Source organism: Methylobacterium nodulans ORS 2060, assembly GCF_000022085.1.
Classification (GTDB): domain Bacteria; phylum Pseudomonadota; class Alphaproteobacteria; order Rhizobiales; family Beijerinckiaceae; genus Methylobacterium; species Methylobacterium nodulans.
This window is the reverse complement of record NC_011894.1, coordinates 777,844-833,326: the sequence shown is the minus strand read 5'-3', so window position 1 is coordinate 833,326 and position 55,483 is coordinate 777,844. Positions and strand designations below refer to the sequence as shown.

Below are 55,483 nucleotides of genomic sequence, written 5' to 3'. Positions count from 1 at the left end.
CGGCCGCGACGGCGATCTGCTCGGCGCCCGTCACCGCCTCGCCGGTCGCGCGCAGGATCTCGTCGGCGCCCTGCGCGACCTCCGCATTGGCCCGCTCCAGGGCCGCGACATCGCCCTCGACGGTCGCGAGGCTCGCGAGCAGCGTGCGGTTGCGCTGGACCTCGCCCTCGGCGGCGGCGGCGACCTGCTCCAGCGCCCGCCGCACCGCGGCCACCCCATCCTGGATGGTGCGCACGGTGTCGCGGATCCGCTCGGCGCTCTGCGCGGCCTCGCGGGCGAGCGCCCGGATATCGTCCGAGACCACGGCGAAGCCCTGCCCGTCCGCGCCGGCCCGGGCCGCCTCGATGGAGCCGCTCACCGCCAGCATGCTGATCTGCACGGCGACGAGGGCGATGGACTCGACGATCGTCGCGATGCGGCGGCTGCTGGTCTCCAGGGTGCCGACCCGCTCCAGGCCGGCGCGGGTCTCTTCGAGGGAGCGCGTCACGCCCGCCGCGAGGCCGATCAGGGTGGCGCGCGCCTCCCGAATGGCGAGGCCGAGGCCGGCGACGCGCTCCAGGGCCGTCGTCGCGCTCGCCCGCACCCGCCCGGCACCACGCTCCACCTCCGCCATGGCGGCGCTCGACTGGCGCGCCGCCGCGCTCTGGATGCCCGTGCCGCGGCTGATCTGGTCGATGGCCGCCAGGATCTGGGCAGCGGCTCCGGAGAGTTCCTGGATCGTCGCGGCGAGTTCGTCGGCGGCGGCCGCCACCTCCTCGGCGCTCGTCGCGCGCAGCCTGCGGGTGCGCCGGAGGTCGTCCGCGAGCCCGGACAGGCGCTGGGCGGTGACCTGGCTCTGGTCGAGGGAGAGGGTCTGCTGCGCCACGGCCTGCTGGGCCTGCGCGGCGGCCGTGGCCTGCTGATCGGCCGCAGCGGCGATCTGCTCGGCGCCGCGCTGGGCCTCGCGCACCGTCGTCTCGGCTTCGATGGCGGCGGCCAGGATGGCTTGGTTGCCATCCGCGAGCACGCCGAGATCGATGCGGGCCGCTTCGAGCTGCCGGGAGATGCGCTCGCCCGCCTCGGCATTGGCCACGGCCCGCTCTGCGGAGGCCCGGATCGTGTCGACGATGCCGCGGACCTCCGCCCGGATCGCCTCGACCAGCGCCTGCCCGGTGCGGGCGCTGGCCTCGGCGGTCTCGGCCAGGGCCCGCACCTCGTCCGCCACGATGGCGAAGCCGCGGCCCTCGGCGCCCGCGCGCTCCGCCTCGATCGAGGCGTTGAGGGCGAGCAGATTGGTCTGATCGGAGACGTAGCCGACCGCGCCGGTGACCTCGCCGATGGTGGCGGCGCCGCGGTCGAGTTCCGCCACGATCGCGACGGCGCCCGTCTGGCGCTCGGCATTAGTCTGAATCGCCGCGACGGAGTGGGTGACCTGGGCGTTGGCCTCGATCAGCAGCGCCTGGAAGGCGGTGGTCCGCTGGCGGGAGAGGTCGGCTCGCTCGCGGGCCTCAGTGAGCCGCCCGACGATCACGGTGACGGCCGCAAGGGATTGCTGGACGGCCCCGGCGGCCTCCTCGGCCCCGCCCGCGATCTGCTCCATCGCCCGCCGGAGTTCCTCGGAGGCGGCCGAGGCCTCGGCGATGCCCGCCGCGAATTCCTGCGTGGCGGCGGCGAGGCGCTCGGCCGCCTTCTGCTGCCGCACCCGGGACTGCCCCCGGCCGCCGCTTGCGGTGGCGGCGGCCACTGCCACCGGGGCCGGCGGGGGAGCGACAGGCCCGGAGCCGTCGCCCTTCGGGGCGAGCTTTGCCTTTTTCACCAACGCCATCGAACACACCTACGCCGCGCCGGCGCCGGAACGGTCGCCCCGACGGCGGTACCGCTCCGGTGTGCCGGACCAGGATCGCGCGGGTCAAGGCGGCGCGGCCGAGGGAGGGCCTGCATTCCGGGCAAGCCCGGCCTCAGGGCGGGGCGACCGGAAGGGTCGCGCGACAGGATCGGCCCCGATCTCCGGCGCCGCCGATTCCGTGTTCAGCCGGCCGGCAGATGCCCGCGCCGGCCCGATGGCAGGCCGGGCACGAGCAACGTCGTCATGCACCGCGGCTGGGGGGCCCGTGGAGAGCGACCCCACCGGAGGGTTCGCGCCCGCCTGGCCTTCCGGTGGTTTCGCTGTCCGGGCGGCGGGAAGGGCGGACGTCGGTCCACCCTTTTCGCGGGTTGCTCAACCTTTCAGCCGCTTGTTGCATTCGCTCCAGTAGCCGCCGTTCTTCTGAATCCAATTCAGGCCGCCATTGCCGGCCCCGCCCGCGGCCTTGTTGGCGTGGTACTGATCCAGGCAGGTCTGCTGGCGCGCCTTGCCGGGCGGTTCCTTCTCGTATTTCGGCGCGATCGCAGTGGGAAACACTGCCCCGGCCGGCGCAGTGGCGGCCGGCTTCTGCGCCGGGCTCGGTGCGGGGGCGGTGGTCGGCGCCGGCTTCGTGGCCGTGCCGGAGCCTTGTGCGAACGGGTTCTGGGTCGGCGTGGTGCGTCCGGCCGGCGCCGTCGATTGGACTGGCGCGGTCGATTGGGCCAGCGCAGGGCCGGCGAGAGCCACGATGATCGGCAGGGTGACGGTGATCAGGCGCATGGATGCGTGCCTCGATTGAGCGCGCAGCAAGCCTAGCAGGCGAAGATGAACGGAGCCGTGACGCCGAGCCCAGTCTGGCGCCCTGCCGGTTCGCGAAGGCCCGCGTGGCTTTACGGGATCTGCGCGCATCGGCAGGGCTCGGGCCGCGGCGCGCGACCCATCCTCGATGACCGGATGATCAGGCAGCAATAGCCTTTTCGGCGCGCATCCGGGCGAAGACATCACGAGCGACAGCTTCGTCGAATTCACCCGCGAGCTTCGCGGTCACCACGGTCGCGACGCTGTTGCCGATCACGTTGGTGGTGGCGATGGCGATCGACATGAAGCGGTAGACGCCGAACAGGATCGGCAGCCCCTCCAGCGGCAGCACGCCGGTCGCCGCGACCGTCGCGGCGAAGACCACGAAGCTCCCGCCCGACACCGTCGCGGCCCCCTTCGAGGTCAGCAGCATGATGGCGAGGATGCCAAGCTGCTGCCCGAGATCGAGCGGCACGTGATAGGCGTTGGCCAGGAAGATCACGCCCATCGACATGTAGATCGAGGTGCCGTCGAGGTTGAAGGCGTAGCCGGTCGGCAGCACCAGGCCGACCGACTGCCGCGAGCAGCCGAATTGCGGCAGCTTCTCCAATAGGCGCGGCAGCACGCTCTCCGAGGAGGCGGTGCCGAGCACGATGTAGATCTCCTCCCGGATGAAGGCGAGAAAGCGGAAGAGATTGATCTTGAACAGGGCCGAGATCGCGCCCAGCACCACCACGATGAAGGCGATGACCACGGCGTAGAAGCTGAGCACGAGGTAGATCAGCGACAGGAGCACGCTGGTGCCGCTCGACCCGACCGCGAAAGCGACCGCCCCGAAGGTGCCGATCGGCGCGCACCACATGATCAGGTGGATGAACTCGAAGAAGGCGTCCGAGATGGTGTTGAGGCCGCGCTCGATGGGCTGGCGCTTCTCGGGCGAGAGATGCAGCAGGGCGGCGCCGAAGATCAGCGCGATCACCAGCACCTGGAGCAACTCGCCCCGCGCGAAGGCGCCGATGAAGTTGTCCGGGAACACGTTGAGGATGAAGTCGAGGGTGGAGTGCGGCGCGGCGGCGCCCGAGGGCGCCTTGCCCTGGGCCAGCGTCGCCTTCGTGGTTTCCGCCATGCCCTGGCCGACGCCGAGCAGGTTCCCGGCGAGCAGGCCCACCGCCAGCGCGATGGACGAGACGATCTCGAAGTAGAGCATCGCGATCAGGCCGACCTTGCCGACGCGCTTGAAGTCCCCCGCCGAGGTCACCCCCACCACCACGCAGAGGAAGACCAGCGGCGCCACCGCCGTCTTGATCAGGCGCAGGAAGATGTCGCCCAGGATCTTGAGTTGGGAGGCGAAGCTCGGGAACAGGAAGCCGACCGCCGCGCCGAGGGCCATCGCCACGACAATCTGGAAGCCGAGATTCGTCCAGATCGACTTTCGCGGTTTCACGGTGACGGTGGTGGGCGGCGGGTGCAGGTCGGTGGGGGTGCTGACGGTCATCGACATGGTTTCCTCCAATGGGGCAGGCGAGGACCGCGCGCTCTTGGTGTCGCCGCGGGCAGCAAGCCCGGCGGCGCGGCGCATGCGGTCATCGGGATGGGGGGGTGTCAGCGGTCGCGCGGCGCCGAGGCCAGCACGCGGTCGACCATCTGCGGGGCCGAGCCGAGATAGTTCGCCGGGTCGGTCAGCCGGTCGATCTCGGCCCGGTCGAAGTGCCGGGTGACCTCGGGCACGCCGGCGAGCGCCTCGGCCAGCGTGCCGCCCTGCTCGTTCACGACGCGGCAGGCGGCGTAGACCAGATCGTGCGCCTGCTGGCGCCCGGTATGGGGTGCGAGCGCCATCATCACGGCCTCGGCCACGATCAGGCCCCGGCTGATCCCGAGATTCCTGCGCATCTGCGCCTCGTCGACGATCAGGCCGCCGAGGGCGAACTTGGCCTGGTGCAGGGCGCCCGCCGTGAGCACGAAGCTCTCGGGGATCGCCATCCATTCGGCATGCCAGGGGCCGGTCGCGCGCTCGAAGTCCTGCACCATGGCGTCGAGCATCAGCCCGGCCTGCTGCCGCACGCCCTTCGAGGCGGCGAGCATCAGTTCGGACGAAATCGGGTTGCGCTTCTGCGGCATGGTCGAGGAGGCGCCGCGTCCGGTGACGAAGGGCTCGTAGACCTCGGCGAACTCGGTCGAGGCCATGATCATCACGTCGAGGGCGATCTTGCCGAGCGAGCCGGTGATCAGGGCCAGCAGGTTCACCACCTCGGCGAAGCCGTCGCGGGCGACGTGCCAGGTCGAGACCGGCACGCCGAGGCCGAGTTCCCGGCAGAGGGCCTCCTGCACCGCAAGACCATGATCACCCAAGGAGGCAAGGGTTCCGGCCGCTCCGGCGAAGGATCCGACGAGAACCCGGGGACGGACTTGGGCGAGGCGCTCCGCGTGGCGGTCGAGGGCCGCGAGCCAGATCGCGGTCTTGTAGCCGAAGGTGACCGGCAGGGCCTGCTGCAGGTGCGTGCGCCCCGCCATCGGCGTGTCGCGGTGGCGGCGCGACAGGTCGGCCAGGATCGTGCGCAGGGCGTCGACATCGGCCGCGACGAGATCGAGCCCCGCGCGGACCTGGAGCACGTTGGCGGTGTCCATGATGTCCTGGGTGGTTGCGCCCCAATGGACGTACCGCCCCGCCTCGCCGCACTGCTTCACCAGCTGATGGACCAGCGGCAGGATCGGATAACCGACATTGTCGGTCTCGTGGCGCAGGAGATCGAAATCGAGCGCCTCGAAGTTGCAGCGGGCGGCGATCTGCGCGGCGGCCTCGGCCGGGATGACGCCGCAGGCCGCCTCGGCCTTGGCGAGCGCGACCTCGACCTCGATGTAGCGCTGGACCAGGGCGTGATCGGAGAAGATCGCGCGCATGGCCGGAGTGCCGAAGGCGTCGCGGAACAGGAGGGAGTCGATGACGGTGGTGGCTGAGGGGGGCAGCAGACGGCTCATGTTTCCTCCGGGCCCTGCGGGGCGGGCGCTATTATGTACGGACATTAACCCTGATAGATTATGTTCGGACATAATGTCAAGAGGGGTGGCGCGCGGCGGCGCGCGGGCGTGCGGGACGGAGCGATGAGCGAGACGCTGTGGGCGCAGGTGGCGCGTGATCTGACGGCCGGGATCGCCTCCGGCCGCTTCCCGGTCGGGTCGCTGCTGCCGACCGAAATGGAACTCTGCGAGCATTACGGGGCGAGCCGTCACACGGTGCGCACCGCCATCCGCCAGTTGCAGGAGCAGGGCCTGATCTCGCGGAAGAAGAAGGCGGGGACGCGGGTCGAGGCGGCGATGCCGACGAGCGGCTACCGGCAGTCGCTCGCCTCCCTGGAGGACCTGATCCAGTTCGGCGCTGCCCATATGCGCGCGGTGCAGGAGACGGCCGAGGTCACCGCGGATGCGGACCTCGCGGCGGATCTCGGCTGCGACATGGGCGCGCGCTGGTTCCGGATCTCCAGCCTGCGTCTGGATGGCAGGCCGGGGGGCGCCCCGGTCGGCTGGACCGACGTCTATGTCGACCCGGCCTATGCCGAGCTCGGCGATGTCGTCCGTGCCTCACCCGAGGTGCTGATCAGCACGCTGATCGAGCAGCGCTACGGCCGACGCAGCGCCGAGATCCGGCAGGACGTCGACGCGATCGCGCTCCCGGCTGCCCGTGCTGCCGCGTTGCAGGCCAAGGCCGAGACGCCCGCGCTCCGGATCCTGCGCCACTACATCGACGAGCAGGGAAAGGTGTTCGAGATCTCGTCGACCATTCATCCCGCGGGGCGGTTCACGGTCTCGCAGCGCATGCGGCGCATGACCGAAACCGGGCAGGTTTGAAGCGCTCCCGAAGGCCGCCGGATCAGGGTGGATCGCGGGCGGGCCGCCTGCGGCAGAGGCCGGCGAGGCGGGCTGTCCGTCGCCGCGATGCCGTATCGACAGCCGTGAGGCACCAGCCGGGGACGAGATGACCGCATGATCTCGAAGCCGTGCGCCGCCGCCTCCACGCGGGAAACGCTCACGGAACAGGCTCTGCGGCCATCCGGAACCGGCCGATTACCTCCCGGTTCATCGTATTGGCCCTCTGCACAGGATGCTCGATGGAGGTCGCGGATGGCGAAGAAAGCAAAGCTTCCGAAAACGATTGCCGGGATCAAAGTACCGAAGGGATTGCGCAAGGCCGGCGCCGTGACCGCGATCCTGAACAATCCTCTTGGCCGCAGCATCCTCGCTGACGCCCTCGTGGCTGCCGCAGGCGCAGCCGCCACGGCCATCGCCCGCCACCGTTCCAGCGGCGGACAAGTCGCCCAAGTCGGTGAAGCGGTAGCCGACACTGGCAGTCATGCCGCCTCGGCAACGACGGATGCAGCCAAGTCTGCGGTCGGTGCTCTTGGCACCGCGATCTCGGAAGTCGCCCACTACGTCTTAGCCGGCGACGACATGAAGAAGGGAAAACGCAAAAAGAGAGATAAATTTGGTGGATACCGGGCGGACGAAACTCATCGGACGGGCGGATATTCAGTCACGCAGAGACATTGATTACTTATGTGCTTTGATTGTGTAGTGCAATTAAAGATATTTTGTGGAAATGGCCATGGGCGCTCCCGCCTGTGGCAGCTGCCCCGCTCCTCATGCTGAGGTGCGAGCGTCAGCGAGCCTCGAAGCACGCCTGACCGGTGATCCCGGCCACCCGCGTCTCGGATCACCGTTCAGGGGTGCGGCCGGCTTGATGCCGGCCAGAGGCTCGCTGCGGTGCGATCTTCGATCGCCAGCACGTCAGCATGAGGGCCGGTAGGGCTGCCCCAGATGGGAGCGCTGATTCAGCCACGGTTTCCAACCGCGGTTTCATCCGTCAGGGTCGGCGCAGCCGGTGGCGAATTGATTCCGACTCGAATCGCCGTCAAAGCGAAGGATCGCTGCAGGGAGTGACCGCAATCAGCCGGCCAGCGGACGTAAGCTCGCCGCCCGCCTGTCGTCGGGCGCATACATGGCCGAGTGGATCATGCGCGCGAGCGCCTCTTGCGGTGAAAAGCCGCCATCTTGTTCTCACGGTATTCCGTTTCCGAGCCGGCGATGCCATTCTTGATCCGGATGGAGGGCGGGCACCCTGTCATCAGCATCGATGGTGTTGCCTCGGAAGGTCCGCCTCAGCCGTTCGTCACCGATTTCGCCGACCTTGGGCAAGCCAGGAGTACAATCCAGGCATGACTGCCAACTGGAACGATGAGCCGCCGATCGCACACCTCTTCGGTGACGCTGCCACGGCGATCTACACCACGGATGCCGATGGATGGCTGACCTACTATAACACTGCGGCTGCCGAGCTTTGGGGGTACCGTCCGGAGATCGGCCGCACGCGCTGGTGCGGCTCCTGGCGCATCTTCACGCCTCAGGGAACTGAATTGCCCCTCGATCAGTGCCCGATGGCCATCGCGCTGAAAGAGGTCCGCCCCGTGCGGGGCGTCCGGGCTGTGCTGGAGCGGCCTGACGGAACCCTCATCCCCTTCATGCCCTATCCGACCCCCATTCGCGCCTCTTCAGGAGCACTGACCGCCGGCTGGAACATGCTGGTGGCGCTCGACTCGCAGCAGGCCCGGCAAGCGGTCGACCTATCCGGTGCGGATGTGCTCATGGATTGCGCGCAGAAACTGCCGGATGGCGAGGACCTCGACGATCTGACAGGCCAGCTCCAGTCCACATTGGCCGCCATCGCCGATGTTGAAGTCGCGCATCAGATCGACTGCGAAAGGCTGGGCGATTGGAGTGGGTCAAACGCAGAGAAAGCACGTATCGTAGCGCAGCTGGAGCTCAAGAGGGAGAGGAGGCGGGCCGCGCTGATGAGGAAATTCAGCGAATTGCAGGAGCGCACAGCTTCACTTTCGCTGCGTTCATCGTATGAGCGCTTCTCAGTTCATTAAGCCCCCGATGGGAAGGCCGTGAGCGTTCAAGACTGCCCTGCAATTTGCAAGGCCGGAACCGCAGGGCACTGAGGCGGCGCCTGGTACACGATCAGAGCAACGGACGCGTCGAGCCCGTCCGCCCGGTCCTCGTCGGGCTGGAGCATGACAGTCTGTTCGCAGGCCAGCGTCTTCTCGCCGGATTGCTCGGAATTGTGCTGCATGAACTGCTTGATCTTCGGCGCGATCTCGGCCCGGAACCGCGAGCCGTTGAAGATGCCATAGTGGCCCGCCCCGGCCTGGAGGTGGTACGCCTTCCGCTCGGGCGGCAGATTGGGTGTGAGGTCCAGAGCCGCCAGGGTCTGACCCACCCCTGTGATGTCGTCCTTCTCTCCCTCGACAGCCATCAGAGCGCAGCGGCGGATCGCGCCCAGGTCGACCGGCTGGCCGCGGTGCCGCATCTCGCCACGCGGCAGCCGGTGCGCGATGAACACCTGCTCGACCGTCTCCAGGTAGAATTCCGCCGTCAGATCCATCACCGCGAGGTATTCGTCATAGAACTCGCGATGCTTGGTCGCGGAGTCGCCGTCGCCCTCGACGAGGTGGTTGAACATGTCCCAGTGCGCCGTCAGATGCCGGTCGAGGTTCATCCCCATGAAGCCGGTCAACTGAAGGAAACCGGGATATACCGCACGTCCGTCGCCGGGGTAGCTCGGCGGCACGGCGTGGATGCAGTGCCGCCGGAACCAGGCGATGCCACGCTGCTGGGCGAGATCATTGACCGCCGTGGGCGAGCGCCGGGTGTCGATCGGACCGCCCAGGAGGGTTGCCGAGCGCGGCACCAGAGGGTGGTCCTCGGCCTCCATGCGGGCGATGGCGGCCAGCACGGGAACGGAGGGCTGGCACACCGCCATCACGTGCAGATCGGGCCCGAGCGCCTCGAACAGGGCCATGCAGTAGTCGATGTACTCGTCGAGGCCGAAACGTCCTGCCGCCAGCGGCACCTGTCGGGCGTCGCTCCAGTCGGTGATGAACACCTGATGCGTGTCGAGGAAAGCCGCTACGGTGCCCCGCAGCAAGGTCGCGTAGTGGCCGGACATGGGCGCGACGAGCAGCAGCTTGGGCTTGTCGGACGGCTCGCCGAACGCGATCACGCGGCAGAAGGGCTGCTCCCACACGACCCGCTCCGAGGCGGCCAGGTCGAAGGCAGGCTTGGGATAGGCCCGCGTCGCCCGCTCGAATATCTCGCATGAGGCTGCCACCGAGCGACCGGCTATCGTGTAGGTCAGCGGGTTGAGAGGGTTCTCGCAGGCAAGCTTTGTGAGGTCTGCGGCGATCCGGGCTGGCGTGAGTATCAGTTCACACGACTCACGCATAAGATACATCATGCGCCGGCACCTCTCAGCAGCTCAGGCTATCAGCCCTCTGATGTCATGGTAGGCACCAAACGCTCCTCATTGCTGTTTGGTTGCGCACGCGCTGCTACTGGACTTTGGTCGTGCCCAAGCCTTGGGCGGCACCTTTGTGGCACGGCCGATGGCCGGCGGACGCTCGATCGGTCACTCTGCGGGCGCCGCGGATCGAGGCGCCGTTCGCTGCGCGATCGTGTAGAAGGCCACCGCCGCCGCGAAGATGACCGCCCCGAAGCCGCCCGCCGCGGCCAGCACCAGCCCGAATCCGCCCGCTTCGTGCAGGAGCGCGATCAACGGCACCGCGAGCCCGCTCACCGTGAAGCCGAGGAAGTACCGCACGCTGTACGCCTTCGCCCGGTGATGGGCGGGAACGTAGCGCGCCACCATCGCGTCGTTGACCACCACCTGCCCGTAGATCGCTGCGACGACCAGAACGAGTCCGATGAGGAGCGGCACGCCCGAGGAGACCGACGCGAGGCCCAGGCCCAGCGGCTGAAGCACGGCCAGGCCGACGAATATCGTCGGGAGCGCGAGCCGGTCGACGAGGCGTCCCATCAGCAATTGCATGAGCGCCCCGAACACGAACACGACCGTGGCCAGCGAGCCCGTCAGCGCAAGCGGCAGGTCAAGCCCAAGCTGCTCGTCGATGACCTTCGGCAGCGCGATCGTGGTCACGTTGAAGGTCATCCCACCCGCCACGATGGCGACCGCGAACACCCCGAGGAGAGCGAATGGATGCGCGACGGGGATGACCGCCGGCCCCTTCGTCTTCCGGGCCTGCCCGTCGCCATCGACCGGGACCATCGCCATGAATGCGCACCCGGCGACGAGGCAGACCAGGCCCGGGATGATGAAGGCGGCCCGCCAGCCCAGGGCCGCGGTGATCAGGGCGGTCGCGCCGGAGGCCGAGGCCGCACCGAGATTCCCCCACACGCCGTTGATGCCGAGATCCCGGCCCAGGCGCCGCGCATGCGTGACCAGCATGGTCGAGCCGATCGGGTGGTAGATGGCGGATGCCATGCCCAGCAGCAGGAGCCAGATCGCGAAGCCGATCGGGCTCGATGCCGATGCCACGCCGAGACACGACAAGCCATAACCGACGAAGAAGACGGCCAGCATGGTGCGGCGGCCAAACCGGTCGGCAAGCCAGCCGACCGGCAAGGAGCAGAGGCCGAAGGCCACGAAGCTGCCGGTGGCGAGCCCGATCAGCGATGCGTAGCCCAGGCCCGTGCTGGCCGCGATGGCGATCACGGCGGTGGGGTAGATCAACAGCACGAAATGATCGAGCGCATGCGCGACATTGACGAACAGCAGGGTGCGTCGGGACAGGCGGTCAGGGCTCATGGGCGGATCCGCGAGAGGTCGAGGGGATCCTACCTTGACCCGCTCACGCCGTTGGGCCGAACTCGCACGCGATCGGGCCAAAGAGGATGCCGATGCGCTCGGACCGCGCTGCGGATTACCAGGACGTGCCGCGCCCGGTGGCGGTGATGCCGAAGACCTACGCGGCAGGCAGTGCAACCGGGATTCACAGTCACCCGCGTGCGCAACTGCTCTACGCGACAGCGGGGCTCATGGTCGCCACCACGGAGCGGGGCACCTGGCTCGTCCCATCGGGCCACGCGCTCTGGATCCCGCCCGGAATTCTCCACGATGTGAGGATGTGCGGCCCGGTCGCGATGTCCTCCGCCTACATCGCGATCGCAGGCGAGCCGTCATCGCCCGCGTGTCGCGTTCTGCGGGTTTCGCGTCTGCTCGAAGCAGCGTTGGCCGCCCTCGCCGAGGAGCCGGTGCTGTACGACGAGCACGGGCGCGGCGGACTTCTCGCCGCGCTGGTGCTGGACGAGATCCAGCGCGCGCCCGAGACGCCGCTGGCTTTGCCGATGCCGCAAGACCCGCGGCTGCGGCGCGTATGCGAGGAGATCATCGCCGATCCGGGATCCTCTCGCGACCTCGATGCCTGGGCTCGAATAGCTGGAGCCAGTCGCCGCACGCTGACGCGTCGGTTCCGCTTCGAGACCGGCCTGAGCTTCGGGGAATGGAGAACCCGTGCGCGTGTTGCGCGCGCCCTCGCGCTTGCTGCGGAAGGCGCCGCGCCGCGCGAGATTGCGGCCTCGGTCGGCTACGCGCATCCGCAAGTGCTGCGGATCGTCATGCATCGTACACTCGGTTTCGGTGATGCCGAGAGGGGCCGCAGCACATCATGAGGACCTCGTTCACGAGGCGAGGGTCATTCCTGTTCGCGAGCTGCCGCCCAGGACGATGGACCCCTCCGCACATGGGAGCGAGCCAAGGGACCGACAGAGGGCGTCCGGAACCGTCATTACAATCTCCGGAATGTGACTTCGAGGCGGTGAGGCTGCTGTTGACAGACGGCGGAGGCGCTCAAGGTCCTTAGTGGGGGCGAATTGGAACGGCAGCCATGGCGCAGTTCGACCACATCCTGAACTGGACCCTCAAACAAGGATCCCACCGCTTTCCGGGACCGGACGGCGGCACCTGCATCAACGAAGCGGCGGTCGTCGCCGCAGGATACCCATACCGACCCGTTCACCGGGTTACCGACATGCCGCGGAGCTTCTCGCGGCCGATCTGCCGCCTCGCCATGCGGCTGAATGACGAAGCGGATGACGTACAGCGGCAGCAACTCCTTCCGTTCGTCACTCGCCTCGCCTGTGCCGACTCTCGTGCGGTCGAGCATGCGCGTCAGATGTTCATCGACGCGCGCACCCGTAGGCCGCTCAGCTTCGACCAGGGTTTGGCGGTGCTGGAGGAGGTGCTGAAGATCGGACGACAGGCCGAGCCGATCGACGGCGCAGACCTCGGCGGACGGATGGAGCACGTGAGAGCGAGGGCTGTCACAGCAGCAAGCTCACCCGAGAAGACGCTCTCGGCGAAGCTGAAGCAGTGGCTAGGCATGAAGGAGCCGGAAGCCGTTTGAGAACCGGTGCGTTTCGCGGCGCGTCAGGCTGGTAGACTTAACTCTACGGGCCAGAATCGCCTTTGATGAAACGCCTGAGATTTTCGGCGGCGTGAGCGAAGTCGGGGCGACTCATCCCAACGGCCCAGGCTGCTGATGCAGCGGGTGCTGACGCGCATGCTGACGCATCGGGCCGTTGGCCGATCTCGCACGGTCGATGCCAAGCCGCAGGCTGTGTGACGAGACCTGGCGAAAATCCCTTGACAAACCTTGGCGAAAATCCGGGAGCGGCACCAACGGGCCTTGAAAAGGACCGTTGGTATTAGCCGGGGTCCTGCCGGGGCGGCACGGAGAGGTCGGCCGTCCTCGGCTTGAGGCCGAAGGTATAGTCCAAACAGCGGTAGGTTGAGGCGATCTCCCGGCCATCGGGCGCTGTGCCGGGTTCATGGCTGGAAAACTCCGCGATGAGCGAAGTCTTGACCCCGAACACCGCGTCCGAGTCCAGCCATGGACTTTCAGCCGAGAAGACATGCGTGATCAGGGTTTCGTGGCCGTCCGCGGCGATCATGAAATGCATGTGGGCCGGCCGGTTCGGATGCCGCGCCGTGGCCTTGAGCATGTCTCCGACCGGGCCGTCATCCGGGATCGGATACCATTTCGGCATGATCGTCCAGAACGAGAAACGCCCGGCCGCATCCGTCCGGAATTGAGCCCGGCCGGCTAGGTTGCCGAGCTTGTCGAGCCGCTGGACGTCGTAGAATCCCTCGTCATCAGCGTGCCAGACGTCCACGGTGGCATCCGCGAGCGGCGTACCGTCGGCGGAGGCGACGGAGCCCCTCACGAGGAGCGGCTCGCCGGTCAGGCCGCCCGAGATGTCCGAGCCGTTCGGCATGAGCGGCGCGGCCTTCACGTAGAACGGGCCCAGCACGGTCGTCTCCGTCGCCCCGGGCGGCATGTGGTGGTTGATGGCATCCACCAGCATCGACACCCCGAGCGTGTCCGAGAGCAGGATGAATTCCTGGCGATGGTCGTCACACATCTGACCCGTGCGCGTGAGGAAGCCGATCGCACCCTGCCACTCGTCGAAGCTGAGCTCGACCTCGCTCACGAAGGCGTGGAGATGCCGCACCAGACTCGACAGGACCGTTCTGAGACGCGGATCGGGTGTGTCCGCCATCCGGTCGATCACGGCCTGGGTGATGTTGGACGCATTGAAGTCGCGCATCGTGTCCTCCGTGGATGCGCATCGCCCTCTGGCGCGCGCCTTTCGTCTTCCATCAGGACGTCGGACGATCCGGCCCTGGCCGCTCCGCCCTTACGCCGCGGACGACTGGCCCAGCGGGCGGCCGGAGAAGGCATCCTCCGAGAGGAACCGGCGCGGCGGTGGCGTTGTAGGCGCTCGCGTGCGAAAGGATGGCGGTGTGAGTCTCGGCGTGAGGCAGGCCGAAGGAGCCGCCCAGGACATGGCAGAGCTTGTGGTGCAGCGCCATCCCGACCGCGCCGAGGCAGGTCCCGCAGAGCCAGGCGCCGCAGAGGGCACCCGAGCGGGCGGACATGTCGCCGGGGTCGCGGACGAGGGCGGGCAGGGTCCGGGCAAGCGCTGATATCCCTCCTCGGCCATCAGCGAGACGACCGGATTGCCGTCCTGTACGTACAGTGCTTCCACTGCATGGGCCACGGCGTTGAGGCCGGAGGTGACCGCGACGACCTCCACGACGAGCTTCAGCGCGTGGCAAAAGTGGCTACAGGGGCGCCAGATTAGGACGCCGCACTCGGCCGGAGATGATCGGGAAGAGCGTCCAGCATGATCTGAAAAACCGTTTCAGCACAACGGTCTAAGATCATCAGCGACATTGAAGAAGAATGGCGCGCCCGAAAGGATTCGAACCTCTGACCCCCAGATTCGTAGTCTGGTGCTCTATCCAGCTGAGCTACGGGCGCCTGCCCCGGAGGCAGCGGCCTCCGTCGGTGGCGGTGATCTAGAGGGTTCGGAGTGGCTTGGCAACCCTGAAAATCACACGGATGTCACGAGAGCGGCCGGCGCGCGGACGCGCCGGCCGCCGGAGCCGTCAGAAGGCAGCCTGCGTCACGAAACGGGTGTTGAGGTAACCCTCGATCGCCTCGGAGCCACCCTCGCTGCCGTAGCCGGAATCCTTCACGCCCCCGAAGGGCGTCTCGGGCAGTGCGATGCCGTGATGGTTGATCGACAGCATGCCGCTCTCGATCCGCGTGGCGAGCTTCGTCGCCGTCTCAGATGAGCGCGTATACGCATAGGCGGCGAGCCCGTAGGGCAGGCGGTTCGCCTCCGCGAAAGCCTCCTCGTCGTCCGAGAAGCGCTGGATCGCCGCGATCGGCCCGAAGGGCTCCTCGTTCATGATCCGGGCGTCGAGGGGCACGTCGGTGAACACCGTCGGCTCGAAGAAATGGCCGCGGTTGCCGATGCGCTTGCCGCCGGTGCGCAGGGTCGCGCCCTTGGCCTCCGCGTCGGCCACCAAGGCTTCCATCGCCTCGATGCGCCGTCCATGGGCGAGCGGGCCCATCTTCACCCCCTCCTGCAGGCCGTCGCCGACCTTCAGGGTCCTGGCGAAATCCACGAAGCCGTCGACGAAGCGGTCGAAGACCGAGTCGTGCACCAGGAAGCGGGTCGGCGCCACGCAGACCTGACCGGCGTTGCGGAACTTGTTGGCGCCGAGCACCTGCACCGCCTTGCCCAGATCCGCGTCCCGGAACACGATCGCCGGGGCATGGCCGCCGAGCTCCATCGTCGCCCGCTTCATGTGCTTGCCCGCGAGCGCCGCCAGTTCCTTGCCCACCGCCGTCGAGCCGGTGAAGGACATCTTCCGGATCACCGGGTGCGGGATCAGATAGGAGGAGATCGCCGCCGGGTCGCCGAAGACGAGGCCCAGCACGTCGCCCGGCACGCCCGCGTCGAGGAGCGCCTGGACCAGGGCCGCACAGCTCGCGGGTGTATCCTCCGGGCCCTTCAGGATCACCGAGCAGCCGGTGCAGAGCGAGGCCGCGACCTTGCGCACCGCCTGGTTGATCGGGAAGTTCCAGGGCGTGAAGGCCGCCACGGGGCCGACCGGCTCGCGCAGCACGATCTGCATCACGCCCTCGGCCCGGGGCGGGATCACGCGCCCATAGGCCCGCCGGCCCTCCTCGGCGAACCAGTCCATCGTGTCGGCGCCGGCCAGCACCTCGACGCGGGATTCGGCCAGCGGCTTGCCCTGCTCCAGGGTCATGATCCGGGCGATCTCGTCCACCCGGGCGCGCAGCAGGTCGGCGGCCTTGCGCAGCACCTTGCTGCGCTCGAAAGCCGAGACCTTGCGCCAGGCGGCGAAGCCCCGGTCGGCGGCGGCGAGCGCCGCGTCGAGATCTTTTCGCGATGCCACCGCGAGCTGGCCCAGAGTGTCACCCGTCGCCGGGTTCAGGATCGGAAGGGTCTGGCCGGTGGCGCCGCGGCGCCACTCTCCGGCGATGTGCAGGTGGACATCGGGAAACATCGTGCGGCATATCCTCATCACGCGGGGCGATGGGCCGCATTAGCGCATTTGGTCCGGCAGCGCATGGGGATCCGGCGGATACCGGGTCTGCGCGCCGGTCCCGTATCGGGGGAGGTCGCCCGCGTGAGATACCTTGCGTCTTCGGCCGCGCGCGCCGCCCCAGCCGTCGTCTTGGCCGTCGTCTTGGCCGCCTCCACGGTCTGGGCCCAGCCGGCCGCCCCGCCCGCCCCGGTGCCGCCCCCCGCGACGGACTTCCCGGAGATCGCCACGACCCCGTTCAACCGCGTCGTGCCGATGAACGAAGCCCGCACGATCGGCTTCTTCACGGCCCTGTTTCCGGATTGCTCGGTGGAGGGACCGGTGGTCGCGCGGCTCCTCACCAAGCCAGAGCACGGCACCGTGACGCTGAGCCAGGGCTCCTCCTTCCCGCGCTACGCCGCCTCCTCGCCGCTCGCCCCCTGCAACTCCCGCAAGGTCGAGGGCCTGCGGATGGTCTTCGAGGCGGCGGAGGGCTACGAGGGCCTCGACCGCTTCAGCGTCCTCGTCATCTATCCGAACGGAACGGCCACCAATCTCGACGTCAAGGTGTCGATCCGCTGACCGGCCGCGGCGCCGCGCCCCCGCGCCGTAATTCCAGCGTCGCCCAGCCCTCGATTATCCGGCGGCGGCGCAGGCGGAAGCCCTGGGCCGCATAAGCCGCGAGCACGCCCGGCACGTCCCGGGCGATCAGGCCCGACAGGACCAGGAGGCCGCCTGGGGCCACCACCCGGGCAAGGGAGGGGGCGAGCCGTGTCAGCGGCCGGGCCAGGATGTTGGCGAAGACGAGGTCGAAGCTCCGCACCCGGTCGGCGAGCAGATGGCGCACCCCCGGCGCCTCATAGAAGGTGAGGCAGGGCTTGAGCCCGTTCAGCGCCGCGTTGCTGCGGGCGGTCGCCACCGCCTCCGGGTCGAGGTCGCCCGCGATCACCCGGGTGTGGAGCAGGCGCGCCGCCGCGAGGGCGAGGATGCCGGTGCCGGTGCCGACATCGAGCACCCGGCGGGGCCGGCCGCGCTTCAGCGCATCGACGAGCGCCAGAAGGCAGCCGAGCGTCGTGCCGTGATGGCCGGTGCCGAAGGCCAGGGCCGCCTCGATCTCGATCGGCCGGTCGTTGGCGCGGACCCGCTCGCGGTCATGCGCCCCGTGCACCAGCACGCGGCCCGCCCGCACGGGCTTCAGCCCCTCCAAGGAGGCGCGCACCCAGTCCTGCTGGTCGATGGCCGCGAAGGTCGCCCGGTCGGCGGCCTCGCCCACGATGGGGCGGATCAGGTCGCGCACCGCCGCCTCGTCCGGCTCCTCGGAGAAATAGGCTTCCAGGCGCCAGGTGATGCCGTCCTCGGTCTCGAAGGCGGCAACCGCGGTCTCGGTCGGGTCGAAGACCTCGCCGATCAGGTCGGTCATGGCGCGGGCGGCGCGCTCGCTCGTGTCGAGGCGCAGCACATGGGTCGGGCGGTGGGGCGGGAGACCTTCGAGCATGGGTGGGGTCTAGCACCGGCGCGCCGGCCCCGCCAACGCCGTCACGCCCTCGTCACGGCCCTGCGGCAGAAGCACCCGGAACCGCAGCCGCGGCACTGCGTTCACTGCCGCGCCGGCCGCAGAAGCCGGACCCAGAAGGACATCGCGATGCGCGTTCGAGTTCGTGAGCCCCTTCGGCCGACTGGGGATTCCGTGCAATCCCCCTCCGCCCGGACCCGCCGGGGCCCCCGTGCCGCCCGGGTCAATCCGTTCCCCGCCGACGAGACCGCCCTGCCGGGCCACCTGCTCGTGCTCCTGAGCCGCTTGCATCGGGCCGAGACCGCCGCGGCCGAGCTGGCGGATCAGCCCGGCCCGGCCCAGTCCTGACCCGGGCCGCCTGCTCCCCTGTCCCGGACGCATGCAGCGGCAGCGGAATGCGGCCCGGGACCCATATGTGGACGGCCCGTTCTCGCAAGCGGACAATCCCGGTCCGGCTCTGCCGTTGCATCCATATGTTCGGCCTTCGGGTGCGGCTCTGCCGACCGCGGCCCAGGTGGTGGTGCGCGACACGCCGCCCAATCAGCACAGTGACCTCGAACGGCCCTTGGATCCCCCGGAGTGAGGCATGTCACGACAGCCGAGCTGACCAACCATCTCCCGCTTGCAAGCTCATGGGCGCCTCACCGGCCCCCGGTTCCCTCCTGATCGCGCCACCGGCCCGGTCAGGCCCGGGCCGGCTCCGCCCCTCCCATCGGCGGGCCGGCCCGGGCCGGGTCGTAGCTCGCCCCGCTCACCAACAGCCGCCAGGCGATCCGCGCCAGCTTGTTGGCCAGCGCCACCGCCACCAGCCGCCGCGCCTTGCGCGCCACCAGCCGCGTCAGCCAGCCCGCCAGCCCCGCGCTCTCCGGCTTGAGCTGGCGCAGCACCGCCATCGCGCCGGCCACCAGCACGCTGCGCAGTTGCTCGTCGCCCGCCCGCGTGATCCCGCCCAGCCGCGGCTTGCCCGCGGTCGCGTGATCCTTGGGCGTCAGCCCCAGCCAGGCCGCAAAGTCCCGCCCGCTGCGGAACGCCTGGGGGGCCGGCGTCTTCAGCACCAGCAGCGCCGCGCCCACCGGACCGATCCCCGGCACGGCGCTCAGCCGCCGGCAGCTGGCGTTGCCCCGCTGCCACACTTTGAGCTGGCGGTCGGCCTCCTGCACCCGGGCCTCGATCTCCTGGTACTCGGCCCACAGCGCCGCAAACAGCGGGCGGGCCAGAGCCGGCACGCGCGGGTCCTCGGCCAGGCGCGCGACCAGTTCCGCGAGACGGGCCAGCCCCTGAGGCGCCGCCAGCCCGAACTCGGCCGCATACCCGCGCAGGCTGTTGCTGACCTGGGTGCGCCGCTTGAGCCATTGCTCGCGCAGGCCCGTGAGCATCAGCGCCGCCTGCTGCTCGGCGGTCTTGACCGGCACGAAGCGCATCTGCGGCCGGCTGACCGCCTCGCACAGGCCCGCCGCATCGGCCGCGTCGGTCTTGGAGCCGGGCACGTAGGGCTTGACGTGCTGGGGCGCGATCAGGCGCACCGTGTGGCCCAGCCCGGCCAGGGTGCGGGCCCAGTGATGCGAGGCCCCGCAGGCTTCCAGCGCCACCAGGCAGGGCGGCTGCTGGGCGAAGAAGGCCAGCATCTTGCTGCGCGACAGCTTCAGCTTCAGCACCGGCCGCTCGGCCGCATCGACCCCGTGCAGCTGGAAAACAGACTTGGACGTATCCAGCCCAATGCGGGTAATCTCGCTCATGGACGGCCTCCTCGGATGAGATCCTGACGACCTCATTCTGGCACACACTGATGCCGTGGGGGGCCGTCCACACCATCAGCACAAGGCAGAGCGTCATGGATGGAGGGCGGCGTCAGCCGGCAGGGGGCAGCAGCGCGGCTTGCGCCTTCCGGTAGGTCCGGCCGTAGCCGGCATATTGCTGCACGATGCGGCGCATCATCTCCCGCTTGCCCGCGTCGAGGGGGCCGAGGCGGCGGGCGGGGCGGCCGCCCCAGAGCCAGCCGGACTCGAGCACCTGGCCGGGCTCGGTCCAGGCGCCCGCGGCCACCAGCACGTCCTCGCCGACCACCGTCCCGGGCGCGAGCACGGCCCCGATGCCGATGAGGCTGCGCGGACCGATCTGCCCGTCCGCGACGCGGACATTGTGGCCGAGCGTGGTGTCGCGCTCGATCACCAGCCCGCTGCCCTCCGTCCGGAGGACGCTGTTGTCCTGCACGTTCACGTTCGGGCCGATGGCGATCGGGCCGGCCTCCGCGGCGAGGTCGCAGGCGAAGAACACGCTCACGCCGGGCGCCAGATCGACCGGCCCGCGCAGGCGGGCCGTGCGGGCGACGAAGACCGTGGCGTCGCGGGCCTCGCCGGCCTCAAGCAGCGGCGCGGGTGCGGCCGGGCTCTCGCCCAGCAGGCGCGCAGCGCGCGCGGCGAGTTCGCCGGGGGCGAGGCGGCGGGTGGGCTCGGCCGGGGAGCCCGCATAGGCGAAGCCGGCGGCGAGGGTCGAGCGCGGATAGACGATGCTCCCGGCCTCGATCAGCACGCCGTCCTCGACGACGGAGCCGTCGAGGACCACGCAATCCGCCTCGATCACGCAGTCGTCCCCGATCGTGCAGGCATGCACCACGGCGTTGCGTCCCACCGTGACGTGGTCGCCGAGGATGCAGGGATACTTGTCCTGGGCGATGTGCAGGGTGGCGCGCGGGCCGAGCCGGAGGCGGTCGCCCGCGATGATGTCGTGGCCGTCGCCGCGGATCACCGTGTCGTCGCCGAGCCAGGCCTCGGCACCGAGGCTGGCGCGGCCGATGACCGTGCTGCCGCGCCCGCACCAGAGGGGTGGCGTGGCGAAGACCGGCTCGGTGCCGGCATAGGGGAGCAGCAGGTCGGGGGTCACGGGCGTCTCTCTGGCAGGCTCGCCGCTTCTTGCACCGGAGACGGGCGGTTTCGCCAGCCCGGATCGCGCCGTCCCGCCGCCCATGGTAGGGAGCCGTCATGACGCCCCGTCTGTGCATCCAGTCCGAGCCCTTCGACGTCGCGGCCGAGATCGCGGCCCTGTCCGCCGCGGCGGGCGGCCGGGCGGGGGCGGTCGTGACCTTCACGGGCCTGTGCCGGGACGAGGGGGGGCGCCTCGCCGCCCTCGAACTGGAGCATTACCCCGGCATGGCCGAGGAGGAGGTGGGCCGGGTGCTCGCGCAGGCCGCCGCGCGCTGGCCCCTCGATGCCGCGACGGTGATCCACCGGCACGGGCTGATCCGGCCGGGCGAGGGCATCGTGCTCGTGCTCACGGCCTCGGCCCATCGGGCCGCGGCCTTCGAGGCGGCGAGCTTCCTGATGGACTACCTCAAGACCCGCGCCCCGTTCTGGAAGCGCGAGCACCTCGCGGATGGCACGGTGGGCGGCTGGGTCGAGGCGACGGTGCAGGACGAGGCGGCCGCCGGCCGTTGGTGAACCTCGGGCGTGCAGAGGGACAAGTCCCTCTGCCGCGGGGTGAAGGGGGCGCGGAGCCCCCTTCCCGCAGCCATGGGGGCTTCCCGATGACCGATACGGGCGTGCGGCCGCGGCTTCTCGCGGGGATCGGGGTCGTGCTGTTCGCGGCGGGTCCGGCCGGCGCGCCATCGGCCGAGGAGGCAGGCGTCAGGCGCTCCTCACATTCCTCGCCGACGACCCGCAGCACCGGCCGCTGGGCCGGCCGGACGAACGCCACCTCGCAGCCCTCGGCCGATTCCGCAACGACCCGCGCGCGATAGCCGAAGCGCTCGGCCACGTCCTGCGCCTGCACCAGCGTCTCGGGAGCGATCCGCCGGGTGAAGTGCGGCGCGCCGGAGGCGAGCCGCGCCAGGAGGTAGCCGATGGCGACGCCCTCGCCGAATTCGGCGCAGCGTCCGGGAAAGCACAGGCGCAGTCCCTCCTCCACCTCGATCTGGTTCATCCGGCGTTCGTTCCTTTCAGGATCGAGCCTGCCCGAAAGACGCTAAGGAGTTGCTGATCTGCGGCCGGTCGCGGCGCATCGGTCCGGGACGCGTGCGGGAATTCCAGGCGGTCGTGTCGGGCCGGGCGGGCGCCGATCGTCCTTGAGGGGACGGGCCGCGCGAGGCCCCGTTGCGAGGAGAGCGCCATGCAGGGCATCACGCCGTTCCTGTGGTTCGACGGTCAGGCCGAGGAGGCCGCGCGGTTCTACGTCTCGGTCTTTCCCGACGGGCGGATCGAGCGGATCGTGCGCTGCGGCGAGGGAGGGCCGGGGCCGGCGGGCAGCGTGCTCACCGTCGCCTTCACGGTCGCGGGCCAGCGCTTCACGGCCCTCAACGGAGGACCGCAATTTCCCTTCACGGAGGCCGTGTCCTTCGTGGTGACCTGCGACAGCCAGGCGGAGATCGACGCCTATTGGGCGGCGCTCTCGGAGGGGGGCGCGCCCGGGCGCTGCGGCTGGCTCAAGGACCGCTACGGTCTCTCCTGGCAGATCGTGCCGGCGGGCCTGCCGGAATGGCTCGACGGCAGCGATCCGGCTCGGGCGGGGCGGGTGATGGCGGCTCTGATGACGATGGACAAGCTCGACGCGGCGCGCCTCGCCGCGGCCTGAGCGGGACCGCCCGGCCGGGGTCTCACGCCTCGGCGCAGAGGGCGCGCGCCAGCATCTCGAGATGCGCCTCGTAATAGCCGGCGAGGTCGAGCGGATGGGCGTCCCCGAACAGGCTGCACCAGGTCGAGGCGGTCAGCACGGGCGAGAACAGCAGGTGGGGGAACACCTCCGCCACCGTCGGCCGGAACTCGCCGCGGGCGACGCCGTAGCGCACCACCGCCCGCATCGTCTCGATCGCGGGGCCGATCACCTCGTCGTGCCAACGGTCGGCCAGGCCGGGGAACCGGCCGGCCTCCGCCATCAGCATGCGCAGCAATTCGCGCCCCCGCCGGTCGGCGACCATGCGGTCGTAGACGAAGCGGAAATGCGTGCGGAGGATCTCGAGGGCCGAGCCTTCCGGTGCGGCGGTCAGCGCCCGGATATGCTCCATCATCGGCCGCACCATCTCCTTGAAGGTCGCGATGAACAGTTCCTCCTTGCTCGGGAAGTAGACGTAGATCGTGCCCTTGGTGATGCCGGCCCGGGCCGCCACGTCGTCGAGGCGGGTCGCCGCAAAGCCGTTCAGCGCGAATTCCTCGAAGGCCGCCTCCAAGATCTCGCCCGGCCGCTCCTCCTTGCGCCGCTGCCGCCGCCCGCTGCGCCCGTCGCTCATCGCATCCCCTATTGACCAACCAGTCAGTAAATAGTACGCCGGCACCATGAAGGGCAAGCCTTGGAAGCCGTCCTCCGACAACGCGGAGGGCGGCCGCAGGGCCGCCGCCCGTCCCGATCTCGCCTTGCCCCGGCGGGGCAGCGACACAGGTCTACCGTCGACCCTACCGTCCGCGGGAGGCCTGGAAGGAGCGGCCGCTCCGCCCCCTCGCGGCCGCTCCTTCACTTCGCTCCGCATCCGGGGCCCGATGGAGTTCACGTCCGACGATGCCACTCCGCCCGATTCCGCTCGCGGCGCTGCTGACGGCCGCGGCCCTGGCCGGGCCGGCGGCGGCCGCGGAGGCGACCCCGCCCGCTTCGCTCGCCGAGGTGAAGACCGTCACGGCCGCGCGGAGCCCCGTCGCCGGCGAGGTCGTGCTGACGGGTGACGTCCAGGCGAAGTTCCTCAGCAATGTCGCGTTCCGCGTCACCGGCAAGATCGCCGAGCGCCTCGCCGAAGTGGGCGACCATGTGAGGGCCGATCAGGTGCTCGCCCGCCTCGAACCTCAGGAGCAGAGGGTCAATGTCGACACCGCCGAGGCCGCTCTGTCCTCGGCGGAAGCGCTGCTGACCCAGGCCAAGGTGAGTTTCGAGCGCCAGCAGGCGCTCATGCGCAGCGGCTACACGACCCGCAGCGCCTACGATCAGGCCGAGCAGACGCTGCGCACCGCCCAGGCCTCCGTCGATTCCGCCCGCGCCGCCCTGGGCTCGGCGAGGGAGCAGTTCACCTATACGGAGCTGCGGCCCGGCATGTCCGGCATCATCACGGCCCGCAATGCGGAGGCCGGGCAGGTGGTCTCCTCCGGCCAGACCGTGTTCACCCTCGCGCATGACGGCCCGCGGGATGCGGTCTTCATCGTCCCGGAGACCCTGCTGGCGGTGCCGCCCGCGAGCGGCCGGATCGAGATCACCCTCCAGTCGGATCCGCGCATCCGCACCACCGGCAGTGTGCGGGAGATCTCGCCCACGATCGATCCCGGCACTGGCGGCGTGCGGGTGAAGATCGGCCTCGATGCGGTGCCCCGCGAGATGACGCTCGGCGCCGTCGTGCTGGGGCGCGGGCGCTTCCGGCCGCAGGAGGCCGTGACCCTGCCCTGGAGCGCGCTGTTCCGCTGGCAGGATGCGCCGGCGGTCTGGGTGCTCGATCCGCAGACGCGGACCGTGACGCCCCGGCCGGTGGGCATCGCGCGTTATGCGGGCTCCGCGATCGTGCTGTCGGGCGGCATCGAGCCCGGCGAGCGGGTGGTCACGGCAGGTATCCAATTCCTGCGTCCGGGCCAGACGGTAGCCGTGGTCGGGGAGGGCTCCCCATGAGACGGACGTCCTCCCTCCTTCTCGCGATCCTCGCCCTGGCGGGCTGCCAGGAGAAGAAGGCCGAGGCGCCCCCACCGGTGCGCCCCGTCCTCACCGTCACGACGGCCCTGCACGAGACCGAGACCTTCGGCCCCTTCGCGGGCACCGTCGAGCCCCGCTACCAGACGCAGATGGGCTTCCGCATCGGCGGCCGCATCGTCGCCCGGGACGTCTATGTGGGCGATCTCGTGGGCAAGGGCACGCGGCTCGCCGCCCTCGACCCGACCGTGCAGCAATTCGCCCTGCTGCGCGCCCGCGCCGATGTGGCGGACGCGCAGGCGCAGGTGACGCATGCGAGCGCGGCCGAGGCGCGCCAGCGCACCCTGTTCGAGAGCGGCAGCGCGGTGACGCAGGCCCAGCTCGATGCGGCGGTGGCCAACCGCGACACCGCCGCCGCCCGCCTCGCCCGGGCCAGGGCGGCCCTCCAGAAGGCCGAGGACGAACTCGGCTATGCCACGCTGACGGCGGATTTCGACGGCGTCGTCACGGCCTGGAGCGCCGAGGTCGGGCAGGTCGTCCCGGCCGGCCAGGCGGTGGTGACGGTGGCGCGGCCCGACATCCGCGAGGCGGTGGTCGACATTCCGGACGCCCTGATGGGCGAGGTGCCGCGCGAGGCGGAATTCACCGTCACGCTCCAGGCGGTGCCGGCGATCACCGTGCGCGGCCGGGTGCGCGAGATCGGCCCCCTCGCCGAGGCCGCGACCCGCACCCGGCGCGTGCGCATGACCCTCCTCGATCCGCCCGCATCCTTCCGGCTCGGCACCACCGTCACGGTGGCGCTGGAGCGGCGGATCCCGCCGCGCATTCCCCTGCCCGCCACCGCCCTCCTCGACGAGGGCGGGGGGCATGCCGTCTGGGTCGTGACCCCCGACGGCAAGGCGGTGAACCGGCGCGCGGTCTCGCTGATCGGCCGCGACGAGGGTCGGGTGCTGGTCGGGACCGGGCTCCAGCCCGGCGAGCGGGTGGTGGTCGCGGGCGTCCACAGCCTCGCGGAGGGGCAGGAAGTGCGCCTGCCCGAGACGGGGCCGTGAGCGGCTCCGTCAGTCTCGCCGGCGACCGAACCGGTCCCATGCTCGACCTCAGGAGGGTTCCGGGTGTCGCCATGCTCTCTGGAGCCCTCCTTCGAGGCTCGCTGATGCTCGCACGTCAGGATGAGGGCGAGAGCGGGACGAGCCTTCATCCGTCGAACGGCCCGAGAGCTCGGCTCCTCGTGGCAGACGCGACGATCCTCACGCTGAGGTGCTCCGCAGGAGCCTCGAAGCACCCCGGGACGGTCTTCCCGCACTGCAACGCACCCGCGGCCGCCGATTCCCGTCGAACTACCCCGATTGCCTGCGCGAGGACGCGCCGATGAGATCCTTCAACCTCTCCGAATGGGCGCTCGAGCACCGCTCCTTCGTCTGGTTCCTGATGGCGGTCGCGCTCGTCGCCGGCGCGATGTCCTACGAGAAGCTCGGCCGCGAGGAAGACCCCGCCTTCGCGATCAAGACCATGGTGGTGCAGGCGCGCTGGCCCGGCGCGACCATCGGCGACACGCTCCAGCAGGTCACCGACCGGATCGAGAAGGAGGTCCAGCAGATCAACGCGGTGGACTACACCCGCAGCTACACGACCCCGGGCCAGACCACGGTGTTCGTCCAGCTGCGCGAGACCACACCGCCCAAGACCATCCCCTGGCTGTTCTATCAGGTCCGCAAGCGCATCGGCGACATCAAGGGCACCTTCCCGCAGGGCGTGCAGGGGCCGTTCTTCAACGATGAGTTCGGCGACGTGTTCGGCAACGTCTACGCCTTCACGGCGGACGGCCTGTCCATGCGCCAGCTGCGCGACTACGTCGAGCGCGCCCGCACCGGCGTGCTCAAGGTCAGGAACATCGGCAAGACCCAGATCGTCGGCGCGCAGGACGAGGTGATCTTCCTCGACTTCTCGACCCGCAAGCTCGCGGCGCTCGGCATCGACATGCAGAGCGTGATCAACACGCTCCAGGCCCAGAACGCGGTCGAGCCCTCGGGCGTGATCCAGGCGGATCCCGAGCGGGTCTCGGTCCGGGTGGGCGGCCAGTTCGCCGACGAGAACAGCCTCAAGGCGATCAACCTGCGCATCAACGACCGCTTCTTCCGCCTCTCGGACGTGGCGGAGATCCAGCGCGGCTACACCGATCCCCCCGAGACGCTGTTCCGCTACAACGGCCAGCCCGCGATCGCGCTCGCCATCGCCATGCAGCCGAGCGGCAACATCCTCGAATTCGGCGAGGCCCTGAAGGCGCGCATGCGCCAGATCGAGGGCGAGCTGCCGGTCGGCGTCGGCATTCACCTCGTCTCCGACCAGCCCCGGATCGTGGAGGAGGCGGTCGGCGGCTTCACCAAGGCGCTGGTCGAGGCCGTGGTGATCGTGCTCGTGGTCTCGTTCCTGAGCCTCGGCCTGCGGGCGGGCCTGGTGGTGTCCCTGTCGATCCCCCTCGTGCTCGCGATCGTGTTCGTGATCATGGATGCGATGGGGGTGACGCTGCAGCGCATATCCCTCGGCGCCCTCATCATCGCGCTCGGCCTCCTCGTCGACGACGCGATGATCACCGTCGAGATGATGGTGGCCCGGCTGGAGGCCGGGGACAGCCTGCGCAAGGCTGCGACCTTCGCCTACACCTCCACCGCCTTCCCGATGCTCACCGGCACGCTCGTCACGGTGGCGGGCTTCCTGCCGATCGGCTTCAACGGCTCGGCAGCGGGCGAGTACACCTATTCGCTCTTCGTGGTGCTGGCGGCCTCGCTCCTCGTCTCCTGGGTGGTTGCCGTGCTGTTCGCGCCGCTCATCGGCGTGAAGATCCTCCCGAAGACCATGAAGGGCCATCACGAGAAGCCGAGCCGGCTGCTGGCCGTCTTCCGGGCGATGCTGCTGCCGGCCATGCGCTTCCGCTGGCTCACGGTGGCGGCGACGCTCGGGCTGCTCGCGCTGTCGTTCGTCGGCCTGGGCCACGTGCAGCAGCAGTTCTTCCCGTCCTCCGACCGCAACGAGGTGCTGGTCGACCTGACCCTGCCGCAGAACGCCAGCATCGGCGAGACCAAGGCCCAGATGGACCGGTTCGAGGCCGCCCTGAAGGGCGACCCGGATATCCGGCACTGGAGTTCCTATGTGGGCCAGGGGGCGATCCGCTTCTATCTCCCCCTCGACCAGCAGCTCGGCAACGCCTTCTTCGGGCAGATCGTGATCGAGACCACCTCGCTCGAAGCCCGCGACCGGACGATGGCGCGGCTCACCGCGCTGGCCCGCCGCGACTTCGTCGGCACCGACGTCTTCGTGCATCCCCTCGATCTCGGTCCCCCGGTCGGCCGTCCGGTCCAGTACCGGCTCGGCGGCCCGGACCTGCAGGTGGTGCGCCAGCAGGCGCTCAGGCTCGCGGGCCTGCTCGGCACCCATCCGAGCCTCGGCGTGCCGACTTTCGACTGGAACGAGCCCGGCAAGGTGCTCAAGGTCGAGATCCTGCAGGACAAGGCCCGCCAGCTCGGCGTGACCTCGAAGGACATCGCCACGATCCTGAACGGCGTCGTCGGCGGCACCACCATCACGCAGGTGCGCGACGCGATCTACCTCGTGAACGTGGTGGGCCGCGCGCTCGCCACCGAGCGGCGCTCCGTCGATACGCTGCAGAGCCTGCAGGTGCCGCTCGCCAATGGCGGCACCGTCCCGCTCCTCGCCTTCGCCAAGATCCGCTACGACCTCGAGCAGCCGATCGTCTGGCGCCGCGACCGCCAGCCCACCATCACGGTGCGGGCCGCCATCACGGACGCGACGCAGCCCGCCACCGTCGTCGCGGCGCTCCAGCCGCAGATCGACCGGTTCCGGGCCGAGCTGCCGGACGGCTACGACCTCGCCGTCGGCGGCGCCGTCGAGGAGAGCGCCAAGGGCCAGGGGCCGATCGCCTCCGTGGTGCCGGTGATGCTCCTCGCCATGGCCTTCCTGCTCATGGTGCAGCTCCAGAGCGTCCAGAAGCTGATCCTGGTCGCGAGCGTCGCGCCGCTCGGCCTCATCGGCGTCGTCGCGGCGCTGCTGCCCTCGGGGGCGCCTCTCGGCTTCGTGGCGATCCTCGGGGTGCTCGCGCTGATCGGCATCATCATCCGCAACTCGGTGATCCTGGTGACGCAGATCGACGAGTACGAGGCCGATGGCATGGCCCCCTGGGACGCCGTGGTGGAGGCGACCTGCCACCGCATGCGCCCCATCATGCTCACGGCCGCCGCGGCAAGCCTCGGCATGATCCCGATCGCCCGCGAGGTTTTCTGGGGACCGATGGCCTATGCGATGATCGGCGGCATCGTGGCGGCCACCTTCCTGACCTTGTTCTTTCTGCCCGCCCTCTATGTGGGCTGGTACCGGATCAAGGCGCCGCCCCGCGGACGGAATGCGGCCCGGCCGCTCCTGGCGGAGGCCCATCCGCCGGCCCGTGCGGAGTCCCGGGGTTGACGGGCTGCAAAAGATTAGAATTATTCTAGGTTAGCTCTTGGCTGAAACGCCCGGGCGTGCCATGTGGGGCCGTCGCCGACCGGCTGTGCCGGATGCCGCTGGGGCGGGGCAGCCCGGCGCAGGAGGAGGGATCGTATGAAGGGCGATGCGAAGGTCATCGAGTATCTCAACCGCGGCTTGCGCAGCGAGCTGACTGCGGTGAGCCAGTACTGGTTGCATTTCCGCATGCTGAACGATTGGGGCTATGTGGAGCTTGCCAAGTTCTGGCGGAAGGAATCGATCGAGGAGATGAACCATGCCGACCGGTTCATCGACCGCATCCTGTTCCTCGATGGCTTCCCGAACCTGCAGGAGCTGGATCCGCTGAGGATCGGTCAGAACGTGCAGGAGATCATCGAGTGCGACCTCGCCGCCGAGAACGAGGCGCGGGCGCTCTATCTCGAAGCGGCGCAATATGCCGAATCGATCAACGACCGCGTGTCCAAGCTCCTGTTCGAGGATCTGGCCTCCGACGAGGAGGGGCACATCGACTTCCTGGAGACGCAACTCGATCTCATCAATCAGATCGGCCTGCAGCTCTATTCCCAGCGCCACATCGGCAGTCTGGAGAAGATCGAGCCGGAGACGGAATGAGGCTGCCGGGCGCCGCCGCGTCGCGGCGCCCTCGTTCGCGTCCGGTCGAGCCATCCCGCGGATGTCGGATGGCTTGAGATCGAGACGGCCTGGGCCGGCCTCTCGGAGGGGCGGAGGACGACGCGGGTCCATCCCATTGTCGGCCGCGCGTATCCTGACGGCGTGAGGTGCCTTCCGAATGCCGGAGGGAGAACCGCGATGAGCCGCACGGACGTCGAGGTCCTGCCCCGGTCCCGGGCGGAGCGGCTGCGCGCCGCCGCCTGATGGCTCCTCTGCCGCGAGGCCCTGGCCGCTTTCGGCGTGATCCTGCTCACATTCCTCGCCGCCAGGGTCGGCCCGCCGGTCTGGACCGCCCTGACCCGCGCCGTCGGCCGCCCCCACTGCCTGAATTGCTCGGACGTCTACATGTATGCGGGCGGCGCCCTCCAGCGCCGCGGCGAGGATTGGGTGGAGGTTCCGACCTACCGCGGTTTCAACGTCTCCTACTTCGACGAGCTCGAGCGCAACACCGAGTTCATCTACCTCATCAACGCCGCAGCCCGCAGCAACGCCAAGGTGAACACGATCATCATCCGGATCCCCGTCTGCGGCGGCGTCTCGCAGGTCGCCGTTCCGAGCGCGCCGACCTGGATCGACTCGCATCCGGTCTGGCGCTGACGGGGGACCCAGGCGAGGCGCGATCGGTCGCGTTGTGCACCGCGCCGAGATGACTACATGGCAGGGAGCGGGCGCCGGCGGCGCGCGCTGTTCGCGATGATCCGTCCGAGCCCCCTTTGAGCAAGCCCAGAGCCCTTCTCACCCCCGAGCGCCGCGAGGACGACATCGACGCGTCGATCCGTCCCCTGAGCCTCGCCGACTTCACCGGCCAGCGCGCCGCCCGGGCGAACCTGCAGGTCTTCATCGAATCCGCCCGCAAGACCGGCCAGGCCCTCGACCACGTGCTCTTCGTCGGCCCCCCGGGCCTCGGCAAGACCACGCTGGCCCAGATCGTCGCCCGCGAGCTCGGCGTGAACTTCCGCTCGACCTCCGGCCCGGTGATCGCGAAGGCCGGCGACCTCGCCGCGCAGCTCACCAACCTCGAAGAGCGCGACGTGCTCTTCATCGACGAGATCCACCGGCTCAACCCGGCGGTGGAGGAGATCCTCTATCCGGCCATGGAGGATTACCAGCTCGACCTGATCATCGGCGAGGGACCGGCGGCCCGCTCGGTGAAGATCGAGCTGCCGAAATTCACCCTGGTGGCGGCGACGACCCGGGCGGGGCTGCTCACCACCCCGTTGCGCGACCGCTTCGGGATCCCGATCCGGCTCGAATTCTACGAGATCGACGAGCTCGAGGCGATCGTCGCGCGCGGCGCCCGGGTGCTGGGCATCGGCATGGCGCCGGACGGGGCCAACGAGATCGCCAAGCGGGCGCGGGGCACGCCGCGCATCGCCGGGCGCCTGCTGCGGCGGGTGCGCGACTTCGCGATCGTGGAGGATGCGCCGACGGTGACGCGGGCCATCGCCGACAAGGCGCTGCGCCTGCTCGACGTCGATCCGGTCGGGCTCGACACCATGGACCGGAAGTATCTGGGGCTGATCGCCCGGTCCTTCGGCGGCGGCCCGGTCGGGGTCGAGACCATGGCGGCGGCCTTGTCCGAGCCGCGCGACGCGATCGAGGAGATCATCGAGCCCTACCTGATCCAGAAGGGCTTCGTGCAGCGCACCCCCCGCGGGCGCGTGCTCACGCCCCACGCCTTCCGGCATCTCGGCCTGCCGGAGCCGAACCGCGACCCGGCCCTGCAATACGGCTTGTTCGGCGGCGACGAGGATGAGTGAGGCTGCTCCGCCCAGCCGGCCGTCCCGGCTGTTCACCCGCCGCCAGGTGGTGCGCGGGGCCGGCATCGTCGGGCTGTCGGGCTTCGCCACGGCGGCCTACGGGGTCGGGATCGAGCCGTTCGACTCGGTGATCACCCGCTATGCCATCCGCCCGCGCGGGCCGTGGCCCGCGGGCCTGCGGCTGCGCATCGCCGCGCTCGCCGACATCCATGCCTGCGAGCCTTGGATGAACGCGGCACGCATCGCCGGCATCGTCGAGGCCGCCAATGCCCTCAAGCCCGACCTGATCGTGCTCCTCGGTGACTATGTGGCCGGCCAGCGCTTCGTCACCGGCCACCTGTCGGCCGACGAATGGGCTGTGCCGCTCGCCGCCCTCAGGGCGCCGCTCGGGGTTCATGCGGTGCTCGGCAACCACGATTGGTGGGAGGACGAGGATGCCCAGCGCCGGGCTGGCGGCCCGACCCGGGCCGGCGCGGCGCTCACGCGACACGGCGTCCGGGTGCTGGAGAACGACGCGGTGCCGCTCGCCGTGCCGGGCGGGCCGGTCTGGCTCGCGGGCCTGCAGGACCAGCTCGCTCTGCTGCCCCGGGCCCGCTGGCTGCGCCAGGAGCGCGGCATCCAGAACCTCCGCATCGGCCTCGACGACCTCGCGGCCACCCTCGCCAAGGTCCCGGCGCAGGCGCCCGTGATCCTGCTCGCCCACGAGCCGGACATTTTTCCGAGCGTGCCCGCCCGGGTGGCGCTCACCCTGTCGGGCCATACCCATGGCGGCCAGGTCCGGCTGTTCGGCTACGCGCCCGTCGTGCCCTCGCGCTACCACAACCGCTACGCCTATGGGCATGTCCGCGAGCATACCGACCTCGTCGTGTCGGGGGGCCTCGGCATGAGCGTCGCGCCGATCCGGTTCGGCGTCCCGCCCGAGATCGTCGTGGTGGATCTCGGCGGGGAGGCGGCCGCGTGACGCCGCACAGGATCACGATCCGGGTCTATTACGAGGACACGGATTTTTCCGGGCTCGTCTACCATGCGAGCTATCTGCGCTTCCTGGAGCGCGGGCGCACGGAGCTGTTGCGTGCGGCGGGCATCGACCAGTCGGCCCTGCATGCGGGCGGGGAGGGGCTGTTCTTCGCCGTGCGGCGCATGACGATCGACTGGCTGGTTCCGGCCCGGATGGACGACGTGCTCACCGTGGAGACCCGCACTGCCGAGCTGCGCGGCGCCTCGATCATCCTGGCGCAGCGCATCCTGCGCGGCGAGCAGGTGCTGATGACCGCCGAGGTGCGTGTCGCCGCCCTGATCGGCGGCCGTCCGGCGCGCCTGCCGGACGGGCTGCGCGCCATCCTGGAGGGGCGGTGATCAACGGTCATTTCCATGTGACCGCTGGTATGAAGCCGTAGCCGACTGAGCACTCCCGCCTGGGGCAGTCCCACCGGCCCTCATGCTGAGGCGCGGGCGATCGCAGATCGCACTGGCGATCGAAGATCGCGTAGCCTCGAAGCACCCCTGAACGTTCGTCCAAATCAGGGTGGGTAGGAGCACCGGTCCGGGGTGCTTCGAGGCTCCTTCGGAGCACCTCGGCATGAGGAGCGGGGCGGCTGCCACGCAGGTCAGGTTCTATTTAGGCCTCCCGGTTCTCGACCCGGAACCGCGCCGCGTGGCTGCCGATCTCGTCGAGGCGGGCCGGCGGGGCGCCCGCCTCGGCGAGTGAAGCGGTGAGGGTCTCGGGCGCGACCGTCCCGGGCAGCGCCAGGAGCTGGGTCAGTCCCCCGCGAAGCCCTGCGCTCGCCACCACCTCGGCCCCGTGATCCGCCAGAATCGCCTCGGCGCCCTCGCGCCATCGCTCGAAGCGGGCGGCGTAGAGCACCCAGTCCCGCTGGGCCGCCGTCGGGTCGTCGAGGGGACGGGCGATCACGAAGACCGGGGTGCCGGCCGGGTGGCCGGGCCGCTCAATGAAGGGGAGCCGCGCGATCACCTTGGGCCGCCCCTGCCCCGCGAGCCCCTCCCACCAGGCCCCCGCGGTGACGCCCTGGTCGAGGCGGAAGATGCCGAGGTCCCCGCGCGAATCCGCCACTGCGGCGATCACCGCCTGGGCGCTCGGATGCGGCCGGTAGGGCACCGTGAAGCCGAAATGGAAGCGCGCGGAGTCGCGCATCGGCGCGTCGCCGCCCGAGACGTCCGCATGGACCGCGAAGGGCGCCTGCATGTAGGTAAAGGTCGCGATGATGACCCGCCAGATCCCCTCGACCGTGTCGAGGGGCAGGAGCCCCGCATGGCGCTCGGCGATGGCCCGCATCATCGACGCCTCCCGGCCGGGCCGGAAGGCCGAGCCCGAGGCGGAGGTGCGCTTGACCGCAATCAGCCGGTCGATGATGCGCCCGCGCTCCATCAGGAGGTCGTGCATCGCCGCGTCGATGCGATCGATCTCGGTGCGCAGGACGGCGAGGTCGGCTTTCGGGGCAGGAGAGGTCATGCGGGAATCCGGACGATACGTCTTGCCGTCTTACGACCGCCCCGCCCCGCCCGTCACCCTCGATTGACGGATGGCCGGGAAGGTCCTAACTCAACCGTCCGGCGAAACGAATTTTCCGGCCGCTATAACGTCCGCCCCCTGCGGAGCGGACGACCCTCGGAAGGCCCAAGCCCGATCATGGCCATCACCGCCCTGAGACCCGGCCCCGACACCGCCTCGCAGGCGGTGGAGCCCGCAAGCCCCGTCGCCCATTTCGGGGCCGACGAGCCGCTGATGATGGATGCCGGCGTGGCTCTGGCGCCCTGGCAGGTCGCCTATCAGACGACCGGCACGCTGAATGCGGAGCGCACCAACGCGGTGCTGGTCTGCCACGCGCTCACCGGCGACCAGCACGTCGCCCACCCGCATCCCGTCACGGCCAAGCCGGGCTGGTGGGAGACCATGGTGGGGCCGGGCAAGCCCGTCGACACCGACCGCTACTTCGTGATCTGCGCCAACGTGGTCGGCTCCTGCATGGGCACCACGGGCCCGGCCTCGATCAACCCGGCGAACGGCCACCCCTACGGGCTCGATTTCCCCCTCGTCACCATCCGCGACATGGTGCGGGGGCAGGCCATGCTCCTCGACAGGCTCGGCATCCGCGACCTGTTCCTGTGCATCGGTGGCTCGATGGGCGGCATGCAGGTGCTGCAATGGGCGGCGAGCTATCCCGACCGGGTCTTCGCCGCCATGCCGATCGCGACGGGCGCCCGCCACTCGGCCCAGAACATCGCCTTCCACGAGGTCGGGCGGCAGGCCGTGATGGCCGATCCGGCCTGGCATGGCGGGCGCTACCTCGATGTCGGCACGCGGCCCGCCAAGGGGCTCGCGGTGGCGCGCATGGGCGCGCATATCACCTACCTGTCGGAGCCGGCGCTCCATCGCAAGTTCGGCCGCCGCTTCCAGGACCGGGACGCGCCGACCTTCTCGTTCGACGCCGACTTCCAGATCGAGAGCTATCTGCGTCACCAGGGCATCAGCTTCGTCGAGCGCTTCGACGCCAACGCGTATCTCTATCTCACCCGGGCGATGGATTATTTCGACCTCGCGGCGGACCATGGCGGCGTGCTGGCGAACGCCTTCCGGGGCACGCCCACGCGCTTCTGCGTGATGTCCTTCACCTCCGACTGGCTGTTTCCGACCCCGGATTCGCGGGCCATCGTGCATGCGCTCAACGCGGCCGCGGCGCGGGTCGCCTTCGTGGAGGTCGAGAGCGACAAGGGCCACGACGCCTTCCTGCTCGACGAGCCGGCGATGTTCGCCGCGGCCCGCGGCTTCATCGCGGCGGCAGCCCGGGAGCGGGGCCTGTGAGCGCCGCATCGGCCGACGCCCTCGCCCCGGCGGGCCTGCCCGAGGAGCCGGGGCTCACCGCCGCGCGCGCCGACCATCGCGTGGTCCTGGGCCTCGTCGAGGCGGGCGCCCGGGTGCTCGATGTCGGCTGCGGCGACGGCTCGCTGCTTGCGCTGCTGCGCGACCGGCGCGGCGTCGACGGCCGGGGCATCGAGCTCTCGCGCGAGGGCGTGAATGCCTGCCTCGCCCACGGGCTGCCGGTGATCCAGGGCGACGCGGATACCGATCTCGCCGACTATCCGGACGACGCCTTCGACTACGTCATCCTCTCGCAGACCATCCAGGCGACGCGCCACCCCAAGGTCGTCCTGGAGCACCTGCTCCGGATCGGCCGGCGGGCGATCGTGTCCTTCCCGAATTTCGGCCATTGGCGCGTCCGAGCCGAACTCATGGTGCGCGGGCGCATGCCCGTGACCGAGTACCTGCCGGACACCTGGTACGAGACGCCGAACATCCACCACTGCACCATCCGCGACTTCGTGGGCCTCTGCCACCTCGTCGGCGCGCGCATCGAGCGCGCCTCCGCCCTCGACGCGGCCGGCGAGCCGATGCGCTTCGCCCTGCCCTGGTGGATCTGGAACCTCGTCGGCGCCCAGGGCGTGTTCCTGCTCCGGCGGGGCTGATCCGGGCGCCTCACCCCGCCGCGAAGGTGGGATCGGCGAGGCAGCGGGCATGGTCGCGCAGGTCGCCGGGCCAGGGCTCCGTGAGAGCGCGGAACCGCTCCCCATCCCCCGCATAGAGCGCCCGGGCCGCCTCCTCGTAGCCCGGCGCATCGCCCAGCATCGCCGTCATGAAGCGGTCGGCAGCCTCCTGCGCCTGGCGGACCCGCTCGCGCCCGCTTCCTTCGGCCCGGGCCGCGTCGACGAGCCGGCGCAGCGTCACCGAGGCGCCGCCGGGCTGGGCGGCGAGCCAGTCCCAGTGCCGCGGCAGCAGCGTGACCTCGCGGGCGACGACGCCGAGCTTCGGGCGGCCGGGCGCCCGCGGCCCTTCGCTGCGCCCGGTCTCCGGAGGCTTCAGCCGGGCCACGATTTCCGCATCGGTGCCGCGCAGGTCGAAATCGAGCGGGCGGCCCGTCCGGTCGTCGAAGATCTGAACCGGCGCGCCGCCGTCCTGTTGATGGGCGGCCTTGACCGCGAGCGCGACGTCCCAGGGCGCGCCGGAGGCCAGCCGCTGCGTCCCCAGGAAGGCCGTGCAGGTCGGGAATGGGTCCATCGCGTGATCCTCCTCTGCCGGAGGAATGACCCGGGTGATATCCTGTCGTCAATATCACCCGGATAAAACTACGAGGCCGTGAGCCCATGCGCCCTGCCCGGATCGTTCCGCTCGTCGTCGCGACGGCCCTGTTCATGGAGAACACGGATTCCACCGTGATCGCGACCTCGCTGCCGGCGATCGCGGCCGATCTCGGGGAGGATCCGATCGCGCTCAAGCTCGCGCTCACCGCCTATCTGGTGAGCCTCGCGATCTTCATCCCCGTCAGCGGCTGGATGGCCGACCGCTTCGGCGCCCGCACCGTGTTCCGCTGGGCGCTGGCGGTGTTCATGGCCGGCTCCCTCGCCTGCGCGGCGGCCGATTCCCTCGGCTGGTTCGTGGGCGCCCGGTTCCTGCAGGGCATGGGCGGGGCGATGATGGTGCCGGTCGGGCGCCTCGTCCTGCTGCGCAGCGTGCCGAAGGCGGAACTCGTCCAGGCGCTCGCCACCCTCACCATCCCGGCCCTGGTCGGCCCGGTGATCGGCCCGCCGCTCGGCGGCTTCATCACCACCGCCCTGCACTGGCGCTGGATCTTCTTCATCAACCTGCCGATCGGCTTCGCCGGCATCCTGCTCGCGACGCACTATTTCGCCGATCTGCGCGAGGCGGAGCGCCCGCCCCTCGACGCGGTCGGCTTCGTGCTCTCGGGCGCCGGGCTCGCGAGCCTGATGCTCGGCCTCGCGTCGGGCGGACGGCACCTGCTGCCGCCGGAGCTGTCCTGGGGCTGCACGGGGGCCGGCCTCCTGCTCCTCGCCCTCTACTGGCGCCACGCGCGGCGGATTGCCCACCCGCTGATCCGGCTCGACCTCCTGCGCTACCCGACCTTCCGGGCCGCGATCACCGGCGGCAGCCTGTTCCGCATCGGCACCGGGGCGATCCCGTTCCTGCTGCCGCTGATGCTCCAGATCGGCTTCGGGCTCGACCCGCTGCAATCGGGCCTCCTGACCTTCGTGGCGGCGGCGGGCGCCCTGTTCATGAAGACGCTCGCGGCCCGCATCCTGCGCGCCCTCGGCTTCCGCACGGTGCTCACCGTCAATGCGGTGATCGCCGCGATCCTGCTCGGCGCGAACGGCCTCTTCACCCCGGCGACGCCGCATGCGGTGATCGTCGCCGTGCTGCTGGTCGGGGGCTGCTTCCGCTCGTTGCAATTCACCGCCGTCAACGCCATCGCGTATGCGGATGTCGACCCGCGGGACATGAGCGCGGCGACGAGCCTCGCCAGCGTCGCCCAGCAACTCTCGCTCAGCATCGGCGTCGCCTTCGGTGCCTTCGCGCTGGAGAGCGCCGCGCAGTGGCACGGCCGCACGGCGGTGCAGGCAGGCGATTTCTGGCCGGCCTTCCTCGCCGTGGCGCTGGTGTCCGGCCTCTCCACCCTCGCCTTCGGGCGGCTCGCCCCGACGGCGGGGGCCGAGGTCTCGGGCCATCGCCGCATCGCGGCACGGCCGGCTGCGGATGCGACCTGAGCGGCGTCACGTCGGCTCGGTTCCTCTCCGGAAGCTGACGACGCCTTCAGCATCCGTTCAGTCGCGCGGCCCTATGAAGATGAAACCGGACGCAGGGAACGGAAGCCGTTCTGCTCCGAAAGCTTGCGGATGCTCTCCTGAAAAGCATTCAGATCACGGGGATTTGCCATGAAGCGTGTCGCGTCTGCCTGTGTGGCTGCTGTGACCCTGGCGAGCGTTGCGCTCGCGAGCGCCTCCCCGGCCGAGGCGCGCTGGCGAGCCGGCCCGGCCTTCGCCCTCGGCGCCGTGGGCGGCCTCGCCCTCGGGAGCGCGATTGCGGCGGGGTCGCGTCCGGCTTACGGCTACGCGCCGGCCTATGGTTATGCACCGGCCTACGGTTACGCTCCGGTCTATGATGCCGGCGAGTGCTACACCGTCCGCCGCCGGATGGTGGACGAGTTCGGCGACGTCTACATCCGCCGCGTCCGAGTCTGCGAGTAAAGTTGCCCGCCTCACCCCGAGCGCGGCGTCCGACGCCGCGCCGGGGCGCCGCCGTCAGGCCGTTTGCGGCTTGGTGACCTTCGCCTCGATCGCATCCCACACCGCCACCGCGAGATCGGGGCCGCCGAGGCGCTTGATCGCTCGGATGCCGGTCGGCGAGGTGACGTTGATCTCCGTCAGGTTGCCGTCGATCACGTCGATCCCGACCAGGATCAGCCCGCGCCGGCGCAGTTCCGGCCCGATTACCGCGCAGATCTCGCGTTCGCGGGCGCTGAGCTCGGTCGCGCCGCCGGTGCCGCCCCGCACCATGTTCGAGCGGATGTCGTTGCGCGCCGGCACCCGGTTCACGGCGCCGAGCGGCTCGCCGTCGACCAGGATGATGCGCTTGTCGCCCTCCGAGATCTTCGGCAGGAAGCGCTGAATCACCCAGGGCTCCCGGAAGGTCTGGGCGAACAGGTCGAAGATCGAGCCGAAATTCGGGTCCTCCGGTGTCACCCGCAGCACCGCCGCGCCGCCATGGCCGTGCAGGGGCTTCATCACCACGCTGCCATGCTCGGCGCGGAATGCCTCGATCTCCGGCTTGTCGCGAGAAATCAGCGTCGGCGGCATCAGCTCCGGAAAATGCGTGACGAACAGTTTTTCGGGAGCGTTGCGCACCTCGAAGGGGTTGTTCACCACGAGCGTCGCCGGATGGATCCGCTCCAGCAGATGCGTCGCCGTGATGTAGGCGAGGTCGAAGGGCGGGTCCTGGCGCATCAGCACCACGTCGACCGATGCGAGATCGATGCGCTCCGGCTCGCCCAAGCTGGCATGGGCGCCCTCCACGTCCTGCACGCGCAGCGGCTCGGCCCGGGCGGTCACGCGCCCGTCGCGCATCGAGAGCCGCTCGGGCGTGTAGTGCAGAAGCGTGTGCCCGCGCGCCTGCGCTTCGAGGAGCAGCGCGAAGGTGGTGTCGCCCGCGATGCGGATGCTCTGGATCGGGTCCATCTGGACCGCGACGGTCAACGCCATGGGAAGGAAGCCTCCGGTCGGCGGCGTTATCGGGCGGGCTGGCGCTCCTGGCAACGGGCCGCGCGCGAAAGCGCTCCCCGTCGAAGTGGATACCGGGTCGGCGCAAGGGAGCGTGTGACGGCAAGGCTTGAGAGCCGTGAGCCGAGCCCGACCGGTCGGGCTCGGCTCCAGACGCGAAAAAGGCCCCGCCCGCAGGGTGCAGGCGGGGCTCCAGATCAGGGAGGAAACATCATGGTGACGATCCCTGCGATGCAATCCGCATGCCGCGTGGGGCGCAAGCCCCCTATGACGCCGGATCGTCCGGATCCTCCGCCGGCCAAGTCACGATCCGGTCGAGGAGCTCGTCCGTCTCGAACTCCTCCTCGGTGCCGCTGACGCGTCCGCGCACCGAGATCCCGGCCTTGTGCACGGTTGCGCGGCTCCCGGAGACGAGCGGGTGCCACCAGGGCAGGTCGCGGCCCTCGCGCACGAGGCGATAGGCGCAGGTCGGCGGCAGCCAGGGCAGCGTGCGCACCGTCTCCGGCGTCAGGCGCACGCAGTCCGGCACCCGGCGCTGGCGGCCCGCATAGTCCCGGCAGCGGCAGGCATGGGTGTCGAGGAGCGTGCAGGCGACGTCGGTGTGATGGATCTCGCCCGTGTCCTCGTCCTCGAGCTTGAGAAGGCAGCAGCGCCCGCAGCCGTCGCACAGGCTCTCCCACTCCTGCGGGCTCATGGCGTCGAGGCTCTTCTCGCGCCAGAACGGCGATGCGGGCGGGGCGGCCTTGGATTTTGCGGCCAAGGATTTTGCGGCCAAGACGGAATCCTTCGTGGGGGCGGAAAACCGCTTCCCTCTGCCGCAGGCGCGCGCCCCGCACAAGCGCGGCTGGGAAGCCGCTCGGCGCTCCTGCGACCTCGCGTCCCGGTTAGGTCGCGCGCCGGAGCGGGCGAGGCGGGGATCCGTCTGGCCGCAGCCGCGTTCCTCTCAATCAAGCGCGGCCGTGGCGCCGCCGCCTCGCGGTTCGCGCTGAGATTGGGTACAGGTGACCGATCGTCCGGCGCGCGAGCGGCCGGGCCGCCATGGAAGTGACGCCGTGCCGCTGAACTGGCTCTCCTCGCTCTGGGCCCGCCTTGGCCGCGGAGCCCTCGGGTTCGACGCGTGGCTGAACGCGAGCCTCTATGACGGCGGGCGCGGCCTCGGCGAATCCTACGAGCGCTTCTCGGAGGCGATGCGCCGCCGCTTCACCGTGCGGGGCGTCAAGCGCGTGGTCCTGGACCTCGCGAGCGAAGGCGTCACCCTGGCGCTCGGCGGCGCCTTCGTCATGGTCACCCTCGCCCAGCCCGCCTTCAACCAGACCAGCGAGAACTGGCTCAAGACCCAGGATCTCGCCGTGACCTTCCTCGACCGCTACGGGACCGAGGTCGGGCGGCGCGGCATCAAGCACGACGACTCGCTGCGCATCGACGAGTTTCCCGACATCCTGATCAAGGCCCTGATCGCGACCGAGGATCGGCGCTTCTACGACCACTGGGGCATCGACCCGATCGGGACGGCACGCGCGCTCACGGTCAATGCGCGGGGCGGCGGCCACGTGCAGGGCGGTTCCTCGCTCACCCAGCAGCTCGCCAAGAACCTCTTCCTCACCAACGAGCGCTCGCTCCAGCGCAAGATCAACGAGGCCTTCCTCGCCCTCTGGCTGGAATGGCACCTGACCAAGAACGAGATCCTCAAGCTCTATCTCGACCGCGCCTATATGGGCGGCGGCACCTTCGGCGCGGTGGCGGCGGCCGACTACTATTTCGGCAAGAACCTCAAGGACATCTCGCTCGCCGAGGCGGCCATGCTGGCGGGCCTGTTCAAGGCCCCGACCAAATACGCGCCGCACGTGAACCTGCCGGCCGCCCGCGCCCGGGCCGCGGACGTGCTCCACAACATGGTGGAGGCCGGCTACCTCACCGAGGGCCAGATCCAGTCGGCCTTGCGCAATCCGGCGACCCCGGTGACGCGCTCGCGCGACGTCAGCGCCGACTACTATCTCGACTGGGCCTTCAACGAGGTGAAGCGCCTCGCCGACGAGGGCAAGCTGAAGAAGGAACGGGTGCTCGTCGTCAAGACGCCCCTCGACCTCGCCATCCAGCGGCGGGCCGACCAGGCCGTCGAGAACATCCTGCGCCAGTTCGGCGATGCCTTCGACGTCGAGCAGGCCGCCCTCGTCACCATGGACCCGGACGGGGGCGTGCGGGCGATGGTGGGTGGCTCCGATTACGGCCAGAGCCAGTTCAACCGCGCGACGGACGCGCTCCGCCAGCCGGGCTCGTCGTTCAAGCCCTACGTCTACGCGGCGGCCCTCTCCACCGGACAGTGGCGGCCGGACAGCAAGGTGGTCGATTCCCCGGTCTGCATCGGCAATTGGTGCCCGGCGAATTACGGCCGCTCCTTCGCGGGCACCGTGCCCCTGTGGATCGCGGTCGCCAAGTCGATCAACACCATTCCGGTCAAGCTCTCGATCGCCATGGGCAAGGCCATGGGCGAGACCCACGAGGCGCGCGCCGCCAAGCTCGGCCGGGCCAAGATCATCGACACCGCCCGCCGGATGGGCCTCACCACGAACCTCGTCGATTCGGTCTCGCTGCCGATCGGCTCGGCGGAGGTGACGGTGCTCGACCAGGCCGCCGGCTACGCGGTTTTCGCCAGTGGTGGCCGCCGGGCGAAGCCCTATGCGGCGGTGGAGATCCGCTCCTCGTCCGGCGAGGTGATCTACCGCCACGATGCGAACGAGCCGCCGCCCGAGCAGGTGCTCTCGTCCCGCGTCGTGGCCGACATGAACTTCATGCTCAACAAGGTCGTGGAGGAAGGCACCGGCCGCAAGGCGGCGATCGAGGGCGTGAAGACGGCGGGCAAGTCCGGCACCACCAACGCCTACCGGGATGCGTGGTTCGTCGGCTACACGGGCAACCTCGTCACGGCGGTCTGGTACGGCAACGACGACCATTCCTCGACCAAGAACATGACCGGCGGCTCGCTGCCCGCCATGACCTTCCACGAGGTGATGGCCCCGGCCCACCAGGGCATCGAGCTCAAGCCGCTACCCGGCTTCGAGAGCGACAAGCCCGGCGCGGTCGCGGCCAACAAGGCGCCCGCGCCCGCGGCCCCGCCCGGGGCGCCGCCCGGCGCGCTCTCGCGGCGCTCCTTCGAGGTGCTGGGCGGCATCGGCAACCTGTTCCGCACCGTCGAGCCCGCTCCCGGCCGCGCCGCCCTGCGGGAGGTCGGCAGCGCCGGCAGCTTCGCGGAAGGCGGGCGCCCGGCCGGCCGCTTCGCGACGCCGTGATCGCGATGCTCACCCTCCGGCCGCATCTGCGCTAAACACAGGCCCGATGCTGTCCGAGAGACTCGCCCGGGCGCCGGCGGACTGGACCGCCCGCACCGCCCCCCTTCACCCCGCATTCCGCCGGGCGCGGGTCGCCTTGCGGCGCTCGCGCCTCAACCCGCGCCGGGCCGGCATCGTGGGGCTCGTGGTCTACGCGCTCGCGCTCGGCCTCGGCCTCGGCCTCGCCTCCGCCAACTGGGCGACGCGCGGGCGCTATCCCTTCGGCGGCGTCGGCCTGAATGCCTGGACGGCATGGCCGCGCATCGGCTCGCGGGAGGCCGACCCTTACGCCCGCGCGATCCACGCCCGCACCGGCGAGATCCCGATCGCTCTGGGCGAGGGCCTGCTGCTCACCGCGCTCGTCGACGATGCCGGGCAGCGCCTCTCGCCGGCCTGCACCTACCGGATTGCCGGGGCGACGCCCCCGGCCCGGGCCTGGACGCTCACCGCCGAGCGGCGCCGGCCCGACGCGCCGCCCGCTTCCGACGGCCCGCCGCCGCGCCGCGGCTTCACCTCGACGGAGGTGCTGCGCGATCAGGCCGGGCGCTTCGCGATCATCCTCAGCCCCTCGGTCCAGCCGGGCAACTGGCTGCCGGTGCCGGGCGGGGAGGGGGCTCTGCGCCTCGTGCTGCGCCTCTACGACACGCCGGTTGCGGCGAGCACCGGGGTGCTCGAGCGCGAGGGCGTCCCCACCATCACGCGCGTGGCTTGCGACGGATGACACAGGGCGGCCGCTTCCTCCTCGCCACGCTCTGCGGCCTCGTGCTGGCGGGCATCGTCCACATCGCCGTGGTGATGGCGATCCCCTACCTGTCGGCCAACGATGCGCTCTCGCGCGCCCGGGCGACGCTCAGCAACGACACCTCCGTGCTGATCCATGCGGCCGAGACGGGAGGCCCCCCCGAGGCCGCGGAGGGCTGGCTGCCGTCGCAGGACCCGGCGGTGGCGGTGGGCATCTGCGCCTACGACCTCGACGACGGTCCCGTGCGGATCTCGGCCGAGACCGGTCCGCTCCTCGAATCGATCTCGGTGCATGGGCGCGGCGGCGCCTTCTACGCGGTGACCGATCAGGCAGCGGTGAAGGGCAACATCGAACTCGTCATCATGACCCGGCGCCAGTTCGACGAGGCGCTCGCCAACGCGGACGAGGACGAGCGCAACCGCGACGTCAGGATCGTCGCGCCGGGCCGCGAGGGCTTCGTGGTGGTGCGGGTTCTGGCCGCCCTGCCGAGTCAGCAGGCGCTCGCCAACGCGGCTGCCCGCTCGGTCTCCTGCACCATCGACGGGCCGGACGAGTAGGAGCGCCCGGCAGATCCTGAAGTCTTTGATCCGGCTTCCGGTTGATCTGTCCCGGGACGAGGACGCGCGGGGAACCCCTCTCCCGCACGGGAGAGGGGTTCCCCGCGCCCTCTTCTCCTGGACAGACTCTAGCCCTTGGTGACGAGCGTGGCCTGCGGGCCGGCTCCGGCGGCCGGCGCGAGGCCGCAGCGCGCTTCCGCATCCACCGGGAGCAGCGGGTCGAGGAGACGGCGCCGCGCGGTGAGGAAGGCGAGTGTCCGCTCGGCCCCGATCGCCTCCTCGCCCGGCACCGCGACGAGCAGGTGCTCCAGGGCGTAGCGATACGCCTCCTCGCGTAAGGCCGCCTCGCGGCGGACCCAGGCGATCAGGCAGCGGTTCTCGGCGACCCGCATGGCGGCGCCGCGCACGTCGGCATCGTCGAGGGTGCGGATGAAGGGCAGGCTGCGCAGCCGGTTCAGGTCGGCCCGCACGACGCGGGCGGCGGTCTCGGCGAAGGCCGGGATCAGGCGCCCGTCCGCCGTGACGTCGTCGGACAGGCGGCGGTAGCGCGAGACGGGCGAACGGGCATTCTCCGCCAGGATCGCCTCGAAATACCCGGCCGGGTCGGTGGGGCGCCACTCGGCCGGCAGCCCGGCCCGGGTGAGGTCGGACAGCGCCGTCTCGAACAGCGAACGGTCGCGCGCGGGCATCAGGTAGCGCCAGGCGCGCTCCCGCAAGGTCCGCTCGTCGTCCGTGAACGGGAACAGCGAGACGGGCTCACCCTGCACGCGGGCGGTGAGCGGGCCGGCCGCGCCGATCAGGCTGTTCCAGGCGGTGGGAGCCGGACGGCCGAAATCGCCCTGCTGCACGCACGAGGCGGCGAAGGGCAGCGCCAGGAGCAGGATGGGGCGAGCGAGGAGACCGCGCAGAGGCATCCGCGCCTCAGCCGCGCTTGCGGATATCGCCGGCCGGCGGCTCGACCGGGAGCGGGGAGGGATCGGATGGCCGTTCATAGCGGACCCCCGTGAAGAGCAGGATGACGCCGCGCGGCGGCTCGGACGCAGCCGGCCGGCATGCGCGCTGCCCGGGTGCCGGAAACGGGACGATCTCCGCCGTGCCGCGATGCTTCAGGCCGCTCATCTCCGCCTCCCCAATCCGAGGACCCTCCGAGAGCCGCCACCGCCGATGGCGGTGCGACAGCCGCCATCTGAAAGACCACGCCATGGTTAACGCCGGGTTTCCGGCGGGCGGCCCGGCCGGGCGCGGCCGTAAACCCTCCGTGACCGGGGCTCGCTTCTATCCCCACTCTCCCCAGGCCGCTCCGGCGGCCTTCCCGACAGGCTTAAGCGTCGCTTTACGCGGTGCCTCGTAGCCTCGCGACATTCGTACTGCGTACCCGATCGCCCCATGTCACGCTCCGCCGTCGACGCCGTCCCGGACCTCTCCGGCCTCCTCGAATTGGCGCAGGATCGCCGGCTCGACATGAAGCCGGTTCTCCTGCGGGTGCAGACGGACCTGTTCCGTGCCGCTCCGGCCCGCGACCCGGGCACGATCCGGGCCTTCGAATCCCTGGCCTGCGGGCTGATCCCGACCGTGGACGCGGCCACCGCCGCGATGGTGGCGCAGAAGCTCGCGCCGCTCGCCGACACGCCGCAGAGCGTGCTGAAGCTGCTCGCCGCCCATGGCGGGGAGGCCCGTGACGCCGTGCTCGCGCTCAGCCCCGTCCTCTCGACGGACCTGCTCGACGCGGTCAAGAACGGTCCGGCCCTCGACGCGGTGATCGCGCGCCGGGGCGACCTCAGCCGCGCGGTGATCGACGACCTGACCCTGCGCGACGATCCGGCGGTCGACCTCGCCCTTGCGGAGAACGGCCGGGCCCGGCTCGACGGTCCCGCTCTGGAGCGCCTCGTCGCCCGCGCCCGCCTGCGCCCGGACCTCGCCGCCCGGCTCGTCGCCCGCGACGATCTGCCGGCGGTCGACCTCGCGCCTCTCTATCTGGAGTCCTCGCCCGAGCGCCGCATCGCCATCCGGGAGGGAATCGCCGCCCGGGCGGCCCTGCGGCCCCGCTCGCGTCCGGCCGTCCGCGGCCTCGGCGACGCCCTCAAGACCTTCGCGCTGCGAGGGGAGGGGGCAGCGGTCGAGGCGGAGCTCGCCGCGGCGCTCGGCTTGCGTGCGGTGGCCTGGAACTTCGCCGAGCCGCGGCGCCGGGATCTCCTGGCGCTTGCCCTCAAGGCGGCCGGGCTCACCGAGGAGGAGGCGGTGTTCCTCTTCCTGCGCCTCGATCCGGCGATCGGCCGCTCGGTCGAGGCGGTGTTCGCGCTCGCCGACCTCTTCCGGACGACCGAGCCCGCGACCGCCCGGGACCTCCTGGCGGCGATCCTGGGCGAGGAGCCGGCCGAGCGGGTCGCCTCGCCCGAGCAGCACCGGCCGCTGCACGGCCCGGCTTCGCCGAAGCTGCGCCCGGCCGCGCCGCTCCTGCGCCCGGCCCTGCCGGAGCGCACGCGCAAGGTGCAGTGACCCGGACCTCCGCCGGCCCGGGGGGAGCGCGGCGGATGCTCAGCGCTCGGCGGCGAGATCGAGGAGGTGGCGCCCCTCCCGGTCGTCGATCTCGACGATCCAGAGATCGGGATCGAACCGCACCTCCTTGGCGATCCGGGCCTCCACGTCCGGCGGAAGGGCCTCCCGCATCAGCGCCTCGAACCGCCGCGTGCCGTCGTCGTCGGCGTCGAACAGGGCCTGCGGGGCCGGGCCGTAGAGATCGGCGCGGCCGTCGAGCCGGTCGACCTTGACGAAGATGGCCCCGGCCTCGGGCGCGCCCCGCCGCCGCTGGACGGCGCTCACGCCCTCGACCGCGCAGCGGCGCAGATGGGCGGCGACCCAGAAATCGGAGCGAAGGCGGGCCATCCTCGTCCCTCCCGGCAGACGGTTCGTCCCGAGCATGATCCACCGGGATGGCCGGCGGTTCTGCGGACACGGGTGAGCGATGGCAGGGAGCCTCGGCAGGATCGCCCGGCCCTGAGGCCACCCGGTCCTGCTTACCCGGAACGGGGAGCGAGGAAAACCGTGGCCCTGCCTCCCGGTTCGGCGTCGGCACGCCGAGCTCCGGGCCGCCGTCGGGGCCGAGCCGCGGCCCGATGATGCTGTCGGCCCGCCGCTCACTCCGGCCTGAGGCCCGAGCGGCTCGCCAGCTCCTTCAGCGTGCGGTTGGCGACGTCCGGCCTGCCGGGCAGGTGCCGCTCCCGCTCGAAGCGTGTGATCGCCGCGCGGGTGGCCGGGCCGGCCACCCCGTCGATCGCCAGGGGGCCGTAGCCGAGCTTCACCAGCGCCTTCTGGGCGAACATCACCTGCGGGTCGGGTTTGCGCGCGCCCGCCTCCCGGGCCGCCTCGGCCTTCTTCACCGAGGGCTTGGGCTGCGCGGCAATGGGTGGTGCAGGCGGCGCCTCCGCCCGCGGCCGCGGGGGCGGAAGGGAGGCCAGGGACTTCCGGCTGGCGGAGGGGGGCTTCGGCGTCCCGTCGCGGAGCGCGACCGAGGCGGTGGATTGTGCGTCGCCCTTGATCAGCTCGCCGATGCCGTCGTGGGACGTCTCCGGGGGCTTGGGGTCCGGAGGCTTCAGGGCCGCCTTGGCCGGCCGGGGCGCCGGGGCGGCCGCGGTGCCGGGCTTGGCATCGGATCTGGCCCCGGCCTTGGCGTCGGGCTTGGCGTCGAACTTGGCGAAGAGCGGGGCCGGGTGGCGGCCGGTCTGGAAGCTCAGCGCGTTGACGGCCACCGCCGCCGTGGCGGCGAGCACGAGGACGCCGCCGACGATGCCGACCGGGTGGCGCAGCACCGCATTGAGGCCCTCGCGCAGGCGCGCGAGGGCGCGCGGCGGTGCCGGCCGGGGTGCGGGACCACGCCGGGCCGATCCGCCCCGGGGGCGCGGCAACGGCCTCGCTTCGGGCGTGAGCGTCAGGTCCGGATCGGGGGGCCGGGCGGGCACCTCGGGCATCGGGTCTCCTGCGGTACGGCGCGCCGGCGCTCAGGCTCTGAAATCCTGCGGTGTCGCGCGCTCTGGCGCCGGACCGGTGGCCACTTCGGCCGGGAGCGCCCGAGACGGATTCTAGCCCGCCATCCGTCTCGAAATCCTAACCGGCGCGCAGCAGCGGCAGGGCGGCCGGCTCGGCGAGCGGGGCGGTGCGGATCGGGACCGGCAGGCCCGGCCGCGGGCCGCCGCGGCAGTCGAGGGGCAGCGCGACCACCACGCGGGTGCCGCGGGCGACCGAGCTCTCCAGCGTCATCTCGCCGTCGTGCAGGCCCACGAGGCCGCGCACCACCGAGAGCCCGAGCCCGGTGCCCTCGTGCATCCGCGCATAGGCCGCCGCGTCGCCCGCCTGGAAGAAGGGATCGCCGAGTCGCGGCAGGTCCGCCTCCGCGATGCCGATGCCCGTATCGGTGACGGACAGCTCGATCCGGTCGTAGGCCTGCCGCACCGAGACCGTGACGCGCCCGCCGCGCGGGGTGAACTTCACGGCGTTCGACAGCAGGTTGATCAGCATCTGGCGGCAGGCGCGCGGATCCGCGGTCAGCTCCGGCAGGTCGCGGGGCACGTCGCGCAGGAGCTCGACCCCGACCTGGTCGGCGCGCAGCTGCATCAGGTCGCAGCAGCCGTTCACCACGGCGCGGATGTCGAAGGGCTCCGGGGCGAAGTCGAAGCTGCCGCTCTGGATCCTCGTCAGGTCGAGGAGGGCGTTGACCACCTCGAGCAGGTGCCGCCCCGAGCTCTGGATGATGACCGCGTATTCACGCTGACGCTCCACCGGCAAGGTGAGGCCGGCCTCGGCCGAGAGCATCTCCGAGAATCCGATGATCGCGTTGAGCGGCGTGCGCAGCTCATGGCTCACCACCGCGAGGAAGCGGCTCTTCACCGCATCGGCGCGCTCCGCCTCCGCTCGCGCCCGGTCGAGTTCCGCGGCATGGCGATGGTGCTCGGACACGTCGCGCGTCACCGCCACCACGGCAGCCTGGCCCGGCACGGCGCCCGCGCCGGCCGGCACCCGGTGGGCGCGCATTTCGGCCCAGATCACCCGGCCCGGCTCGCCGGAGGCCGGAAGGTCCGCATGCAGGCGGAACTGAACCGTCACCGGCCCGTCGAGGCTCGCCGCATCGCTGATCGCCTTCAGGAAAGCGGGCCGGTCCGAGACGTGGACCCGTCCGAGCAGGCCGCGACCGAGGAGCGATTGCGGGCTCGCGCCCGCGAGCCGGATCGCGCCGCGGCTCGCCTGCAGGACCCCGCCGTTGCGGTCGTGCCAGGTCACGAGGTCGTCGACGACGTCGAGGAGCAGGGCGTTGCGGGCGGAGGCCGCGCGCAGACGGTCGCTCCAGCTGCCCTCGCGCCGCCGGTATTCGATCGCGAGCGAGAGCACGTGGCAGATCGCCGTGATCGCGAAGATCGGCATCGCCACGGCGGCGGACCAGCCGAGCGCCGGCTCGCTCGCCGGCTCCATGACGGCGATCGCCACGGCCCCGGCCGCCGCGAACCCGGCGGCCTGGATGGCGGCCCGGTGCGTGCCCGCCATCAGGGCCTCGATGGGGATCATCACGAGCCATAGGCTCGCCGCCGAGGTCGGGCCGCCCGAGAGATGGGCAAGGCAGACCACGAGGCCCGTATGGGCCGCCGAGGACAGGCTGTGCGCCATCGTCAGGCGTCCCGTCCGCACCAGCGCGAAGGCAGCGACGACCGGCAGCAGCAGGCAGGCCACCACCGCCGCCTCGATCAGCGACGGGACTCCCCGCCAGAGCAGGTAGGGGGGCAGCATCGCCATGGTGACGGCGCCCGTGGCGAGCCGGGAGATCAGGAACCGCTCGTGGCGTCTCCGCTCACCCGACTCCTCCGAGACCGAGTCGTGCACGAGACCCGCGAGGCGGGCGTCGATCAGGGTCGCAAAGGCCTTGTTGATACGCACACCGCCACGCCAGCGCCGGTGACCCCGGGGTCTCCTGCGCTCCCTCGACTCCGAACGCACCGACCCTCGCAGAGCCGGCTTAAACGATCGTTAGACGGCCGGGGCTCGCGGGGTGCGCCAGCGCAGGAGGCGGGGGCGGTCAGCCCGTCATGGCGCGCGCCTCGTAGCCCGCCCGCTGGAGCACCTGCGCGACGTCGATGGCCTGCGCGTCGGTGGTGACGGAGACCCGGCCCTGCCCGAGATCGACGGCGACGGCCGCCTCCGGGTCGAGGCGGCGGATCGCGCGGGTGACGGCCTCGACGCAGCCGGCGCAGGTCATGCCCTCGACCTGCATCAGCAGCTCCACGCGATCCCCGGCGGGACCCTGCCCCTGATGCGCCATATTCCGGTCTCCTCGGCCTCGATCTGCGGCGGATGCCGCGAGCGCCTTGTCGGGCCTGGATGTCGGGCTCTGGCCGGCGGACGGCAAGGGGGGCGAGAAGCTCGGGACAGTGACCTCCCGGCGTCTTGCGGGCGCGCCGAGCCTACGCGACAACGAAGGTTCCGGCGGGCCCGCGACGCCCGTGCTTCACAACCCGAGGGAGTTACTCCGCCATGGCCCCCACGAGCGGCCGTCGTGCCGAAGGGCCTTCCGCGGGATTGGTTTCTCTCTGTCTCGCCACGCTCCTCGGCGGCGGCCTGTGCCTCACCGTCGCCTTCCTGTCGGCTCCCGCCCTCGGGGTGACGGCGGGTCTCGCCCTGGCCTGGGCGACCGGCGCGAGCGTGGCGGCGGGCCTCGCGTGGCGGCGGGCGGGCCGCGCCGTGGCCCAGATGGAGAAGCTCTCGGGAGAGATGGACGTGCTGTCGCGGCGCCTGCTCGCCATCGAGCAGCGGCCCGGCCCCGCGCCGGGGCCCGACGCGCCCCGGCCGGACCGGCTGGCCGAGGAGGTGGCGGAGGTGACGGCGGAGATCGGCCTCCTCGGCGGCATCGTGCGCGAGCTCGCGGTCACCGTCGCGGCCCAGGACGGCGAGATCGCCCGGCTGAAGGAGCGCGCCGCCCCCGCTCCGGCTTTTCCGCCTTCGGCCCCCGCGGCGCGGCCGGTTGCCGCAGCGGCCCCCGCTCCCCAGCCGGTGCCCGCGATCCTGCCGCGCTCCGCGCCCCTTCCGCCCTCCGCGCCCTTGCGTCCCTTCGTGCCCGAGCCGGCACTGCCGGGGCCCGAAACCCGGCCCGCCTCCGATGCCGCCGCGGCGCAGCGCCAGGAGGAGATCCTGACGGCGCTCACCGAGGGCGGGCTGGAGGTGCATCTCCAGCCCATCGTGAGCCTGCCGCAACGCAAGGTGGCGTTCTACGAGGCGCTGGCGCGCCTGAGCGTCGGAGGCGCCCGCCTCACCCCGGCCGAGTTCATGCCGACGCTCGAACGGCACGGCCGCACCACCGAACTCGACCGGCTGATGCTCGCCCGCGTGACCGCGATCAGCCGCCAGCTCGCCGCGCGCGGGAGCGCGGCGGCGGTGGCCTATGCGCTCTCGCCGAGTTCGCTGTTCGAGCCGGGCTTCCTGCGCGCGCTCGGGCGCCTCATCGAGGCGCATCCGGAACTCGCCGGCCGGCTGATCCTCGCCCTGCCGCAGCGCAGCCTGCGCAGCCTGGACGCCGAGCAGGCCGCGGCGCTCGCTGCCCTGCGCGAGCGGATCCTGCTCGCCCTCGACCGGGCGGTGGACCTGCGCTTCGACGGGCCGGCCCTCGCCGCGCAGGGCATCGCCTACGTGAAGGTCCCGGCCGACCTGCTGCTCGGCCGCTCCGCTCCGGGCGCGGATCTCGCGGCGGAGGATCTCGCGGCGGCGCTGGCGCGGGTGGGCCTGCGCCTCATCGCCGAGGGCGTCGAGCGCGAGAGCGACGTGCCGGACCTCATCGACCTCGACCTGCCGCTCGCGCAGGGGAGCGTCTTCTCGCCGCCGCGGGTTGTCCGTCCCGAGGTGCTCTCGCCCCCGCCCGAGCCCGGGCCGCCGGAGGAGGGTCCGCCGGTGCGGCGGTCGTTCCGGGACTTCCTGCGCCGGGCGGTATGATCCGACCTGCGAACGATCAGTTCGCAGGCCGGAGCGAAGCCGCCATCCGCCTGGCGCAGCCAGCAGGCGGATGTTCGGATGAGACCGCGTCAGCCCAGGCGAGGATGTTCGCTCCGCCCTTTCCCGGGCGCATGCAGTAGCAGCGGAATGCGACCCGGAGCCCAGTACAAGACGTCGCGCAGCGACCGCTCGTCAGCCACGCTGGAGGCAACCGGAGCCGCTGCGCGGCAACTCACTGTGCTGGTTTCCGGATCTCCTTCCGCTGTCGCTGTAGTCGTCCGGGAAAGAGGCAGCAGGACGGCGCGGAGAATCCGGAAAGGGGTGGAGCAGAACTCCGCGCCCGCCGGAGCGTGCCCGGACCGCCTGTGCGAAGAGCCGGACCCGTCGGCAGAGCCGGGGATGGGCGCGGGACCTCGCCGTGCCGAGATTCTCCCTCCGTCACTGCGTCAACGGGCAGCCGCTGTCCTTGGCCGACAGGAACGCCTTGTCGCCCGGAATCGTGGCGAGGAGCTTGTAATAGTCCCAGGGCCCCTTCGATTCGGCCGGCGACTTCACCTGGAACAGGTACATGTCGTGGACCATGCGGCCGTTCGCCTGCACCTTGCCGCCGCGGCCGAAGAAGTCGTCGACCGGCAGGTCGCGCATCGCCTTCGCCACGGCCTCGGTCTCGTCGGTGCCCGCGGCCCGGACGGCCTTGAGGTAGTGCGTGACCGACGAATAGGTGCCGGCCTGGATCATGCTCGGCATCCGCCCGAAGCGGGCCATGTAGCGCTTGGCGAAGTCGCGGCTGCGGTCGTCGAGGTCCCAGTAGTAGCCCTCGGTGAGCACGATGCCCTGCGCGGTCTTGAGGCCGATGCCGTGCACCTCCGCCAGGGTGAAGAGCAGGGCCGCGAGGCGCTGCCCGCCCTGCACGATGCCGAACTCCGCTGCCTGCTTGATCGAGTTCGAGGTGTCGAGGCCCGCATTGGCGAGCCCGATGATCTTGGCGCCCGACCCTTGAGCCTGCAGCAGGAACGAGGAGAAGTCCTGCGCGCTCAGGGGATGGCGCACGCTCCCCAGCACCTTGCCGCCCTTGGCCTCCACGTATTTGGTGGTGTCGGCCTGGAGCGCGGTGCCGAAGGCGTAGTCGGCGGTGAGGAAGAACCAGGTGTCGCCGCCGGTCTCGACGAGGGAGCCGCCGGTGCCGACCGCGAGCGCGTGAGTGTCGTAGGCCCAATGGAAGCCGTACGGGGTGCATTGCTTGCCCGTGAGGTCCGTGGTCGCGGCCCCGTCCACGATCGTGATCTTCTTCTTCTCGTGGGAGAGGCCCTGCACGGCGAGCGCGACCGAAGAGGTCGTCAGCTCCATGATCGCGTCCACCTTGTCGGTGTCGTACCATTGCCGGGCGATGTTGGAGGCGATGTCGGGCTTGTTCTGGTGGTCGGCGTCGACGATCTGGATTGGGGCACCCAGCACCTGCCCGCCGAAATCCTCGACCGCCATCTTCGCCGCCTCGACCGAGCCGCGCCCGCCGAAATCGGCGTAGACGCCCGACTGGTCGTTGAGGATGCCGATCTTGACGACGCCGTCCGAGGCCCCCGCGGCCCAGCTGCCGGAGGCGCAGAGCAGAGCGGCGGCGAGCGCGGTGGTGCGGGCGAGCGCCCGACGCAGTGTCCTCATGGGTTCCTCTCCCGATCGGCGGTGCCGACCGGCCCGCCCTGTTGCTTGCGCCGTCCTTAAAGAGCGGGGTCCTGCACCGAATCAAGCGGCCGGCCGCGCTTGTCCGCGTCAGCCTTTCGGCGCAGGGAAGGGGGCCGACGGGCCGCGGTCCTTTCTGGTGCGCGGATGCCTATATGGCTCTATAACGCGCGGCATCACGCTCGCGTCAGACGTTTCGATCGATTGCAGGTCCACGATGCTCGGTGCCATCGCCAAGAAGATTTTCGGGTCGTCCAACGACCGCCGGGTGAAGGGCTACCGGCCCCGGGTCGCGGCCATCAACGCCCTCGAGCCGGAGATGGAGGCCCTGAGCGACGAGGCGCTGCGCGCCCGCACCGACGCGCTCAAGGCGGAGCTCGCCAACGGCAAGTCCCTGGACGACATCCTGGTGCCGGCCTTCGCCACCGTGCGCGAGGCGGCCAAGCGCGTGCTCGGCCAGCGCCATTTCGACGTGCAGCTCATCGGCGGCATGGTGCTGCACGAGGGCGGCATCGCCGAGATGAAGACCGGTGAGGGCAAGACGCTCGTCGCCACGCTCGCCACCTACCTCAACGCGCTCGCCGGCAACGGTGTCCACGTCGTCACGGTCAACGACTACCTCGCCCGGCGCGACGCCGAGTGGATGGGTCGGATCTACGACTTCCTCGGCCTCACCACCGGCATCATCGTCCACGGGCTCGACGACGCCGAGCGCAAGGCGGCCTATGCCTGCGACATCACCTACGGCACCAACAACGAGTACGGCTTCGACTACCTGCGCGACAACATGAAGTACGAGCTGGGCCAGATGGTCCAGCGCGGCCATGCTTTCGCGATCGTCGACGAGGTCGATTCGATCCTGATCGACGAGGCCCGTACCCCCCTCATCATCTCCGGCCCGATCGACGACCGCTCGGACCTCTACGTGGCGATCGACGCGCTGATGCCGCGCCTCGCGCGGGAGGATTACGACCTCGACGAGAAGCAGCGCACGGTCTCGCTCACCGAGAGCGGCAACGAGCATATCGAGGAGCTCCTGCGCGAGGCGGGGGTGCTCAAGGAGGGCGACCTCTACGACGCCCACAACATCACCATCGTGCACCATGTGAACCAGGCGCTGCGCGCCCATACCCTGTTCACGCGCGACAAGGACTACATCGTCCGCAACGACGAGGTGGTGATCATCGACGAGTTCACCGGCCGCATGATGCCGGGCCGGCGCTACTCGGAAGGGCTCCACCAGGCGCTCGAGGCCAAGGAGCGCGTCACGATCCAGCCCGAGAACCAGACGCTCGCCTCCATCACCTTCCAGAACTACTTCCGCCTCTACAAGAAGCTCGCCGGCATGACCGGCACCGCCTCGACCGAAGCCGACGAGTTCCAGGAGATCTACAACCTTGGCGTGGTCGAGATCCCGACCAACAGGCCGGTCGAGCGCGTGGACGAGGACGACGAGGTCTACCGCACGGCGGAGGAGAAATACGCGGCGATCATCGCGGAGATCGACAAGGCCCATGCCCGCCACCAGCCGGTGCTGGTCGGCACCGGCTCGATCGAGCGCTCGGAGCACCTCGCGGCGCTCCTTGAGAGGCACGGCTACAAGCCCCTCGACTACAGCAACGCCTCGGCCATGGAGGAGGTCTACGCCGCCGCCCGCGACGGCCGGGTGACGAAGAAATTCGCCGTGCTGAACGCCCGCTTCCACGAGCAGGAGGCCTATATCGTGGCGCAGGC

At 70.7% G+C, this 55,483-nt stretch carries 51 protein-coding genes, 1 tRNA gene and 1 pseudogene (2 of these 53 running past the window's edge); 28 read left to right on the top strand and 25 right to left on the bottom strand.

Annotation, left to right across the window (positions count from 1 at the left end; all coding sequences use genetic code 11):
- From MNOD_RS03690 to pcaB, 4 genes are all read right to left on the bottom strand, one after another.
- A protein-coding gene (locus MNOD_RS03690; protein WP_015927497.1) for a methyl-accepting chemotaxis protein crosses the window boundary here: on the bottom strand, positions 1-1,804 show its 5' portion. The gene continues 131 nt to the left of window position 1, outside the view; only the first 1,804 of its 1,935 coding nucleotides appear in the window; its start codon is at positions 1,802-1,804; the stop codon falls past the left edge of the window.
- Between the two features lie 393 nt (positions 1,805-2,197).
- Positions 2,198-2,602 carry a hypothetical protein gene (locus tag MNOD_RS03685; RefSeq protein ID WP_015927496.1) on the bottom strand — a complete coding sequence of 135 codons (405 nt, stop codon included), beginning with the start codon at positions 2,600-2,602 and terminating at the stop codon, positions 2,198-2,200.
- Positions 2,603-2,780: 178 nt separating this feature from the next.
- Positions 2,781-4,121, bottom strand: coding sequence for a cation:dicarboxylate symporter family transporter (locus MNOD_RS03680; RefSeq protein ID WP_015927495.1), 1,341 nt, complete (start codon positions 4,119-4,121; stop codon positions 2,781-2,783).
- A gap of 101 nt (positions 4,122-4,222) precedes the next feature.
- Positions 4,223-5,596, bottom strand: a complete 1,374-nt coding sequence (pcaB, locus tag MNOD_RS03675) for a 3-carboxy-cis,cis-muconate cycloisomerase (protein ID WP_015927494.1) — start codon at positions 5,594-5,596, stop codon at positions 4,223-4,225.
- A 123-nt stretch (positions 5,597-5,719) separates the two neighbouring features.
- Between pcaB and MNOD_RS03670 the strand changes: the two genes are divergently transcribed.
- The 3 genes from MNOD_RS03670 to MNOD_RS03665 all read left to right on the top strand — a co-directional run bounded on the left by MNOD_RS03670 (position 5,720) and on the right by MNOD_RS03665 (position 8,541).
- Positions 5,720-6,463, top strand: coding sequence for a GntR family transcriptional regulator (locus MNOD_RS03670; RefSeq protein ID WP_015927493.1), 744 nt, complete (start codon positions 5,720-5,722; stop codon positions 6,461-6,463).
- Positions 6,464-6,736: 273 nt separating this feature from the next.
- Positions 6,737-7,162: a hypothetical protein gene (locus MNOD_RS46025; RefSeq protein WP_015927492.1), complete on the top strand. Its 426-nt coding sequence runs from the start codon at positions 6,737-6,739 to the stop codon at positions 7,160-7,162.
- A gap of 665 nt (positions 7,163-7,827) precedes the next feature.
- Positions 7,828-8,541 (top strand): PAS domain S-box protein, encoded by a 714-nt coding sequence (locus MNOD_RS03665; RefSeq protein WP_015927490.1) that lies wholly within the window; start codon positions 7,828-7,830, stop codon positions 8,539-8,541.
- A gap of 26 nt (positions 8,542-8,567) precedes the next feature.
- On the opposite strand, the gene MNOD_RS03660 is transcribed toward MNOD_RS03665, so the two are convergent.
- Together MNOD_RS03660 and MNOD_RS03655 are read right to left on the bottom strand one after the other, a co-directional pair.
- Positions 8,568-9,908, bottom strand: a complete 1,341-nt coding sequence (locus MNOD_RS03660) for a polyhydroxyalkanoate depolymerase (RefSeq protein ID WP_015927489.1) — start codon at positions 9,906-9,908, stop codon at positions 8,568-8,570.
- Between the two features lie 171 nt (positions 9,909-10,079).
- Entirely contained in the window at positions 10,080-11,276 is a 1,197-nt protein-coding gene (locus tag MNOD_RS03655) for an MFS transporter (RefSeq protein WP_015927488.1), read from the bottom strand.
- 92 nt (positions 11,277-11,368) lie between these two features.
- Here MNOD_RS03655 and MNOD_RS03650 point away from each other — a divergent pair, with 92 nt between their 5' ends.
- Positions 11,369-12,139: an AraC family ligand binding domain-containing protein gene (locus tag MNOD_RS03650; RefSeq protein ID WP_015927487.1), complete on the top strand. Its 771-nt coding sequence runs from the start codon at positions 11,369-11,371 to the stop codon at positions 12,137-12,139.
- A gap of 215 nt (positions 12,140-12,354) precedes the next feature.
- Entirely contained in the window at positions 12,355-12,873 is a 519-nt protein-coding gene (locus MNOD_RS03645) for a hypothetical protein (protein WP_015927486.1), read from the top strand.
- Between the two features lie 301 nt (positions 12,874-13,174).
- Here MNOD_RS03645 and MNOD_RS03640 read toward each other — a convergent pair whose 3' ends face one another.
- The 4 genes and pseudogenes from MNOD_RS03640 to MNOD_RS03630 form a co-directional block, all read right to left on the bottom strand.
- On the bottom strand, positions 13,175-14,077 hold the full coding sequence (locus MNOD_RS03640) for an intradiol ring-cleavage dioxygenase (RefSeq protein WP_015927485.1): 903 nt from the start codon (positions 14,075-14,077) through the stop codon (positions 13,175-13,177).
- Positions 14,078-14,225: 148 nt separating this feature from the next.
- Positions 14,226-14,557 (bottom strand): annotated as a pseudogene (locus MNOD_RS42655) (maleylacetate reductase); the annotation flags it as partial.
- Between the two features lie 159 nt (positions 14,558-14,716).
- A tRNA-Arg gene (locus MNOD_RS03635) sits at positions 14,717-14,793 on the bottom strand.
- Positions 14,794-14,921: 128 nt separating this feature from the next.
- Positions 14,922-16,355, bottom strand: coding sequence for an NAD-dependent succinate-semialdehyde dehydrogenase (locus MNOD_RS03630; protein ID WP_015927483.1), 1,434 nt, complete (start codon positions 16,353-16,355; stop codon positions 14,922-14,924).
- Between the two features lie 123 nt (positions 16,356-16,478).
- On the opposite strand from MNOD_RS03630, the gene MNOD_RS03625 reads away from it, so the two are divergent.
- A complete protein-coding gene (locus tag MNOD_RS03625; protein ID WP_015927482.1) occupies positions 16,479-16,955 on the top strand; it encodes a hypothetical protein in 477 nt (158 codons plus the stop codon).
- Here MNOD_RS03625 and MNOD_RS03620 read toward each other — a convergent pair.
- The gene (locus tag MNOD_RS03620) at positions 16,936-17,868 is read right to left on the bottom strand and encodes a 50S ribosomal protein L11 methyltransferase (protein ID WP_015927481.1); all 933 of its coding nucleotides are present in this window, start codon (positions 17,866-17,868) and stop codon (positions 16,936-16,938) included. The genes MNOD_RS03625 and MNOD_RS03620 overlap by 20 nt on opposite strands.
- Before the next feature lie 192 nt (positions 17,869-18,060).
- Between MNOD_RS03620 and MNOD_RS47890 the strand changes: the two genes are divergently transcribed.
- A complete protein-coding gene (locus MNOD_RS47890; RefSeq protein WP_244424653.1) occupies positions 18,061-18,234 on the top strand; it encodes a hypothetical protein in 174 nt (57 codons plus the stop codon).
- A gap of 335 nt (positions 18,235-18,569) precedes the next feature.
- Here the strand turns inward: MNOD_RS47890 and MNOD_RS03610 are convergent, their stop codons facing one another.
- Positions 18,570-19,622, bottom strand: coding sequence for an IS110-like element ISMno16 family transposase (locus MNOD_RS03610; RefSeq protein ID WP_015927479.1), 1,053 nt, complete (start codon positions 19,620-19,622; stop codon positions 18,570-18,572).
- Positions 19,623-19,734: 112 nt separating this feature from the next.
- Positions 19,735-20,766 carry a gamma carbonic anhydrase family protein gene (locus MNOD_RS03605; protein ID WP_015927478.1) on the bottom strand — a complete coding sequence of 344 codons (1,032 nt, stop codon included), beginning with the start codon at positions 20,764-20,766 and terminating at the stop codon, positions 19,735-19,737.
- A gap of 98 nt (positions 20,767-20,864) precedes the next feature.
- Here MNOD_RS03605 and MNOD_RS03600 point away from each other — a divergent pair, with 98 nt between their 5' ends.
- The 3 genes from MNOD_RS03600 (at position 20,865) to MNOD_RS03590 (ending at position 22,449) form a co-directional block, all read left to right on the top strand.
- Positions 20,865-21,320, top strand: a complete 456-nt coding sequence (locus MNOD_RS03600; protein ID WP_015927477.1) for a molybdenum cofactor biosynthesis protein MoaE — start codon at positions 20,865-20,867, stop codon at positions 21,318-21,320.
- 86 nt (positions 21,321-21,406) lie between these two features.
- On the top strand, positions 21,407-21,619 hold the full coding sequence (locus MNOD_RS46020; protein ID WP_043747976.1) for a hypothetical protein: 213 nt from the start codon (positions 21,407-21,409) through the stop codon (positions 21,617-21,619).
- A 368-nt stretch (positions 21,620-21,987) separates the two neighbouring features.
- The gene (locus MNOD_RS03590; protein WP_015927475.1) at positions 21,988-22,449 is read left to right on the top strand and encodes a VOC family protein; all 462 of its coding nucleotides are present in this window, start codon (positions 21,988-21,990) and stop codon (positions 22,447-22,449) included.
- Between the two features lie 22 nt (positions 22,450-22,471).
- Here the strand turns inward: MNOD_RS03590 and MNOD_RS03585 are convergent, their stop codons facing one another.
- Positions 22,472-23,101, bottom strand: coding sequence for a TetR/AcrR family transcriptional regulator (locus MNOD_RS03585; protein WP_015927474.1), 630 nt, complete (start codon positions 23,099-23,101; stop codon positions 22,472-22,474).
- 266 nt (positions 23,102-23,367) lie between these two features.
- Between MNOD_RS03585 and MNOD_RS03580 the strand changes: the two genes are divergently transcribed.
- The 8 genes from MNOD_RS03580 to ybgC all read left to right on the top strand — a co-directional run bounded on the left by MNOD_RS03580 (position 23,368) and on the right by ybgC (position 32,759).
- Positions 23,368-24,453, top strand: a complete 1,086-nt coding sequence (locus MNOD_RS03580) for an efflux RND transporter periplasmic adaptor subunit (protein WP_015927473.1) — start codon at positions 23,368-23,370, stop codon at positions 24,451-24,453.
- On the top strand, positions 24,450-25,523 hold the full coding sequence (locus MNOD_RS03575) for an efflux RND transporter periplasmic adaptor subunit (RefSeq protein WP_015927472.1): 1,074 nt from the start codon (positions 24,450-24,452) through the stop codon (positions 25,521-25,523). Before MNOD_RS03580 ends, MNOD_RS03575 begins: the two co-directional genes overlap by 4 nt.
- 319 nt (positions 25,524-25,842) lie before the next feature.
- The gene (locus tag MNOD_RS03570) at positions 25,843-28,950 is read left to right on the top strand and encodes an efflux RND transporter permease subunit (protein ID WP_015927471.1); all 3,108 of its coding nucleotides are present in this window, start codon (positions 25,843-25,845) and stop codon (positions 28,948-28,950) included.
- A 135-nt stretch (positions 28,951-29,085) separates the two neighbouring features.
- Positions 29,086-29,583, top strand: coding sequence for a bacterioferritin (gene bfr / locus MNOD_RS03565; protein WP_015927470.1), 498 nt, complete (start codon positions 29,086-29,088; stop codon positions 29,581-29,583).
- 300 nt (positions 29,584-29,883) lie between these two features.
- Positions 29,884-30,240, top strand: a complete 357-nt coding sequence (locus MNOD_RS03560) for a hypothetical protein (protein ID WP_015927469.1) — start codon at positions 29,884-29,886, stop codon at positions 30,238-30,240.
- Between the two features lie 116 nt (positions 30,241-30,356).
- Positions 30,357-31,403, top strand: a complete 1,047-nt coding sequence (ruvB, locus tag MNOD_RS03555) for a Holliday junction branch migration DNA helicase RuvB (protein WP_015927468.1) — start codon at positions 30,357-30,359, stop codon at positions 31,401-31,403.
- On the top strand, positions 31,396-32,364 hold the full coding sequence (locus tag MNOD_RS03550) for a metallophosphoesterase (RefSeq protein ID WP_015927467.1): 969 nt from the start codon (positions 31,396-31,398) through the stop codon (positions 32,362-32,364). Before ruvB ends, MNOD_RS03550 begins: the two co-directional genes overlap by 8 nt.
- Entirely contained in the window at positions 32,361-32,759 is a 399-nt protein-coding gene (gene ybgC, locus MNOD_RS03545; protein WP_015927466.1) for a tol-pal system-associated acyl-CoA thioesterase, read from the top strand. The genes MNOD_RS03550 and ybgC overlap by 4 nt, the downstream gene beginning before the upstream one ends.
- 262 nt (positions 32,760-33,021) lie before the next feature.
- On the opposite strand, the gene MNOD_RS03540 is transcribed toward ybgC, so the two are convergent.
- Positions 33,022-33,873 carry a chorismate mutase gene (locus MNOD_RS03540; RefSeq protein WP_015927465.1) on the bottom strand — a complete coding sequence of 284 codons (852 nt, stop codon included), beginning with the start codon at positions 33,871-33,873 and terminating at the stop codon, positions 33,022-33,024.
- Positions 33,874-34,050: 177 nt separating this feature from the next.
- Here MNOD_RS03540 and metX point away from each other — a divergent pair, with 177 nt between their 5' ends.
- Both metX and metW read left to right on the top strand, forming a co-directional pair.
- Entirely contained in the window at positions 34,051-35,223 is a 1,173-nt protein-coding gene (gene metX, locus MNOD_RS03535) for a homoserine O-acetyltransferase MetX (RefSeq protein ID WP_015927464.1), read from the top strand.
- A 35-nt stretch (positions 35,224-35,258) separates the two neighbouring features.
- Positions 35,259-35,885, top strand: a complete 627-nt coding sequence (gene metW, locus MNOD_RS03530; protein WP_050783483.1) for a methionine biosynthesis protein MetW — start codon at positions 35,259-35,261, stop codon at positions 35,883-35,885.
- 10 nt (positions 35,886-35,895) lie between these two features.
- On the opposite strand, the gene MNOD_RS03525 is transcribed toward metW, so the two are convergent.
- Entirely contained in the window at positions 35,896-36,474 is a 579-nt protein-coding gene (locus MNOD_RS03525; RefSeq protein ID WP_015927462.1) for a DUF2239 family protein, read from the bottom strand.
- Positions 36,475-36,560: 86 nt separating this feature from the next.
- Between MNOD_RS03525 and MNOD_RS03520 the strand changes: the two genes are divergently transcribed.
- Together MNOD_RS03520 and MNOD_RS03515 are read left to right on the top strand one after the other, a co-directional pair.
- Positions 36,561-37,976 carry an MDR family MFS transporter gene (locus MNOD_RS03520; protein WP_015927461.1) on the top strand — a complete coding sequence of 472 codons (1,416 nt, stop codon included), beginning with the start codon at positions 36,561-36,563 and terminating at the stop codon, positions 37,974-37,976.
- 168 nt (positions 37,977-38,144) lie between these two features.
- Positions 38,145-38,456, top strand: a complete 312-nt coding sequence (locus MNOD_RS03515; protein ID WP_015927460.1) for a hypothetical protein — start codon at positions 38,145-38,147, stop codon at positions 38,454-38,456.
- Between the two features lie 54 nt (positions 38,457-38,510).
- Here the strand turns inward: MNOD_RS03515 and gshB are convergent, their stop codons facing one another.
- Positions 38,511-39,467 (bottom strand): glutathione synthase, encoded by a 957-nt coding sequence (gene gshB / locus MNOD_RS03510; RefSeq protein WP_015927459.1) that lies wholly within the window; start codon positions 39,465-39,467, stop codon positions 38,511-38,513.
- 283 nt (positions 39,468-39,750) lie between these two features.
- Positions 39,751-40,179 carry a YcgN family cysteine cluster protein gene (locus tag MNOD_RS03505; protein ID WP_050783482.1) on the bottom strand — a complete coding sequence of 143 codons (429 nt, stop codon included), beginning with the start codon at positions 40,177-40,179 and terminating at the stop codon, positions 39,751-39,753.
- A 358-nt stretch (positions 40,180-40,537) separates the two neighbouring features.
- Between MNOD_RS03505 and MNOD_RS03500 the strand changes: the two genes are divergently transcribed.
- Genes MNOD_RS03500 through MNOD_RS03490 form a run of 3 tightly spaced genes read left to right on the top strand, consistent with a single transcriptional unit; the run spans position 40,538 to position 44,110 of the window.
- The gene (locus tag MNOD_RS03500) at positions 40,538-42,772 is read left to right on the top strand and encodes a transglycosylase domain-containing protein (protein ID WP_015927457.1); all 2,235 of its coding nucleotides are present in this window, start codon (positions 40,538-40,540) and stop codon (positions 42,770-42,772) included.
- A gap of 46 nt (positions 42,773-42,818) precedes the next feature.
- A complete protein-coding gene (locus MNOD_RS03495) occupies positions 42,819-43,532 on the top strand; it encodes a DUF1214 domain-containing protein (RefSeq protein ID WP_015927456.1) in 714 nt (237 codons plus the stop codon).
- Positions 43,529-44,110, top strand: coding sequence for a DUF1254 domain-containing protein (locus tag MNOD_RS03490; RefSeq protein WP_015927455.1), 582 nt, complete (start codon positions 43,529-43,531; stop codon positions 44,108-44,110). The genes MNOD_RS03495 and MNOD_RS03490 overlap by 4 nt, the downstream gene beginning before the upstream one ends.
- A 128-nt stretch (positions 44,111-44,238) precedes the next feature.
- Here the strand turns inward: MNOD_RS03490 and MNOD_RS03485 are convergent, their stop codons facing one another.
- Positions 44,239-45,024 (bottom strand): hypothetical protein, encoded by a 786-nt coding sequence (locus tag MNOD_RS03485; protein WP_015927454.1) that lies wholly within the window; start codon positions 45,022-45,024, stop codon positions 44,239-44,241.
- A 7-nt stretch (positions 45,025-45,031) separates the two neighbouring features.
- Positions 45,032-45,229: a hypothetical protein gene (locus MNOD_RS03480; RefSeq protein ID WP_015927453.1), complete on the bottom strand. Its 198-nt coding sequence runs from the start codon at positions 45,227-45,229 to the stop codon at positions 45,032-45,034.
- A gap of 267 nt (positions 45,230-45,496) precedes the next feature.
- Between MNOD_RS03480 and MNOD_RS03475 the strand changes: the two genes are divergently transcribed.
- A complete protein-coding gene (locus MNOD_RS03475) occupies positions 45,497-46,606 on the top strand; it encodes a DUF2336 domain-containing protein (RefSeq protein ID WP_015927452.1) in 1,110 nt (369 codons plus the stop codon).
- 39 nt (positions 46,607-46,645) lie between these two features.
- Here the strand turns inward: MNOD_RS03475 and MNOD_RS03470 are convergent, their stop codons facing one another.
- From MNOD_RS03470 to MNOD_RS03455, 4 genes are all read right to left on the bottom strand, one after another.
- Positions 46,646-46,993 carry a DUF1491 family protein gene (locus tag MNOD_RS03470; protein WP_015927451.1) on the bottom strand — a complete coding sequence of 116 codons (348 nt, stop codon included), beginning with the start codon at positions 46,991-46,993 and terminating at the stop codon, positions 46,646-46,648.
- 251 nt (positions 46,994-47,244) lie between these two features.
- Positions 47,245-48,075: a peptidoglycan-binding domain-containing protein gene (locus MNOD_RS49865; RefSeq protein ID WP_015927450.1), complete on the bottom strand. Its 831-nt coding sequence runs from the start codon at positions 48,073-48,075 to the stop codon at positions 47,245-47,247.
- A gap of 136 nt (positions 48,076-48,211) precedes the next feature.
- Positions 48,212-50,029 carry a sensor histidine kinase gene (locus MNOD_RS03460; protein ID WP_015927449.1) on the bottom strand — a complete coding sequence of 606 codons (1,818 nt, stop codon included), beginning with the start codon at positions 50,027-50,029 and terminating at the stop codon, positions 48,212-48,214.
- A 139-nt stretch (positions 50,030-50,168) separates the two neighbouring features.
- Entirely contained in the window at positions 50,169-50,411 is a 243-nt protein-coding gene (locus MNOD_RS03455; protein ID WP_015927448.1) for a heavy-metal-associated domain-containing protein, read from the bottom strand.
- Between the two features lie 212 nt (positions 50,412-50,623).
- On the opposite strand from MNOD_RS03455, the gene MNOD_RS03450 reads away from it, so the two are divergent.
- A complete protein-coding gene (locus tag MNOD_RS03450) occupies positions 50,624-52,072 on the top strand; it encodes an EAL domain-containing protein (protein WP_015927447.1) in 1,449 nt (482 codons plus the stop codon).
- Between the two features lie 438 nt (positions 52,073-52,510).
- Here the strand turns inward: MNOD_RS03450 and MNOD_RS03445 are convergent, their stop codons facing one another.
- Positions 52,511-53,731 (bottom strand): ABC transporter substrate-binding protein, encoded by a 1,221-nt coding sequence (locus MNOD_RS03445; RefSeq protein WP_015927446.1) that lies wholly within the window; start codon positions 53,729-53,731, stop codon positions 52,511-52,513.
- Between the two features lie 235 nt (positions 53,732-53,966).
- On the opposite strand from MNOD_RS03445, the gene secA reads away from it, so the two are divergent.
- Positions 53,967-55,483, top strand: the 5' portion of a protein-coding gene (secA, locus tag MNOD_RS03440; protein ID WP_015927445.1) for a preprotein translocase subunit SecA. The gene runs 1,360 nt beyond the window's last position; 1,517 of the gene's 2,877 nt are visible here — the first part of the coding sequence; its start codon is at positions 53,967-53,969; its stop codon lies beyond the right edge, outside the window.

Bases quoted from the DNA above. Each gene is read 5' to 3' on its own strand.
- MNOD_RS03580 (WP_015927473.1), top strand. From the start codon at position 23,368: ATGCCACTCCGCCCGATTCCGCTCGCGGCGCTGCTGACGGCCGCGGCC.
- MNOD_RS03640 (WP_015927485.1), bottom strand. From the start codon at position 14,077: ATGCGCGACTTCAATGCGTCCAACATCACCCAGGCCGTGATCGACCGG.
- MNOD_RS03655 (WP_015927488.1), bottom strand. From the start codon at position 11,276: ATGAGCCCTGACCGCCTGTCCCGACGCACCCTGCTGTTCGTCAATGTC.
- MNOD_RS03520 (WP_015927461.1), top strand. From the start codon at position 36,561: ATGCGCCCTGCCCGGATCGTTCCGCTCGTCGTCGCGACGGCCCTGTTC.
- MNOD_RS03485 (WP_015927454.1), bottom strand. From the start codon at position 45,024: ATGCCTCTGCGCGGTCTCCTCGCTCGCCCCATCCTGCTCCTGGCGCTG.
- MNOD_RS03610 (WP_015927479.1), bottom strand. From the start codon at position 19,622: ATGAGCGAGATTACCCGCATTGGGCTGGATACGTCCAAGTCTGTTTTC.
- MNOD_RS03495 (WP_015927456.1), top strand. From the start codon at position 42,819: ATGCTGTCCGAGAGACTCGCCCGGGCGCCGGCGGACTGGACCGCCCGC.
- MNOD_RS03470 (WP_015927451.1), bottom strand. From the start codon at position 46,993: ATGGCCCGCCTTCGCTCCGATTTCTGGGTCGCCGCCCATCTGCGCCGC.
- MNOD_RS03670 (WP_015927493.1), top strand. From the start codon at position 5,720: ATGAGCGAGACGCTGTGGGCGCAGGTGGCGCGTGATCTGACGGCCGGG.
- pcaB (WP_015927494.1), bottom strand. From the start codon at position 5,596: ATGAGCCGTCTGCTGCCCCCCTCAGCCACCACCGTCATCGACTCCCTC.
- gshB (WP_015927459.1), bottom strand. From the start codon at position 39,467: ATGGCGTTGACCGTCGCGGTCCAGATGGACCCGATCCAGAGCATCCGC.
- MNOD_RS03505 (WP_050783482.1), bottom strand. From the start codon at position 40,179: ATGAGCCCGCAGGAGTGGGAGAGCCTGTGCGACGGCTGCGGGCGCTGC.
- bfr (WP_015927470.1), top strand. From the start codon at position 29,086: ATGAAGGGCGATGCGAAGGTCATCGAGTATCTCAACCGCGGCTTGCGC.
- MNOD_RS03665 (WP_015927490.1), top strand. From the start codon at position 7,828: ATGACTGCCAACTGGAACGATGAGCCGCCGATCGCACACCTCTTCGGT.
- MNOD_RS03550 (WP_015927467.1), top strand. From the start codon at position 31,396: ATGAGTGAGGCTGCTCCGCCCAGCCGGCCGTCCCGGCTGTTCACCCGC.
- MNOD_RS03585 (WP_015927474.1), bottom strand. From the start codon at position 23,101: ATGAGCGACGGGCGCAGCGGGCGGCGGCAGCGGCGCAAGGAGGAGCGG.
- MNOD_RS03660 (WP_015927489.1), bottom strand. From the start codon at position 9,908: ATGATGTATCTTATGCGTGAGTCGTGTGAACTGATACTCACGCCAGCC.
- MNOD_RS03630 (WP_015927483.1), bottom strand. From the start codon at position 16,355: ATGTTTCCCGATGTCCACCTGCACATCGCCGGAGAGTGGCGCCGCGGC.
- MNOD_RS03490 (WP_015927455.1), top strand. From the start codon at position 43,529: ATGACACAGGGCGGCCGCTTCCTCCTCGCCACGCTCTGCGGCCTCGTG.
- MNOD_RS03570 (WP_015927471.1), top strand. From the start codon at position 25,843: ATGAGATCCTTCAACCTCTCCGAATGGGCGCTCGAGCACCGCTCCTTC.
- MNOD_RS03455 (WP_015927448.1), bottom strand. From the start codon at position 50,411: ATGGCGCATCAGGGGCAGGGTCCCGCCGGGGATCGCGTGGAGCTGCTG.
- MNOD_RS03450 (WP_015927447.1), top strand. From the start codon at position 50,624: ATGGCCCCCACGAGCGGCCGTCGTGCCGAAGGGCCTTCCGCGGGATTG.
- MNOD_RS46020 (WP_043747976.1), top strand. From the start codon at position 21,407: ATGACCGATACGGGCGTGCGGCCGCGGCTTCTCGCGGGGATCGGGGTC.
- MNOD_RS03685 (WP_015927496.1), bottom strand. From the start codon at position 2,602: ATGCGCCTGATCACCGTCACCCTGCCGATCATCGTGGCTCTCGCCGGC.
- MNOD_RS03650 (WP_015927487.1), top strand. From the start codon at position 11,369: ATGCGCTCGGACCGCGCTGCGGATTACCAGGACGTGCCGCGCCCGGTG.
- MNOD_RS03620 (WP_015927481.1), bottom strand. From the start codon at position 17,868: ATGCTCGAAGGTCTCCCGCCCCACCGCCCGACCCATGTGCTGCGCCTC.
- metX (WP_015927464.1), top strand. From the start codon at position 34,051: ATGGCCATCACCGCCCTGAGACCCGGCCCCGACACCGCCTCGCAGGCG.
- MNOD_RS03480 (WP_015927453.1), bottom strand. From the start codon at position 45,229: ATGAGCGGCCTGAAGCATCGCGGCACGGCGGAGATCGTCCCGTTTCCG.
- MNOD_RS03445 (WP_015927446.1), bottom strand. From the start codon at position 53,731: ATGAGGACACTGCGTCGGGCGCTCGCCCGCACCACCGCGCTCGCCGCC.
- MNOD_RS46025 (WP_015927492.1), top strand. From the start codon at position 6,737: ATGGCGAAGAAAGCAAAGCTTCCGAAAACGATTGCCGGGATCAAAGTA.
- MNOD_RS03475 (WP_015927452.1), top strand. From the start codon at position 45,497: ATGTCACGCTCCGCCGTCGACGCCGTCCCGGACCTCTCCGGCCTCCTC.
- MNOD_RS49865 (WP_015927450.1), bottom strand. From the start codon at position 48,075: ATGCCCGAGGTGCCCGCCCGGCCCCCCGATCCGGACCTGACGCTCACG.
- MNOD_RS03575 (WP_015927472.1), top strand. From the start codon at position 24,450: ATGAGACGGACGTCCTCCCTCCTTCTCGCGATCCTCGCCCTGGCGGGC.
- MNOD_RS03645 (WP_015927486.1), top strand. From the start codon at position 12,355: ATGGCGCAGTTCGACCACATCCTGAACTGGACCCTCAAACAAGGATCC.
- MNOD_RS03515 (WP_015927460.1), top strand. From the start codon at position 38,145: ATGAAGCGTGTCGCGTCTGCCTGTGTGGCTGCTGTGACCCTGGCGAGC.
- MNOD_RS03600 (WP_015927477.1), top strand. From the start codon at position 20,865: ATGACGCCCCGTCTGTGCATCCAGTCCGAGCCCTTCGACGTCGCGGCC.
- MNOD_RS03590 (WP_015927475.1), top strand. From the start codon at position 21,988: ATGCAGGGCATCACGCCGTTCCTGTGGTTCGACGGTCAGGCCGAGGAG.
- MNOD_RS03680 (WP_015927495.1), bottom strand. From the start codon at position 4,121: ATGTCGATGACCGTCAGCACCCCCACCGACCTGCACCCGCCGCCCACC.
- MNOD_RS03525 (WP_015927462.1), bottom strand. From the start codon at position 36,474: ATGGACCCATTCCCGACCTGCACGGCCTTCCTGGGGACGCAGCGGCTG.
- MNOD_RS03540 (WP_015927465.1), bottom strand. From the start codon at position 33,873: ATGACCTCTCCTGCCCCGAAAGCCGACCTCGCCGTCCTGCGCACCGAG.